This is a genomic window from Staphylococcus sp. HMSC036D05, from assembly GCF_001836225.1.
Taxonomy (GTDB): Bacteria; Bacillota; Bacilli; order Staphylococcales; family Staphylococcaceae; genus Staphylococcus; species Staphylococcus caprae.
This window is the reverse complement of record NZ_KV827773.1, coordinates 90,096-147,766: the sequence shown is the minus strand read 5'-3', so window position 1 is coordinate 147,766 and position 57,671 is coordinate 90,096. Positions and strand designations below refer to the sequence as shown.

The following is a 57,671-nucleotide window of genomic DNA, read 5'->3' as shown; positions in this document are numbered from 1 at the left end:
TATTCATCCTAACGAACCAAAACCTGCGATTAAAGCAATGAGCGAGGAAGTTCCGCCACCATTAATGGAATTTATCTTTGATACGACACGTACAATTATTTATATGAGTCAGAAGAATGTCTTTAGTAAATATCCTAATATTAAATGGATTGTCCCTCATTGCGGTGCATTACTACCTGTCATCGCTCAACGTGTGGCTATGGGTAATAAGATGTTTGGCTCTGAAAAACAACCCGACGATTTAGAACAAGTGATGAAGAACCTCTACTTCGATTTAGCTGGAAAGGTTTTACCTTATCAATTGCCTACATTATTAGAAATGGTTGATCCAGATAAGATTGTCTATGGTTCTGATGCACCTTATACGACGAATCAAGTCGTCTCAATGTTAGCCAATGAAATAGAATCAACAGATTTAATTACAATTGATTCTAAAATTCATATGTTATATGACAACGGCAAAGCATTATTAGATAAAATGAAATCTTAATTTTCTACAATAACTATCCCCACACAATAGCTAACGTTTTTACCAACGCATCTGTGTGGGGATAGTTAAATATTAATCTAAAATCGTGTCCATCGAGCGATTAACACTGGCCGCATACATGCCACCAAATTTAAGTAAGTGCACCATGAGTAAGTATAATCTATAAAATTCTAATCTCTTTTGAGCACCCTTCGCTAATGGAAAATGCTTTTCATATTCATCATAAAATTCTTCCGTAAAACCACCAAAAACTGTAGTAATTCCTAAGTCAAACTCTCTATCACCATAAAGTGGTGCCGGGTCAAATAAAGCTGGACTTCCATCTGTAAGAAACATATAGTTGCCGCCCCATAAATCGCCATGCAATAAAGAAGATTTACTTTCATGGTTATCCAATTCATTCACCATTACAGTTCTCACTTGTTCATAAACGTTGTTGTCTTCTTCATTCCATAAACCCTTTCGCATGAGTTCATCTCTTAAATGGTCCATTCTTCTATCAATAAAAATTTCTTTCCATGTATCCGTCCATGTATTATCAAATGAAATATCTCCACCTTCATGTGGTAAACTAAAACCAAATTTACCATCGGGTTGCTGTTGACTATGCATTTTCGCAACAAGTTGCCCAAGTTCACGTTGACTTCCACGTCCACCTTCTTCAAGATAACTTAAAATAAGATAGGCATCACCATTGATTTCGCCACTAGCAATCACACGTGGCGCCGTGACTCCAGCATTCTCAAATTCATTCAACCCAGCAATTTCAGCTGCATAGAATGACTCAGGTCTATGACGCTGAACAAGTAAAAAGAAAATGTCATCTTCAGTTGTAGTCACTTTAAACGCTTCATTAACATCTCCACCACTTACAGGCGAGATATCCTTAATTCCTTCTAAAGGTAGTTCTTCTTTCCATTCTGCTTTCATGCTTTCACCTTCCTAAGAAGTTTATCGTTATTCCTTATTATATTTCCTATTCTGTAGATGATTAATCTCAACTTCAACTTTATACTTTGTAATTAAGTCAATTTTTTAACTTTCACTAATTTAACTATGAAAATATTTATTAAAATGCTAGTCTATTAAAAGAATGGATTTCAAATATATTAAGTTGGGGATAGTAAGCCTCAAATATAATGAAATAGGAGCGTTATCATGTATAAATTAGTTAAACCTTTCTTATTTAAACTAGATCCTGAGCGTGCACATGGAATGACCATTGATGCCCTCAAAACAGTGCAAAAATTTCCAATCATGTATTCAATCATGGATAAACTTTTCAATTATAGTAATCCTATACTTGCTCAAACAATCCATGGCATCAAATTCAATAATCCTATAGGACTTGCTGCTGGATTTGATAAATCTTGCGAAGTACCTAAGGCCTTAGAACATGTTGGTTTTGGCGCAATTGAATTAGGTGGTATTACACCTAAGCCTCAACCAGGTAATCCAAAGCCACGTATGTATCGTTTAGTTGAAGATAATGCATTAATTAATCGCATGGGTTTCAATAATATTGGTATGAACAAAGCGCTTAGTCATTTACGACGTCATGCCTACACTATTCCAGTTGGCATAAATGTTGGCGTGAATAAGAAGACGTCATACGAAGACCGCTATCAAGACTATATTAAAGTAATTGACACATTTAAGAATGACGTCACTTTCTTTACTGTAAATATTAGCTCTCCAAATACTGAGAATTTACAGAATTTCCATGACAAAGATGAATTTTCAATGCTTTGTGAAGCTATAACTCATTTTAAATCTGAAAATGAAATCAATGTACCTATATTCTTAAAATTAACTTCAGACATGGAATTAGAAGGTTTCAAAAACATCTTACCGTCAATTACGAAAACGTTTGACGGTGTTATCCTTGCCAATACAACGCGACAACGTGATGGATTAACTTCAGATAATAAAACTGAAGAAGGTGGATTAAGTGGTAAGCCTTTATTTGAACGCAACTTAAAACTTGTTAAATATGCATATCAAGAGACGCAAGGTAAATTCTTAATTATTGGTACTGGAGGCATCTTTAGTTCAGAAGATGCGATTAAAATGTTAAGAAACGGTGCATCATTATTACAAATTTATTCTTCTTTAGTCATTGAAGGTCCAGGTTTAACTAAGAAAATAAATAAAGAAATTGCACAGTATCTAACTGAAAATAACTATCATAATGTAAGTGATATTATTGGTTTAGATGCATAATTAAATAATCTGTTAGTCGTAAATTCATATTAATTATATTTAACCTTTAAAAAATTCTTTACATATATTTAAAACGTTTTATACTGTAATAAAAATATGTGTTTCATGAATTTAGGAGGCATAAAGATGAGTGACGAGAACAAAGATAAAAATGAACAAGTGAAGCAAGAGACATCGACTGAAATGCCTAAGCAACATGAGGATAATGAAGATGAACGACAAGGTTTAAACGGTTATCGAAAAACAGATTTAGACTTAGAAATTGAACGCGAATTACGTGAAATGATGGAAACAGGCGAATCAGAGAAACAAACTGAGAGCAAAAAGTTTAAGATATTCTCACTTTTATCAATGATTGTTATCGCAGGTTTAGCCATATTTAGATTTATTCATAAAATGATGTAATGCTATAGAAAATCCCAAACGTAGAGAAGTAGCCTATACTAAAAAGCTCATTTCCTTCTACATTTGGGATTTTTATCGTTAAAACTGTTGTAAAAATGCATTTGCTTCTTTATTAATTTGTTTAAAATCAATGCCTTGTTTCATGGCTGCAAAGACACAACCACAATAACACTGTCTAAATATATTGTAGTCTTTACATATTTCAATAGAGCGTTCATATCCTTTATTCTTTTTGAAGTCACTCGGCAGATATTTAACATTATAGATATTTTGAACATCCATACCTAACTCGTTAATGAGTTGCGCGTTCTTTTTAGGAGAGAGCGTGATGGCACTTCCGAAATAATCATAACCATATTTGACTGCCGCTTGCGCTACAATTTCTAAGCGCATTTCAAAGCATGCTGTACATCGTAGCCCTCCCTCAGGTTCTTCAGTAAGCCCCTTTTCTTTAGCCATTTTCATAAATTCATGTGGTTTATATTCCGCTTCAATGTATTCCACATTGGCGCCTGTCTTTTCATTAAAATCCTTTACAAATTGTTCTTGAACTTTAGCACGTCTCAAATACTCACTCTTAGGATGAATATTAGGATTAGCAAAGTAAATCGCAATATCTGCATATTGTGTAAGAAATTCCAAAGTATAAGTACTACATGGTGCACAACAACTATGTAATAAAATTCGTGGACGCTCCCCTTCACGTTCCCACTGAGATATCATTTTTCTCAAAACTCTATCGTAATTGATTTTCTGATTTTTCATTTTTGCCAATATTTGATCCGCTTCGATCATGACAAAACCTCCCTTTAATACATCCGGTAAATATAGTTTGACTTTATTATATATTATCAGATGTATAAAGAGAGGCTATTTTAATATTTAATTTTTAAAATACTTAAAAATGAAATTTTCCTGTTAAACATTCATACGCTAGCACTTTATTTTAATCATTCAGTATTCCTTTTTCAGCTTAATAATATACACACAAAACATGAATGCACCAAAAAAGAATCCTGAAATCAATCCATGTAGTATATTATTGGTCCAACTAATAGGATCGTTCCAAAAATAATCTAACATTACCGAAAAGAATGCCATGCAACAACCAAAATAAACCATAAATATAATACTCAGTATTGTGTATCGCTTTACTAATTTCTTATATTCTTTTGGTGAATACGCCGCTTCCTCAAAATATCGGTTCTTACTAAAGTTAAATACGATTATCAAATTAAATATAAAGAACGTAGCAAATATAAGTATCGTTTGTATCGAAATGGTGTGATGATACATATCTATACCTGTAAACACTGCAATTAATATTGCAGTAATTATATAGTATATCCCGAACATGTTTGCTAATTTTTGATTGAGCTCCGATTTTTCTCTTTCATCTTTTTTCGTAGAGGTACTTGTGACCCAATTAAGCATTAAATCATTGAATTTACTCATCTCGTTTCACTCCTCAATATCTTTTCTCAATGTCAAATATATACGACAAGTTCAAATGTGTCAAATATAGCCGACATTTTAATAGTTTTAATTTGAGGACATTCATTTATATTTATAGTATGATCGCTTTAGAAAGAAATTTTGTAAATAAAGGGGTTATAAAAATATGACACAATTACATCCTTATTTATCATTTGAAAAAGCTAAAGATGCTATTGAATACTATGAAGATGTGTTTGGCGCAACAAATGTGAATAGATTAGCAGTTGGAGAAGAGCAAGCTGAGAACTTTGGTTTAACAAAAGATCAAGCTGATGAAGCGACAATGCATGCTGAATTTGAAATATTAGGTGTTAAAATCTTATGTTCTGATTCTTTTGGTCGCGTGGAAAACATTAATAATGGAATATCATTATTAATTGATTATGATGTTAATGATAAAGACGATGCTGAAAGAGTTGAAAATTTCTACGATAGAATTAAAGATCATGAATCTTTAAATATTGAAATGCCTCTTGCTGAACAATTTTGGGGCGGAACAATGGGAGCATTTACGGACAAATATGGTGTACGTTGGATGCTTAACGGCCAAGATTATTCGAAAATGAATAAATAATAAGTTATTCGGAAAAATAACTCCTAAAATGAAGCACTTAAGACTTCTTTTTAGGAGTTTATTTAATTTGATAGGTCAGTTTTACGGGGTTGCGTTTCCCTAGCAGTCAACTTCCCTCTCTGTATTTTCAACTTCTTTTTTCTCTTCTTATAATCGTTGCAGGACCATAATTCACGATTTCATAAAAATGTTGAATCAATGCTTCTTGTGAAATTCTATTTTCATCTTCAACCCAATGACGTATCAATGATAAACCTGCTCCTGAAACATAACTCATAAAATATGGGAATGGAATATCGCCGATTTTGTCATCGTCGTTTACAACATTATTAAGGTGGCCTGTTAATAATTCATATAGTTTCTCATGCAAATTAGAGTCTTTTCCAATATTAAACATCAGTTTATAAAATTCTAGATGCTTTCCTATACTACTAATTACAAATTCCATTGTTTCTCGTAGCTGATTTTCAGAAAAAGTTTCATTATCAAAATGAGTATTTCCTTTTATAAAACTTCGTATCTCATCAATCTTTTCATTTTCCATTTGATCTAATAAATCATATTTATCTAAATAATGTGTATAGAATGTACTTCTGTTAACATCTGCCATATCTGAAATTTCTTGAATTGTAATATCACTAAAGCTTTTCTTGTTGAGCAATGAAATGAGCGCGTCTTTAATAGATGTTTGTGTTTTTCTTACTCTTCTATCTTGAGACATCATGTCACCTTCTATTAATTTCTTTCCACAATTATAAGCAATGTGTTGGATTTTAGACAAACTTAAAGAAATGAGGATTGTTATCTATATTCCCTCTTTGTATGATGAAGATGTATTGAAAATGATTCTCATCAAAGGAAGGGGTAAGCTATGAAACAATTATTAGGAAATCCAAATTTAGAAGTGACTCATGTTAACGATGTAAAATCAGGCACTAACCATATTGTTGTAGACAGCGTACAATATGGTAACCAAGAAATGATCATGGAAAAAGATGTCAAATTTATTATGAAAGATGGCGAAGCGTTATATTTAAATATTTTCAGACCTAACAAAGAAGGACGCTTTCCAGTCGTTATGTCAGCGGACACATATGGGAAAGATAATAAACCTAAAATCACTAATATGGGAGCAAAATGGCCTACATTAGGAAATATAGCGACTTCAAGTTTCACACCAGAAGAGTCTCCAGATCCTGGATTTTGGGTGCCTAATGATTATGTCGTAGTTAAAGTAGCACTGAGAGGTAGCTCTGGTTCAAATGGTGTGTTATCACCTTGGTCAGAACGAGAAGCTAAAGATTATTACGAAGTGATTGAATGGGCTTCACAACAAGAATGGAGCAATGGAAGTGTTGGTACAAATGGTGTTTCTTATCTAGCTGTTACTCAATGGTGGGTCGCATCTCTAAATCCACCTCATTTGAAAGCTATGATTCCTTGGGAAGGTTTAAATGATATGTATCGTGAAATTGCATTCCACGGTGGTATTCCAGATACAGGTTTTTATCGCTTTTGGATTCAAGGTATTTTCGCAAGATGGCCAAATAATCCTAATATAGAAGACTTAATTAAAGCACAAAGTGAGTATCCACTTTTCGATGATTATTGGAAAGCACGCCAAATTCCTCTATCAAATATACGTATTCCTTTATTAACTTGTGCAAGTTGGTCTACACAAGGATTACACAATCGTGGCTCTTTCGAAGGCTTCAAACAAGCAAGCTCAGTTGATAAATGGTTATATATACATGGACGTAAGGAATGGGAAAGTTACTATGCACGTGAAAATCTAGAAAAACAAAAGTCATTCTTCGATTATTATTTAAAAAAAGAAGACAATGATTGGAAAGATACACCTCGTGTGACTTATGAAGTTAGAAATCAATTCTATCAAGGTCATTATCGAGAAGCTTCAAATTTCCCTATTCCAAATACACAATATACTTCTCTATATTTAGAAGGAGAAGACATGTCATTAACTCATGAAGTACCAAATCAAACTCACGTTACAAGTTATCATTCTGAAAAAGATAATGACGAATTTCGATTTACTCATACCTTTTCAGAAGATACAGAAATCACAGGTAATATGAACTTAAAATTGTGGGTTTCAACTGAAGAAACTGACGATATGGATATCTTTACAGGAATCAAAAAACTCAATAAACAGGGTGAAGAAGTTCATTTCCCTGACTTTAACCACATTGAAAATGGACAAGTAGCTACAGGTTGGTTAAGAGTTTCACACCGAGAACTAGATAAAGACAAATCAACCATTGCACAACCTTGGCACAAACATGAACAAGAATTAAAAATTAAAAATGGTGAAATTGTACCTATTGAAATTGAGATATTACCTTCAAGCACATATTTCAAAAAAGGAGAATCTATTGTAGTTGTGATTAAAGGAAATGAAATCATTAAAGGCAATAGCTCTCCAGGTTTAAGCACACGTTATGAACATCATGAAACTGTCAATCAAGGTATCCATCATGTTCATACCGGTGGAAACTATGACTCTCAATTGATTATTCCAATCATACCTCAATAATAAAAAGCACTAACTAAGTCATGCTAAGCCAATTTTGAATTACTCAAATTCTAATTGACTTAGTTGCTTATGTTAGTGCTTTTCTTCTAACTATTAGTAACCTGAACCAACTTCTTCGCCATCTTTATCATATTCGGTAACAAGACCATCTTCTGAATCTACAGTATATGATCCAGCTAAATCACCGTTTTTATCAGTAAATGAGAAGCCCCAATCACCATCATCTGTTTTTTCAGGTTCTTTATAAGTATATTTACTTGTATCTAAATTGTGACCTTCGTATGATTCAACTTTATCGATTACATTATCACGTGTCACTTCTTCAGAATCATCATTAGAGTCTGATTCTGAGTCACTCTCTATATCTTCATCTACATATTTGTCGATTTCATCTTCATCAAATTTCAAATCTACATCTGTTACCCCACCATCATCTTCACTTGCGCTAGCGACATTTACAGAATTAGATTTAAATGTTTTGCCTTCGTATGAACCTTCAGCATGTACTACAACATCTTCATCAGGATCATAAGGACCATACGTTTCTGATGACGATTCATCACCTATTTGTTTGCCGTTTGCATATATTTTCACATTATCCAACATATAACCACCGTCTACAAAGACATTGAAGCGTTTTTGTTTGAATGATTCATATGCATTTGACGTATCATCGCTCATATTTATCACGATTGCGCCGTTAAATTTCTTACCATCCATATTTTTAGTTGCTTTTAAATTATAATTACCAATTGGAAATGTCCCTAACTTCTTCTCTTCATTTTCATTAACTGTAATTGTATGTTTCTCATCATTAAATTGATAAGTCACTTTTCCACTATTACTTGCTAAAAGATTGATAGAATGTTGAGGAACGTCAAATTGATAATTGTCAAAGAATAAATATTTTTTCCATCTTTAGAAATATTTAAAATATTATTTCCGTTTGCATCTACTGAGGAATTTTTATAATAATTATCTTTAACTTCTTTTGTAGTTTGTTCAATGCTATTGCCTACATGAGTTAAATCATCTTCCTCTTTAATATAATTAAGGTATGCACGAGCTTCTTCTTCACTCAAATGACTATTACCAGATGTCACTTCTTTAGATAAAGCTTTCGCATCATCTTGTTTAATTGCATGCGCAATTTGAGACGCTTGCTTTTCTGGTGACAATTGACTTTTCAAAATTAAAAACAGTGCAATCAAAGCTATAATGATTACTGCAACAATAGAAATAATTATCCATGTCTTCTTATTTCCATTATGTGTTGGAGCATGATGATGATTTGAAGTTTGGCGATACTGAGGTTGAGAATGACTTTGATGATGTTGATTGACTGGCGTACCACAATTCGTACAAACTTTCACACCTTCACGTAAGGGTTGACCACAATTACTACAATACTTCATTAGTAATTCATACCTCCTTCAAAAATATCACCTAAACGATCAATTAAGTTTCCGAATATCTGATTAAAGAATGATTCTCCAAAAATACTTATAAATAAGAAAACCACAACGCTAAATATAATTATTCCGTAAAAGCTAGATAGTCGTGTGTCATGATTGGCACTATATTTGGCAATCAAGTACACACCAGAAACTACTAATAATAAGATTGATAATATAAATACTGTTGACGCAAAACGATAAGAATGCGCAAAAAACAATATAATAGAAATAAGTAATACTGCAACGGTCACGCTGTTGATAAGAACATAATCTGAGAGTACTTTTTTAAAGGTAATAGGTTGTCTTACAACTAAACGTGTCACACCATATGTTGCTCCTATGATTACTGCTAAAAAGAGAACAATCCCTAAAAGTATAGATATTACTATGGATCCTTTTGAAGTGCCTATATAAGCGACTTCAGATGGAATCATTGCCCCAATTAAAAGTGCTATCAAAATCAAACCTATGATAAGAAGAGAAAATAATAATTTAAAACTAAACGTATGTTGGCTTTTAATGATTTGATCTGGTGAAACAAATGCGCTTTTAAAGAAACCTTTACTTTCCTCTGTTACTTCTTTAGCTTGTTCACTAAATTGGTTAGGCTGATTAGCTTGTTGTTGTTGTTTATCTTGATAAGAATGATATGACTGTGGATGTGTGTGTTGCTCGTATGTAGAAGTATTGTGATGATGAGGTCTTTGTTGCTCATGAGATACTTGTTGTTGACCTTTATGTTGTGTAGTTGAATGTTGCTCGTTCATGCTTTCAGCGTCGTACATAGACTTGTTATTTCCTGTTGAATCTTGATGTGGTGTTTCGGATTCTGTATGTTCTGCATTTGAAATATCCCTTTCAGCAGAATGCACAGCTTTTGAACGTTTTTCGATTTTATGCCCGCATTCCCCACAGAATAAATCGTCTGGTTCAATTGGATTTCCACATTTCGGACAATGCATAAATGTCCCTCCCATTTTATTTTTTTGAAATCTTTAAAATTATACCATTACATTTATATTGTTATCTACAGTAATTTAAATATTTTTATTGATTCACGTTATTTTAATTTAAAATTTAGTGGTATAGCAACATAAAAAGCCCCTAAGACTATTTTGCTAATGAAAATAATCTTAGAGGCATGATAAAGAATCAACTCATTATCGATTTATAATAAGTTAATGATAGTAACCACTATTTATATGATCCCCATCTATATTACCTTTAGAAATAAATTTTTCTTTAGTAGAAATATAATATATGTAAATTGTTCTTCCTGATTTATCTTTAACATCTATAACAGAGTCGCCCCATTTCATATAAGGATGTAACACATAAGAGTGGTTAGAATCAGAGGGAGCACTTTCATCAAATTGTTTTATTATATCTTTTGCTTCCGAAAGTGTTAAATCTGTTTTCTTCTTTTCTTGATTGTCATTTTCTTTATCATCAGATTTTTCCTTATGTTCTTTATCTTCTTTTTTATCTTTGTTTGAGTCATCTGAATCAGTGTCATCATCATCAAACTTATTTATTTCTTCCGGATCGAATGAGAGCGTGATTGTTTTGTATTCTTCAGTTCCTTCAGGTAATTTTACTTGCTCACGATTTGTTTTAATAAGATGCTTACCAACTTTGCCTTCAAGGTGTACGACCACCTTTTCATCTGAAGTATATGGGCCATACGTTTTATATTCTTCTAATTTACCTTTATCTTTATCGTTAATAAATAATCGTATATCTTTCACTTTATAAGTATTATCTGCTTTGATCATAAACCGTTTTTCTTTAAAATTTTCTTTAACAATTGAGCGAGCGGGTGTCATTAATATCGTTAAATTCCCCTTGAATGTTTTATTACCAACTTGCTTCTTAGATTCAAGCTGGTAATTTCCTAGTGGAAATGTACCTACATGAGCAGTTTCACTTTTCTTCAAATGAATCGTATGCTTTTTCCCTTCATATTCATAATTAATTTTTCCATCATCTTGTGCATACATATCAATTGAATATTTAGGAATATTAAACTCGTAATGATTAAACAAGCCATAACGCTTACCTTTTTTAACAACTTGAATAATTGCTAAATTATTAATACTTACAGTGTGTGTTTTCGTCTTCGATGTATTCATTTTATCAAGACTATCTTTCAAATCTTGCGTTAGTTCACTTAATTTGCCTTCATTTTTCAAAAAACGAAGATATGCTTGTGCTTCACTATCGTCGAGCTTCTTACCGTCAGAAGTTAATAATTTAGAAAGATGACGAGCGTCTTCTTTTTTAAGTGCATCTGAAATTTGATCAACAGTTTGTTCAGGAGAAAGCTGATGTTTCAGAAAAAAGAACAGTGCAATCAGTGTTATCGTGATCATAGCGACGAGAATTGAAATAACAATTAACGGTTTATTCGGCTTCTTAAATTGATACCCATCATGATAACGACCCGGAGGATATGGCTGATGAACTTCATGTTTAGGTGCTGTTTGTGTTATATGACCTATTGGCCTGCCACATCTCGTACAAACTTTATGACTAGGGTTTAAAGGATTTCCACAGTGTTTACAAAACTTCACTTAAATCACTCTTCCAAATAATTTACTAAAGTTTTGCATTAGTGTACCTTCAATGATATTTTGACCAAAAACTAAAATGATAATTGAAAGTACAAATAATAGAATCAAAATTCCATACAAACTTGAAATTCTTGTATTGTATATTGAACTATATTTCGCAAGCATGAATGCTGGTGAAATTGTTAAAAATAAATACATGATGATAATAATCAGCGAAGCAAATTTGTAAGAACTTAACGCAAATAAAAACGCTGAAAGAATTAATAAAGCAACTGTGAATGTATTGATTAATATATAGTCTGAAAATACTTTATTGAACTTAACTTCTGGAAGTATCGTTAATCTGACAACTAAATAAGTGATGCCGATGTGAACGGCTAAGATAATAGCTAAACTCACTGTAAATTTAAATACGATACTAGATTTTGACACTTCAAAAAACCTACTTGGTCTGGAATTAATGCACTAAATAACAAGGCAACTACAGCTAATCCAGCAATGATGAGTATTAAAAGTAATTTAGTACTAAATGTTTGTTCCGTTTTTAAAACTTGATCTGGATGTGTAAAAGCACTTATAAAAAATTGCTTCATTTCATAGAATGTATCTTTATTATTACTTTGTGTACCTTGTTCTAACGGCGTTTCAATACGTTCATGCGTATCATTTTGATTGACTACTGACTGATTGATGTTTTGGTGCTGATGGAATGCTTGTTCCTTTGAATTTGTAGTTACTTCTTCAATTTCCTTTGTTACTTGTGTTTGGATTACACTTTGTTCACCTTGTGCCTCTTTATTTGCAGTTTCTGATGTTGTCTTTGTAGTTTCTGCTACGCTCTCAGGGAGCTTTGTGCCACAGTTGCCACAAAAGACGTCTTCTTGTTGATAGTTCTGACCACATTTAGGACAATTCATAGATGTTTGGACCTCCAATATTAAGATAATTTAGATTATATACTATATTTATATTGCTATCTATATAATTTTATATTTATATAATATTTCTAGAGTAATCCACACTTTTTAACATAAAAAACCGAGCTACTCTATAAGTACCTCGGCGAAGAAAAGTCTATAAATTTTATAAAACTATCGTGTTTTCTTTTTCATAAATCATCTCAACGATGTCATTATTATCATTTAAAACAGCTACTTTAGGTGCATGCGTTTTAATCTCTTCTTCGTTTAATTGTGCATATGTCATAATAATCACAACGTCTCCAACTTCAACTAATCTTGAAGCTGCTCCGTTTAAACAAATCTTGCCGCTCCCTCTTTCACCTGCAATAACATATGTTTCAAATCTAGCGCCATTATTATTATTTACTATTGCTACCTTTTCATTAGGTAGAATATCCACTGCCTCTAAAATGTCAGTATCTATCGTAATACTTCCTACATAATTTAAATTCGACTCCGTAACTCTTGCTCTATGAATTTTAGAATTCATCATCGTTCTAATCAATATTTTTCATCTCCAATTATTATATTATCTATTAAGCGTGCTTTTGAAAATTTCACCGCTAATGAAATAAATATTTGCTCATTAATCCATTCCCTTTCGATTAATTCAGGGTAACTATAAATAGCTACTTCGTCTACATGTCCACTCGTATGGTCATTTAAATAAGAAACTATACTTTGAATGATGACGTCACTTTGTCGTTCGCCTTTATCGTACAATTCACGTGCAAGTTGCAAACTTTTACTCAAATGTACAGCTTCACTACGTTCCTCATTTGTTAAATACACGTTTCGTGAACTTTTAGCTAAACCATCGTCTTCTCTTACAATATCCACACCTACAATTTCAATAGGATGGTTGAAATCTTTAACCATCTTTTCAATAATTGCAAGTTGTTGGGCATCTTTTTTCCCAAAATAAGCAAAGTCAGGACGTACAATATTAAATAATTTATTTACAACTGTAACCACGCCTTCGAAATGACCTGGGCGTTGCGCGCCTTCAAGCACCTCAGCCAAACGGCCTACTTCCAAAGTGATATCTAATTGATCTGGATACATCTCTTCAACGCTCGGATAAAAAACATAATCAACATCTATCGCTTCTACAGCCGCAACATCTTGATCAATTTGACGTGGATAAGCATCAAAGTCCTCATTGGGTCCAAATTGTAATGGGTTAACAAAGACACTAATCACTGTCACATCGTTATCTTCTACTGACATACGCATCATTTTCAAATGACCTTCATGTAATGCTCCCATTGTCGGTACAAAGCCTATTGTTTGTCCTTGTCGATGATATGACTTAACGATGTTTTGCATTTCTTTAATAGTAGTAACGACTTTAGTCATTGGTTTCAACCTCGTCCATAATCTTTTTCTTGTATATGTGTTGTTCTGATGGGAATGTTCCATTTTTAACTTCATCATTATATTGTTTCAAACCTTCAATACCTATTGAAAAGTCAGCAAACTGTTTAACAAATTTAGCTTGGCGATCCACACCATAATTCAACATATCGTGATATACCAATACTTGTCCGTCTGTGTCTTTACCGGCACCAATACCAATCACTGGTATAGTAAGTTTCTCACTAATCACTTGAGCTAAGTCACTTGGAATTGCCTCTAAAACGAGTAATACTGCGCCTGCTTCTTCCATTGCCTTGGCATCTTCAATTAACTGAATAGCTGCTTCTTTCGTGCCACCTTGTAATTTGTAGCCCATCACCCCGACACTTTGAGGAGTTAGTCCTAAATGAGAAACGATTGGAATACCCATACGTGTCGCCTTTTGAATGAAAGAAACAAGATGTGCGCCTTCCACTTTTAATGCATTCGCTTGTGTTTCTTGGTACAAACGTAAAGCATGCTTTAAGTCGTCTTCATCACTTAAACCTACAGTCCCAATAGGCATGTCTACAACTACAAATGTGTCAGGTGCTCCGCGTCTCACTGCCTTACCATGATGAATCATATCTTCTATTGTAACTTGAACTGTACTTTCATAACCTAAAACGGTCATGCCAAGTGAATCTCCAACTAATATCATATCGATATCAGCTTGCTGTGCTTGCTTTGCACTCGGAAAATCATAAGCTGTAACCATAGATAATTTCGTTTGCTCGTGTTTCATCTTCATTAATTGACTTAATGTTTTCAATTCATTTCATCCTTTATTTCCTTTATTATTAGCAATAGTATAATGAATTGCACCAAGAAAGGAAAGAATTATCTCATGACAATTGCTATCATAGGTCCTGGCGCCGTTGGAACAACGATTGCTGCCGAATTAAAAGCGATTTTACCAGAAACGAAACTCATTGGTCGTCGAAAGCAATCGATGACTTATTTCCCGGAAAATACTTCTAAAGCGATAACCATTGATGTTAGTTCTTACGATAACATGAATCAAACATTCGATGTCATTATCATTGCTGTTAAAACACATCAACTCGGCACTGTAATTACACAATTAAAAGCACTCGCACATCCAGATACTTTAATTATTTTAGCGCAAAATGGTTATGGACAAGTGCAACGTATTCCATATCAACATGTTCATCAAGCAGTCGTCTACATTAGTGGTCAAAAAGTAGCAAATCAGGTTACACATTTTCGAGATTATCGTCTTCACGTCCAAGATACGCCAAAGACACGAGAATTAAAAACACTACTTTCTTCTACTAAAATTGAACTTATTTTAGAAAATAATATCGAACATAAAATTTGGTATAAATTACTAGTTAATCTAGGTATTAATTCAATCACTGCGATTGGTCATCAAACTGCTAAAATTTTACAATTGCCAGAAATGAGTCAACTTTGCCGCAACATTCTTGAAGAGGGTCTTAAAGTTGCTCAGTCTGAGGGTATTCATTTTCCAAAGCAAACGGTTGATGACATCATGGCAATTTATAAAGGTTATCCAGACGAGATGGGAACAAGCATGTATTATGACGTCATGAATCAACAACCTTTGGAAGTCGAGGCGATTCAAGGATATATTTATGAACGTGCCCGTTATCATCAACTAGAAACACCCTATCTCGACTCAGTTTATATATTCTTAAAGTCCTATCATCGTCAATTCACACAAACAGAAAGTGAATAAATAGTTATCAAAGCATAAAAAAATCCCAAAGGCGTTATTGATACGTCTTTGGGAATCGAAATATTATTCAGCTTCTCTGATTTCATCTGCAACATCTTTATAGTCGATATGCGCTTCTGTAAATGATTTCGCATTTACAGGGAAATGTTGTTCAAATGTTTCAAAGTTTTGGATTTCGACTTTAACATCATCTACTTCAAAGTCTAGTACATGACCACCATAGTCACGTTCATCACTCGCAAAGTGAATATGGAAACCTGCGGAACCCACACCATGGAATAATTCAGGTGTAAAGAAGCCTACAATTGCACCTTTAATGTCTTCTCTCGTTTCTTCAGGTTGTCTACGTGCTGAGTCAATTAAACGCGTATACGGAGGTTCTTGAGCAGGCATCATACGTACGTGCATTTTCTTAAATTTTCCTGAGATTTTCACTGCAGAAAACATATTTTCGCTTACCATTTGTTCTTTAATTTCCTCAAATATCGCATCTTGGTCTTTATTCGAAGATTGGAATTGGTTATCCGCTTTAAACTGTGTCACAGTGGCATATGGTGTCATTTCATCTCCATTTAACTCAATAAATTCCTTATGTTCATTTGCATGATACGCTTTACCATCTATAAAGATGACCTCACCATTTGAACCAGTAAGCGTGCCAATACCTAAATCTCCATGTTCTAGTAACTCATTGACAGAGGCTGTTCCCTCTAATAAACCTGCCATTAACGTGCCTAACGTGCCGTGTTGATATAATACATTAGTCATTATTCATTTCACTCCTATTAATATTCACTCGTTCTTACACTTTAAGAAACGCAATCTAAAGATTTAAACTTTCTCTTTAGAATGCGTTCTTTTATTTTTGAAAATGATAGTACTATCACATACGTTGTCGAATTAATTTAAAGCATTCGGTAACATGTTTGTAGATAATTTCATATTATCTTCATAGTTCACTGGAATATCGATGACTACGGGACCATCTGTTTCATAACCTTCTTTAATCGCCGCTTCTAATTCTTCTTGATTATAAACACGTAATCCTTTAGCTCCAAATGCTTCAGCATATTTAACGTAATCAACTGGACCAAACTCTACGCCTGAAGAACGTTTATATTTCATTTCTTCTTGGAACTCAACCATGTTGTAGCGTCCATCATTCCAAATTAATTGAATGATATTTAAGTTTTTACGTACCGCTGTTTCTAAATCTTGGGCTGAGAATAAGAAACCACCGTCACCAGCTACTGAAACGACTTGTGTATTTGGACGAACAAGCGCTGCTGAAATAGCCCAAGGAAGTGCAACACCTAATGTTTGCATACCATTACTAAATAATAAATGTCTTGGATTATAGCTTCTAAATTTACGTGCCATCCAAATGTAATGACTTCCTACGTCAACAGTCACTGTTGTATCATCGCTTAGTACCTTTTGCATCGTTTCAATAATTTCAATTGGATGCATCACACCATCTTTGTGTGTAGCTTTAATACCCGTTGCTTCAATGATTTCAGCTCTTAATTTTTCAAGTTCATCTAAATGGTCTTGATTGATGAATGGTTCATCTACATGATTAGAAATTAATTCAATTGTTCCAGCAATATTTCCAATTAATTCTTTAACTGGTTGCATATAATTAGTGATTTCTGCTTGTACTTCATCGATATTAATAATCTTAGTATCTAATTCTTTGTTCCAATTACTTGCTTCATATTCGATTGGATCATAACCAATTGTAACGACTAAATCACTTTTTCTTAATAATTCGTCACCAACTTGGTTTCTGAAAAGACCTACACGTCCGAAGAAATGATTTTCTAATTCTCGACTAATGACACCTGCACCTTGGAATGTTTCAACGACAGGGAGATTTGTTTTTTCAACTAAAAGACGGATAGCTTCCGTTTCTGCTTGGCTTGAACTTCTCATTCCAGCTAAAAGAACTGGGAATTTTGCATTTTTGATTTCATCAATGACTATTTGAACATCTTTTTCAGTTGGTACACCGAGTTGAGGTTGCTGACAAAGCGAAATCGCTTGCGCTTCAACTGGTGCAGAGATAACGTCTTGCGGAATACTAATAAAACTTGCTCCATTTTTGCCTGACGTTGCTGTGCGCATGGCATTTGTCATAACTTCTGATAATGATTCTGGGTCTTGAACTTCTGCGCTGTATTTCGTAGATGATCTTAATAATGATGCATTATCAATACTTTGGTGAGTTAAGCGTAATAAATCATTACGTTTAACTTGACCACCAATTGCTAACACTGGATCACCTTCAGATGTAGCAGTGAGTAAACCAGTTGTTAAATTACTAACTCCAGGGCCACTTGTTACAAGTGTTACTCCCGGTTTACCTGTTAAGCGTCCGATACCTTGTGCCATCATTGCTGCGTTTTGTTCATGACGTGTAACAATCAATTCTGGACCATCATCTTCTAATGCGTCAAATAAGTAATCTATTTTAGCTCCCGGAATACCGAATACGTATTCAACTCCATTATTTTTTAAAGTATCAATTACCATATCTGCTGCTGAATATTGTTTGTCAGCCATTTATTTTCATATCCTTTCAAAAATTTAATTTCCTAGCTATCCTCTTTTAATTTTAAAACATTTACACTAAATGCTTAATTGATTCATATGTTTCTTCTAATGTGTTCACTGATTGATCAAATAATTGTTTTTCATTATCACTTAAAGGTGTTTCATATACTTTAATTGCCCCATTTTGATTAATAAGTGTTGGGACACCTAAATAAACTCCTTTATGTCCATATTCCCCATTTAATTGACTTGACACAGTTAAAACACTATTTTCATTATTTAATAATGCTTTAGAGATTCGTAAAAGTGCTAAAGCAATACCGTAATAAGTAGAGCCTTTAGCTTGGATAATGTCGTAAGCTGCATCTCTTGTATTAACGTATAATTCTTCAGCTTTTGCTTCACTGCCTGTTTGTTCTTTTAAAGTATCAAATACTGAGATACCCGCAACATTAGCTTGTGACCATACAGCCAATTCAGAATCACCATGTTCACCAATAATGCTTGCATGAACGCTAGAAGGTACAACATTTAACTCTTGGCTAATAAGATATCTAAATCTAGCACTATCTAATACTGTTCCTGAACCAATGACGCGTTCTGCTGGTAAACCAGTCACTTCTTTAACATAACGTGTTAAGATATCTACAGGATTCGCTGCGATTAAGAAGAAGCCATCGAAACCACTATCCATCACGCTTGAAACGATACTTTTCATGATTTTTGTATTTTTTTCGACGAGTTGTAAGCGTGTTTCTCCTGGTTTTTGTGGCGCACCAGCTGTAATCACAACTAAATCTGCATCTTTACAATCGCTGTATTCTCCCGCTTTGACTGTAACAGGTGATGCACTATAAAGTGCGCCGTGGTTTAAATCTTTCACGTCAGCTTCCACTTTATCTTTCGCAATATCAATGATGACAAATTCATCTGCTATACCTTGTGTGACCATTGCAAACGCATAGCTAGAACCTACTGATCCATCACCAATTAATACTACTTTTTTACTAAATTTTTTCATTTTAACGAACTCCTTCGAAATAAAGTTACACAATGATGTGCTTAGTTTTATTTTTATAATATTTTCATTAAAATAACTAGAATTTTAATTCTACTTCTTTATATATTCGTCATTTCAGTGACAAATTTGTTACAATTTATACAAAATATAGTATTTAGTGACCAACTTCATTACATTTACAATTATAGTACACAATGAAGTATTAATAAAATACATAATAACGATTATTACTATTCTTAAAAGGAATGGTTCATCTATAGAAAAACGTAATCAGTCATATTACATTACGTGTTTAAACAGTGAGGTAACAACATAAAATAAGCTCCTAAAACGAAGTATTCATTCACTTCAATTTAGGAGCTTTGTATTTTGGAATTTATTATCCAGTTTATAGTAAGTCTAAGATTAATAACTCAAACAAATTAAACGTGTTCTATTTAATAGGCTCAAGTTGTGATATAAAATCAATCCATTGGCGCGTTACAAAATTCAGGTATGCATCCTTTCTCCAAATCGCACCTAGATGCCAAGAGAGCTCTACATTTTCTAACTGTATAGACGTAACATTATCCCCCATTAAATGTACTAAACTTTCTGGTACGATACTGATACCTATACCTTGTTGAATCATATTGGCAATAAAACTGATTTGTGAGATGTTTGCCACTGTTTTAGGGTAAAAGCCTATGCGTTTACAATTTTCGATAATCTGGTCTTTTAAATAATAATCATCATGGAAGAGTACGAATTCTTCATCTTTCAGTTCAGCTAAGTCGACCTTTTTCAAATGTGCAAGGTGATGATCATTACTTACCACAAGTAGTAATTCCTCATTGTATAAAGGAATTGAATGGAATAGCGTGTGATCGACTGGTAAAGTAGTGATTCCGATATCTACTTCGTCATTGGCAGTTAAATTCTCAACTATTTTACCTCCGCCTTCAATCACTTCATACGTCACATTTGGGTATAACTTATGAAACTGGTTGAGGGCATTCGTAAACATTTGCACATTCATCATAGGTGACAGACCTATTTTAATGTGACCTTTTTGAACATTCACCACATCATTCATTTCTAATGAAAGCTTTTCAAATAATGCTAAAAATTCTAAACTGTTATCATAAAATGTTTGCCCAATGTCAGTGAGTTTAATTTGTTTCTGAGAACGGTCGAATAAAGTAATATCGTATTCATTTTCAATGTTCTTGATTGCTTTACTTATCGTTGATTGAGCAATATATAAATGTTCAGATGCTTGTGTCATTCCACCTTGGCGAACAACTTCTACGAAATATTTTATTTGTTTAATTTCCATTTATTCTCATCCTTATGCAAATTAATATTACTGTATATTACGTTCTCTGCGATAAATGAGGAAGCTATAAAATATTAAGACACCCAGTAAAATGATTGCAGCAATTAATATGGTATAGATTCCCATAAATTTTTGAAGTAACGCAGATACAATTGCCCCCACAACAAAACTTATTACTATTCTAATGTAAAGTAACGATTTACTCAATTGTACTTTATCTTTATTTATCATATATTCACTTAATGCGACAACGCCTTTTTTTAAATTACCAGTTGAAAAGGTATTTGCATAACCTTCGCCTTCGATTTTACTGAAAGCGGTAGTAAGCATGGCCATACTAAATGCGAGTGGCGGAATAATAAATAAATTAGATACTGTACTAGGAGTGAAACCGACAACGATACTACTAATTGTGATTGGAAGTAACGCGATTAAACGCCAATATCTTGTCGCAATTTTAGCATGTATCAATGAAACAAACATGACGCCAATCATAAAGGAGAGTACTGAAATAATTTTTAAAAGACCACCATTAAGGTTATGATGTGAAACTTCAGAAGCTAAAAAGATGATATTACCCGTTTGTCCAGCTGCTAAAGTTCCACCTCGTTCTAAAAAGGTATAGGCATCTACATATCCACCAACAAACGTCAATGCAATTGCTATTTCTTTAAATTGATAAATATTTTGAGTGAGATATTTATCTAGTGAAATGTCTACCCACCTCTTTTCAATTTTCTTCAAAATTATCATACACCTTTTAAATGCCAATTGTTAATTTATTAGTTTTACACTGTTTAAATGTAATTTGTAAAATATTGGTAAAAATTCCTTTTAAAAAGCTATTCTTATTTTTCAGATATCTGATATAATCAAGTTTATCATTTCGCGATAAGCTTAAGTTTGATTTATTCATCAAATAGACATAAAAAGCTTTAATTTTTCAGAATTTTTAGATAAAAACACATTATTCTGTGCTATGATATAAATTATTAGAAATAGTTCATCATTCATATTGTTAATAAAGCGTTTTTCAAGAATATTAAACAATTTAAATAGCTGTTCGAAATAGATTACTTTTTAATCAGTGGAGGTTCATTATGGCAAGTTTCTTTAACCGGATTACTCGAAAAGAGAATCCAACAATTTATCAAAACAAAGATGGACACCTTAAACGTACGTTGCGTGTGCGTGATTTCCTTGCATTAGGTGTAGGTACCATCGTTTCAACATCAATTTTTACCTTACCTGGGGTGGTAGCTGCAGAGCATGCAGGACCTGCAGTAGCATTATCATTTTTATTAGCAGCTATCGTAGCAGGACTTGTAGCATTCACATATGCTGAAATGGCATCAACTATGCCTTTCGCAGGTTCAGCTTATTCTTGGATTAACGTATTATTTGGCGAACTCTTCGGATGGGTTGCTGGATGGGCTCTCTTAGCAGAATACTTTATTGCAGTTGCTTTCGTAGCGTCAGGTTTTTCAGCTAACTTAAGAGGACTTATTGCACCACTTGGAATTAGCTTACCTAAAGCATTATCGAATCCGTTTGGTAGTGATGGTGGCGTCATTGATATTATTGCAGCTGTGGTTATTATCTTGACTGCTTTATTACTTTCTCGTGGTATGAGTGAGGCTGCACGTCTTGAAAATATTTTAGTTATACTTAAAGTGTTAGCGATTATCCTTTTCGTGATTGTTGGTTTAACAGCAATTCATTTCAGCAATTATGTACCATTTATTCCTGAGCATAAAGTCACTGCTTCAGGCAGTCACTTCGGTGGATGGCAAGGTGTATACGCTGGTGTCTCAATGATATTCCTAGCATATATCGGATTTGACTCAATTGCGGCTAACTCTGCAGAGGCAATTAATCCTCAAAAAACGATGCCTAGAGGCATTTTAGGATCTTTAGTTGTCGCAATTGTACTATTTGTAGCTGTAGCCTTAGTATTAGTTGGTATGTTCCACTATTCTAAATATGCTGGTAACGCTGAACCTGTAGGTTGGGCATTACGTCAAAGTGGTCATGGTATCATCGCAGCAGTTGTTCAAGCTATCTCGGTGATCGGTATGTTTACGGCTTTAATAGGTATGATGTTAGCCGGATCTCGTCTATTATATTCATTTGGTCGTGATGGCTTACTCCCTGCATGGTTGAGTCATTTAAATCATAAACATTTACCTAATAGAGCATTAGTGATTTTAACAATTATTGGTGTATTAATTGGATCAATGTTCCCATTCACTTTCTTAGCACAATTGATTTCTGCAGGTACACTAGTTGCATTTATGTTTGTATCACTAGCAATGTATCGTCTAAGAAAACGTGAAGGTAAAGATTTACCTAAACCAGCTTTTAAATTACCATTATATCCCGTTTTACCTGCGATTACATTTGTGCTCGTATTACTTGTATTCTGGGGTTTAAGTCATGAAGCTAAATTATATACTTTAATTTGGTTCTTTGTAGGTATTGTGATTTATTTACTCTATGGCCTAAAACATTCTAAGAAAAATGAAGAAGAAGAGTATCACGTACCAAAATAATTCATATTATAGAGCTTGGGACATAATTTCCAAAAATAATAGCAGTAAGATGATTTCAGCTAGAATCTTCTTACTGCTACTTTTATATTCAATACTACGTATTTACACGTCATTTTACATCAATATATAATAGGATGTTTCGATTTCACATACCTCACAATACACTTTTATACTTTTCTATAACGTTTTAATCCAATAATATTTAAAGCGATAAACACAATTATAAATAATGTGAGTATAAGTAAATCGAACCAAATATGAGTCCATCCTTGTCCTTTTATCATTACGTTTATTAAACCATTACCAGCATATCGCAATGGGAATAAATATCCTATATTGCTAAGCCAATGGGGCATATTTTCTAAAGGAAATATACCTGAAAAGAATACTTGTGGCACAGCAAATAGTGGAATAAATTGAATCATTTGAAATTCTGAATTAGCAAATGTAGAAATGAAAATCCCCATTGATAATGCGGTAATGGCTAATAATATATTAATTAAAATTACATATACTAAACTACCCGCTAAATGAATACTAAGAAGATAAATTGAAAATAACACTATAATCAGTGTTTGAATGATAGCGAAAATTCCGTAGCCTATAAGATAACCTGAAACAATTTCCGTACGACGAATAGAAGTAGATAAAACACGTTCTAATGTTCCTGTAGTGCGTTCTCTTAATAATGTAATGCCCGAAATTAAAAATACAAATAAGAATACAAAGAATCCCATTAAAATAGGAAACATTTTATCAAAATAGTTGCTATTAGAATCACCATATAAATAATGATTAGATATATCAATATCTTGCTTATTCTTCATTTGCATTGACTTTGGCATTTTTTCAGAAACTTTCTTTACACTACTAAGTCTATCTTTCTGAATTGCTTGGCCAATCATTTGTTTAATCTGATTAGATTTACTAGGATCTTCATTTGTATAAGTCACATGAAGTGTATGACTTTTTTGATATATAAACCCATCTAAATTGTCGTCTTCTATTTTAGATTTAATATCTTTTTGTGTTTTATATTTTTTAAAATCTAAATTTGAAGAAGGAAGATGGTTTGTAATATTAGATGACACTGAATGATCTATACCAATTTTCAAGTCTTCTTCATTACCATTAAAGACGAAATACATCAATGTCAATATCAGCATGGGAGCTAAAAACATAAGTGCAAGCGTACGTTTATCACGAAGTAATTCCTTCATAACACGTTTGACTATTGCGAAAAGTTTCAAGATGAACTCACCTCCTCGGCTTTTATAAATACTTCTTCAATCGTATCAGCGTTAAATTTCTTTTTTAGATTTTTAGGAGTATCTAAGGCAAACAATCTACCTTCTATAATTAAACCAACCTTATCACAACGCTCAGCTTCATCCATAACATGAGTGGTTACTACCACACTTTTTCCTTTATCGACTATATTTTTTAATTGTGTCCAAATCTGATTACGTAACTTAGGGTCGATTCCTACTGTCGGCTCATCTAATATGATTAAATCGGGTTGACCAAGCAAAGCCATTGCTAAAGATAGTCGGCGTTTCATTCCACCTGAAAATTGATTAACCTTTTTGTTCAATGTGTTTTCTAAATCAACTAAAGACATATTTTTCTTAATGTTGTCTTCCAATTCTTTACCTTTTAATTCTGAAAGGTGACCAAAGAAGTCTAAGTTTTCATAAGCAGTTAAATTTTCATAAAGTGCATCTGTTTGCCCCATATAACCGATTTTATTTAAAACTTGACGATTAGGTATTTTTTGTTTGAAAATTTCAGCTGAACCAGAATCGAAATTTTCCATACCAAGTAAACATTTTATCGTTGTCGTCTTACCTGAACCACTAGGTCCAATTAAACCAAGAAGTTCTCCTCTATTAATTTCTAAAGTAATACGATTTAACACTTTATGTGTTCCATATGATTTTACCACTTCGTACAAGCTAGCAATGCTTCGATCCATACAAATTGCCTCCTTTGTTGACATGACTTACAGTTTATATATATTTAATGTTAAGAGTTTTATGTAATTATAGTGATAAAAATTATTAAAAAGCGAACACATTTACATTAATTGTTCACTAAAAGGTGGATCATAATGAGAGAAAGAGATATTAGGGATATCCGTGTAACCAAAACTCAAAATCGTATTCGTAATGGAATGATGAGACTTTTAAAAATAAAAACATATGAGACCATAACTGTGAAAGACATTTGTAAAGAAAGTCAAATCAGTAGAACAACATTTTATTCACACTATAATGATAAAGAACATTTTATTTATTCTCATCTAAATGAACTATTAAAAAAAGGAAAAAGAGAATTATTAAAAGAAGAATTTTCCTCACAAACTTATTTTTTTGAAAATGCTATTAAGTTCTGGTCAACAAGTGGGTCTCTTATATTAATATTATTAGGTGATAACAGTGCACATAAGTTGCATCAAGAAATCAAAAAAGTATTACAAAGAAATATAGAAATCAATATCGTACCCATCTTAAATACAAAGTTGTTAACGACAAAAGAAAAGTATTTCTTATTAATTTTTATCAGTAATGCCATTTTCGGAGTAATACAAGATTGGGTTAATAGAGGATGTATAGAGAAACCTAATGAATTAGCAACTATTATGAATAAAATCATTACTAGTGCATTCAAATAAATTGATAACATGATAAAACACAATTACTTATTATCAAGTATTTCTTTAATATCCAATTGTTATAGATTCAATATACTAAAGCCTCGCTATGACCATTAAATGATGCATAGCGAGGCATATTACATATTTATTGTTGCTAATTTAACTTATTTTTATTTACTTGAGCTACAATTTCATGATTTGATGATTACCATCCTTGACCTGTAATTTCATATTGATCTAGTTTACCTTGTTGCAAAGCTTGAAGGGCATTTTCAATAGTGTCGAGCGCTTGATCAAGTTGTTCATAAGTAATCACTAGTGGAGGTTGGAATCGTAAAACATTGCCGGCTACAGCAATAATCACAACGCCATGTTTAAAGCAATCATTACATATCTTTAAAGCCGCTTCTGGATCACGTGTCTTTTCTTTTTTATCAGACACAATATCAATACCTATTGATAATCCTACACCTCGCACGTCTCCTACACTTTCATATTGTTTAACCCATTGATTCATACGCTGACGTACGTAGTTCCCCTTTTCAGTGGAAGCCATTAATAAATCTTCTTCTTCGATCATTTCAATTGTGGCCAAAGCCGCTTCACAACTTACTGGATTCGCCCCTGTTGTAAATAAATGTGCCGGTGCTTCAAGACTTTCCATGATATCTTTACGGCCTACAATCGCTGACATTGGTAAACCACCTGCTAAGGACTTTCCAAATGTGATGAGGTCTGGCGTGAAATTGTAATGCGATACAGAACTCCATGTGCCAGTACGACCAAGTCCTTGTTGGATATCATCAACAGCGATTAAAATACCATGTTGGTGGCATAAGTTTTGTAATGCTTCAAAATAACCCGGCACTGGCTCTAACAACCCACCGTCACCTTGAATCGTCTCAACCACGATGCATGCAACCTCCTCAGCTGGCACATACTTTGCAAACATCTCTTTAAGAGGAGCCAAATATTCTTCTACTGTATTAGGTTGTGATTGCTCGAACATCCCTCTATATTTATCAGGGAATGGAATATGATAGAAACCGTTGAGCAATGGTCCGTAATGTTTACGCATGTTTAAACTAATGGCTGACATCGATAATGAACCGAATGTTGAACCATGATAAGCATTCGTAAAACTGATAATATACGGTCGCCCAGTATAAGCACGTGCAAATTTGATAATGCCATCATTAGCATCTGATCCTGATAAACCAAATGCTACTCTTTTCTCATCATCGCCTGGCGCAATGTCGCATAACTTTTTAGATAGACGTACAAGTGGCTCGTGGTACATATACGCTGGCGTATAGTGTACAAATTTTTCTGCTTGTCTTTTAATCGCGTCAGTCACTTTCTTAGGTGCATGTCCAATATTTTGTGAACTGGCACTTGATAAGAGATCAATATATTCTTTCCCGTCTACATCAACTAATGTGGCACCAAAGCCATGATCAATAGCTAAAGGATAATATTTGATTCGTCCTGATTTCGCGAAATATTCTCCATCTTCATTTATTAGTTTTTCTGCTTTACTCATGATAAATTCACCTTCCCTATGAATTATCATTCATTCTTCATACTGTTTTTAGTCCATCTAAACACTCTCTTTTTATATTTTTATCAGTCTCAAAATGAATTCTTGATATTATGGTAGTAATCAATATACTAATAATTTTCTGATTTGTAAATATTTTCAGAATAATTAAAAAATTAAACTTCTTCATTAATTTAAATATGAAATTAACTTGATAAGCAACGATGTATAAACATAATGGATACGGGAATTAAAATAAGTAATACAATGATTGGAGGAAATGATATGTGGTTAAGATACGGTTATCACTTACTATGTGCATTCATCATAAGTGCGCTTCTATTAATCACTACGATGGTGATGGATGTCCTTTTACAATCAACACATTTAACACAGTTATTGCTTAATATTGATTTTCTTGTAAATCCCAAAAACGTACCTACCATTGTCGAAGGTCTGATTCATCTATGTATTGGGCTTACGATTTATGTCGTATTTTTAATCATTTATCAATATTCAAAGTCACTTTACTATTTAGCATACTTTCCTTTAATAGTTATTTTTATTATTATGTACCCTTTTTTAATCGCTATAGCACAACGTTCATTCTTTACATTTAGCTGGACTGAATACTTCTGGTGGATGATTGCTCATATTATCTTTATGGTATTAATGGCGATTTGTATTCCTACGATTTCAAATAAACATTTATGAGTTTATATTAACTTTTTTAACTTACCTTAAAGTTTCGATGTGGTTTCATTTAAAGCGGTATGATTATTCGATTCAGGTGGTACACTAAAAGCGTAGAAAACATTCTATCAAATTCTAAATTCTCTAATTCGAAAAGGGGTTATCATTGTGAACAAGATTGTTCTTCTTGCATCAACTGTTTTAACAAGTGCAGTATTATTTTCCACTGTAAATATTTCTGAAGCAAAAGCGGATGAAGTAACTGCAAATAATGCAAAACATGTAGCACAACAAGCTATGAAAAACAGCGGTGGCAATCCCTACTTACAGAATTTCAAAACTGTCAAAGATAAAGGAGATTACTACAAAATCGACATTAGTAATAAATCTGGTGCAGGTGTAGGCACATATAAAGTCTACAAAAATGGAGAAGTTCAATATAAAAGTGGAAACTATGGTGAGTATAGTACTTTAAATAATAAAGATTGTTATACAGGACAAGGTATTACAACTAAAACTTATAAAGAAACACATCATGCGACAAACACTGACACATCAGTAGATTCTGCTAGAGAACTTAACGCGTTCTACGTTGGAAATGTGCAGTCTTCTGATCTACCGGAGCAATCTAAACAGACACTGCCAGAAAGTGGTAATCATCACAGTAATCGAGGCACAGAAGTCGCAGCAACTGCCTCACTACTCGCAGGCGGATTATTGATCGCTAGACGTAAGTCTTTACTCAAAACTTCATAATCGAACAACCTTAATTGCTTTTATAAATGGTCGAAAGATAGTGAGGAATCGCTATTGGTTCGGCCTTTTTTTATGACGATTTTTTGAAAAATAACTTTTAAACAAGTAACAAATGAATAAACAAGGCTTTAAAGGGAAAATGAAATATTGTAAACACTAAATTAAATTTATGCATATCAATTGCAAATAGATATACATTTTTTAAGGAGGAATTAGATTATGAAATATGTAGTTGTTGGTACGTCACATGCAGGTTATGAAGCTATTGAAACCCTTTTAAAAGAAGATTCAAGTGCTGAAATCGAAGTATTTGAAAGTGGCGATAAACCTTCATTCCTATCCTGTGGAATTCAAAGTTATTTAGAAAATGTTTCTCCTTCACTTGATTCATTACACTATGCTTCAACATCTTCTTATGAAGAACAAGGTGTGAACATTCATACTAATAGTACTGTGACTGACTTAGACACTGATAAAAAAGTGATTACCGTAGAACAAAACGGTCAATCTAACGAAGTGTCCTATGATAAATTGTTCTTAAGTCCAGGTGGCAAACCTGTCACACCCCCTGTTGATGGTATAGATCAATATAATAACGTCTTATTTATGCGAGGTCGTGAATGGGCAGATCAAATTAAACAACGTATGCCACAAGCTAAAAAAGCAGTTGTTGTAGGCGGTGGATACATTGGTATTGAAGCTGCTGAAGCCTTTGCTAAAGCAGGTATTGAAACAACAATTGTTGATATTGCAGATAGAATTTTAAACACTTACCTTGATAAAGAATTTACTGATATTTTAGAAGAAAATTCTAAACAACACGGTCTTTATTTCAAAGGTGGCGAAACCGTTCAATCACTTTCAGGTGACAACGATGGTAATGTGACTAAAGTTGTGACAGATAAAGCTGAATACGAAGCTGATACCGTATTATTCGCAGTGGGTGTTGAACCTGCTACAGAATGGTTAGATGGCAAAATTGATTTAGGTAAAAAAGGTATTATCAATATCAATCATCAACAACAAACATCTGCTAAAGATGTATACGCAGGTGGTGACGCAACGCTTGTACCATTTGCACCAGTTAATGAGGATCGTTATATCGCGCTCGCAACCAATTCTCGTCGTCAAGGCGTTGTTGCAGCGAAAAACATGACTGGTAACGATATGACAATGCCTAGAGTATCCGGTACTTCTGGATTACAATTATTTGATTATAAATTCGGACAAACAGGTGTCCATGGTACTGAAGCGGATAGTTATGATGGTAATCTAGGTCAGAAATATGTAGAAGAACTTATTCATCCTAAATTTATGCAAGATGATACAAAAGTTCATATGAAAATCATTTACGATGAAGATAGTCATAAAATTTTAGGTGGACAAGTGATGTCTACTGAAGATGTAACAGCTTCTATCAATACAATTTCTATTGCGATATCAGCTGGTTTCACTTTAGAACAATTTGCGGTACAAGATTTCTTCTTCCAACCTGATTATGACCGTCCTTGGAACTATCTCAATGTATTAGCGCAACAAGCATTGGGCGATACGTTCGGAAGCGACAAAATGTTATTCTAATTCATTTGAATAAGTAATAAATGCTCAGTAAGGCGTACGCTATCGTCGTCTTACTGAGTTTTTTAATGCAAAAATCATCTTAGCGCCTAATATAAAATGACACTAAGATGATTGAAATATATATTAATTGCTTTGATTTTGATTATCTTCTTTTGAGTCTTTATGCTTATGCTTTTTTTCACCTTTGTCTTTAATTTTTTCTTTTTTAGGGTGATAATTAGGTCCATTTGTATAGTCATTAGCTGCATTCCAAATTAAGAACTCATTGATACCATTGTCTTTAAGCGCTTGAACTTGATCTGAAATGGCTTGTGCATCATATTCCTTATATTTACCTTCACCTAAATAAGAGGCAGTAAAATCTTGGATCCACGGTCTTGATTTCGGTTTATCGTTACCTAATTTATTTAAAATACTATTTTCACGTTGAATGTAACGATTCACTGTTTTATAAGGTTCTGTATCTGGTGCTTTTAATCCAAAGTCTCCTGGACTCCAATGAGATGGATAAATCATTGAAGATATTGCATCTACATTTTTAGAGATTTTAGGGAAACTTTGTCCAATACCTGGCGCATTTTTAACTAATGCTGAATATCCGAAGACATCTGCAGAAATTTTAACATGATATGGTTTCAATTCTTTATGTGCATATTCCAAGTATTTAGTTACAGTATCTACACGTTGGTCTCCAGAACTTAACTTACTATTTTGATAGTCGCCTTTATCATAATCTAAGTTGCTTGCCTCATTTTCAAAACCTTCAGGGAATCGAACATAGTCGTATTGAATGTCACGGAACCCAGCCTTTGCTGCAACTTTAGAAATTGCAACATTATATTTCCAAACATCTTTTACAAACGGATTAACAAAGCTATCGCCTTTACCATTCTCCCAAACTGACCCATCCTTATCTTTAAATGACCATTCTGGATGTTCCTTAGCCAATTTAGTATCTTTGAAGGTAACAATACGTGCGATTGGATAAATATTGTTTTTCTTCAATTTCTTTAAAAGTGGCTTTGCTTCAGCAAGATCCATTTCGTTTTTGTCTATGAGTTTATTTCCAGTGTGGAACTTCATTGTGATGTTACCAGCATCATCTTTAACGTCTATAACCATTGAATTCAGTTTAGAATCTTTAATGTATTGAATCAGTTCATCCATTTTCTCATCTTTAGTAGAACCACTCGCCACATAAATGCCTTTTACACCATCTTTAGGATATTGAACCGCATTGTCACTTTGTTTCTTACTAGATTGTTTAGTTGATTGTTTATCCCCTTTGTCTTCATCGTTCGTTTTATTGTCTTGTCCCTCATTATGACTGCAAGCTGATAATAGTAATGCACTTGTAGCAAAAACAGCTAGAACTTTCTTTTTATTCATACCCTGTCGCCTCCCAAACACACAAAATATAAATTTAAATTTATTACTATTAAATTTACTAAAATCCGTAATTAAGTAATATATTTATATTATTACTAATTATTTATAAACATAGAATAACATACTATTTTGAAAATTGAATTAAAACGTGTGTACGGCTCTCAATTAATTTATGCCCCATCTTTTTACATTGCCATCAATATAATTCTAATTTTCGTCAAATTTATGACTTCATACACGATTAAAGACAGTTTCACATAAATTTCGAGTTGAAAAACTTGAGATAAAATATAATTTTTATCATACTGTAAGTGAAAGTTATGTTAAGGAGTGGAAAGTATGAATAAAGAACAATTAGAAAAAATGACTAATGGTAAAGGGTTTATCGCTGCATTAGACCAAAGTGGCGGTAGTACACCTAAAGCGCTTAAAGAATATGGCGTTAATGAAGACCAATATAGCAATGAAGATGAGATGTTCCAACTTGTTCACGATATGCGTACGCGCGTAGTGACTTCACCTTCATTTTCACCTGATAAAATCTTAGGTGCCATTCTCTTCGAACAAACAATGGATCGCGAAGTTGAAGGTAAATACACTGGTGACTACTTAGCAGACAAAGGCATTGTTCCTTTCTTAAAAGTTGATAAAGGTCTTGCTGAACAACAAAACGGTGTTCAATTAATGAAACCAATCAATGACTTAGACGAAACATTAGACCGTGCCAATGAACGTCATATCTTCGGTACTAAAATGCGTTCTAACATCTTAGAATTAAACGAACAAGGTATCAAAGACGTTGTTGAACAACAATTTGAATTCGCTAAAAAAATCATTGCTAAAGGTTTAGTACCAATCATTGAACCAGAAGTTAACATTAATGCTAAAGATAAAGCTGAAATTGAAAAAGTATTAAAAGCTGAAATCAAAAAAGGCTTAGATTCATTAAATGATGATCAACTTGTAATGTTAAAATTAACTATTCCTACTGAACCTAACTTATATAAAGAATTAGCTGAACATCCAAACGTTGTACGTGTAGTTGTATTATCTGGTGGTTACAGCAGAGATGAAGCTAACAAATTATTAAAAGAAAACGATGAATTAATCGCAAGCTTCTCACGTGCATTAGCTAGTGACTTACGTGCTAGCCAATCACAAGAAGAATTCGATAAAGCATTAGGTGACGCTGTAGACTCAATCTACGACGCATCAGTAAATAAAAATTAAGGTGCAAAGAAAAGCGCTTAGGTTTTGAGCAGAATCGAAAAGTGAGCAAAACTGTTTCTCAAGTTTTGTCGAACTTTGAGTATTTCTGCCGAAAAACCTGCTTTTCGTAGCCCGTCTATCTTTCCGGCGAAGTTAAATTATTTCCTCGTTCGGAAGTACATGAAATGCCGACTGGTTCAAGACAACCAGCCGGCATTTTTTAAATATCTATTTATTTATGTGATTGATGTTCTTCAAATAACTCAACTATTTGATTAAAGAAATCTCCAAATTTTTGTGCAGCATTGTCACCAAACATTTCTTCCAAGTTAGCTTGAGACTCACGCGCACTTTGTTCTGATGCTTCATACATATTGTCTTCGTATTCTTTTAAAGCCATCTGTAACTCGTCATTTTCTTTAAGCGCTTCAGCTAATAAATACGCATCGTAAAATGCCATATTCACGCCTTCGCCCGCAAATGGACTCATAAGATGTGCTGCATCTCCAATTAAAGTAACATTAGGTTGATTTTCCCATTTAAAACCAATAGGTAATTTATATATGCGACGTAATAATATATCATCGCCTGCATATTCAATATATTTTTTTAATTCTGGATGCCAATCTTCGAAATCGCTCAATAACTGTTCTTTAATTTCTGACTTGTTCATCCCTTTAAATTTATCAAATTCGTCATAATCCATTTGATATGACATATATACTTTAATTCTGCCATCGCCATTCACTTGGCCGAGTATCGCTTTGTGGTCACCAAATGCCATCATTTTACCGTGTTTATTAAACTCAGCCAAATCAGGATATTGGTTATACACATCCTCTACATTCAGTTCCACCATTGAAATACCATTATACTCAACGTCCACATTTGCTAAATAAGGTCTCACTTTTGAAAATGCCCCATCAGCACCTGCCACGAAATCAAACGTAGCTGTGTCTCCTTCAACAAATGAAACTTTAACTTGTCCATCATCTAATCGAGTAAGCGATTCGAACGTTTTGCCATATACGACAGTGCCCTCTTTTAATTGTTCACTAATGATATCGCAAAGTTCACCACGATCAATCTCTGGACGACCACCTTCAACTTCTGGGTCAGCAGTTTCTTCATAATACACTTTCCCATCTTTATCTAATACGCGTGTATCTTCGCCTTCAAAACGTGCAAGTTCTCTAAATCGATGAATCATACCCGCTTCTTTCAATGGTAACTGTCCACTTTCTTCGTGTATATCTAATGATCCACCACGGTCTCTATTAATATCTAACCCAGCTTTTTCAAATATAGAAACCTCAAACCCTTGTTGTTGTAATAGAAGACCTAACATCAATCCTCCAGGTCCTCCACCAATAATACCTACCTTTTTAACATCTTTTATATTCATTCCAAAATCCTCCATTATCTATTTTTATTCGGAAAATTTTTTCAAACGTTCTTTTGTTTCTTCTACAAATTGATCAAACTCTTTTTTCATTTCTTCATCTTGTAAAGCACGTTGACTTGCTTTCATAAAACCTTGAAATACTTCATGTAATTGTTCACGAGAAGCTTTCAATTGTTCAAAATCAATATTTTGGAATTGTTCCATTCTTTGGGTAAATGCATCATTATCAATATTTTCTGCCAAGAATTTTTCGCCTTCTTCAGTTATTGAATACACTTTCTTTTTCCCGTCTTTAGAAATAGAAACAAATTCTCTATCCTCTAACATTTGTAAAATGGGATAAACTGAACCAGGACTCGGTGCATAAAATCCTTTGAAACGTTCTTCTAAATCTTTAATAATTTGATAACCATGTCTAGATTCTTCTTTCAACATTTTAAGAATGACAAATTGTAAATTTCCTTTTTTGAAAAAGCGGTCTCGACCGCCACCTCTTGGACCACCAAAGCCAGCAGCACCTCTTCCAAAATCAAATCCTTCAAATTTTTCCATGTGTTGTCTCATCATTTCTGGTCTTCTTCTGAACATAAATATCACCTTTCTTTAATTATCATTTCGATATATCATTATATTAAGCGATATATCGAAATATGTCAACGATATATCGTACTAAATTATAAAAAAAGAAATACTGTTCACATAAATGTTGTCAGAACAGTATTTCGATTCACTCTATATATTTTTAAATTTTAAAGATGTATTAATACCTTCCCAAATTTACCACCTGTCGTTAATGGGACGTTATCTCCATATTTATCTTGTAAGTATTGTTCAATACTTTCCATTTGTTGATGATCTATTTCAATTTCTACTTCTTTTAACCATGATGGTAATTGTTGCATGACTTCTTCAACACTTTTATCAGTATGCTGAGTGTGATGTTCAATTAATGTGTCATAGGTATATTTATTACAATACAGTAGTTGCATTAAATAATACATATCGGCTGTCATGGGTGAGGGTTTCATTTCTAAAAATGCAGTCACCTCATCTACAATTGAGTTTTCTTTAGGTCCTGCTATTAAACTCACATAAACAAACTGATTTGCGATATCAATGGCTTTTTGAACCGCTTCCCAAGTTGTTACTGCTGGACACATAGATGCAAAGACAAAGTCTACATTATTTAAATCTGAAGCTGATATTGATTCAAACGACTGATTTATCGTCTTAATTGAAGCATCATAATGCTGTGCATTATCTTTTAACATCTCATGTAATACAGTTGATGGTTCGAGACTCGTAACTTTAGCCCCCTCTTTTGCGAAAGGAATACTAAATACACCTGAAGCAGCACCTACATCTAATATACTTAAGTTTTTAAATGCGCCCGTTTGGTTCTCAATCCATGACATAATACGCTTAGTGCGTTTCTGACTTTCTTCTGTAAACGAATTTTTATTGAAGTTCTCAGCCCATTTTTCAAATCCTGGTGCATCAGGATTTCCTAAACCTGCACGTTTCATCCTTTTATCTTGAGTATTAGGATCATTATCCCAAGCGTCTTTCCAAAATTGTTGATCAAAGATATTCATATCCACCATCATTACAAACTCCTTCGAATAAACTTTGTCCTCATTGTATCGCCAGTCACCAGTTATTAAAAATAATTAAACTTCACTTAAATATGGTTAAATTTATACTTAACACAATATAACTTTTCTAATCTTAAAAAAATCACTCAACATACTCAAGATTAAGTTATAATAATATTATATTCAAACATTTTATCTTTTATAATATATTACTAATTATATATAAAGCGACTCATGGTAGAGGAGATATTAAGTTATGAAAAAACTTATTACCATAGTATTGTGTACATCAATGATTTTAGAAGGTTGTTCATTCATGGATAAAGACCAAACAAAAGATATTCCTAAAACAGTAAGTGTTAAAAGCTATGACGGTAAGTACATTGGTGAGCATAAAAAACGCAACGAGGAATTTAAAGAAAAATATAAAGATGAAGCCGAGAAACAATATAAAAAATATGTGAAAGATACGTTCGGATTGGACTGTAAGATTAATTTGGTTAAAGCCTATACTAATTCTTCAGGATTCAGTGAAAAAAGTAAAACTGATGGTCTAGTAGTAGTTGGAACTGTAGATTACGATGTTCCTTTTCAATTAAGATTAATATTCGTCGAGTCTGATAATGGATTAACTATCACCACCTTCACACCTGGTCATGACAATGAAACCTCTGCCGCGGTTGCCGCAATGATGTATAAACGTTATGAAAATGACATTGAACAAGCACGCCACAAGTTTAAGCATGAAGTTGAAAAAAATGGTTATTATGCCATGAATGAAAAACTTCAAAAAAAGCAAGAATTTAATGGTGTCACAAAGCAATACCTAAACTTCAACGCCCCTGGTATTGAAGGATTGGACAAGTTTAAGAAAGAATTTAAACCAATAATGAAGTTGAACGGTCAAGAATTTAATCAACAATTTGATAGCTTACTAGCGAAACATCCTGAAATAAAAAAACAAGCAGAGTCTGATTTTATTGCATATTATAAAAATAGTAAAAATAAAGAAAAAGTTGTAGATTATGTTTGGAACTTACAAAAACCTACCAATGAAGTAATGAAATTATATCCAGGCAATAAAAATATGAAATTTTATAAAGATAGTGTATCTTCTTCTCAACTAGATGAAAATGGACGATTAGAACCTGAAGGCGAAGAAATCTCCATTGATGGAGGCAGATATGATGAACGAAAATAAACATGCGACCGATTTAGATATCATTGAATTAAGTAGTGGATGAAATTCATATTAATAACAAAACTGCTAACTAAATATGCCACTCTCTCTACGTCTTTATAGACGTTAGAAAGAGTGGCTATTTGTTTAAATTATCTCTAAATATATAAGCAAAGATTAAATCTTAAAACTGATAAAGCTCCTGACAGCTAAATTATTTTTAATTTATCAGCATACTCTAATTATCGCTCATATATTTTTCTTCTTCTTCTGCTACTTTTTTAAATACTTCAAGTTGATATGTTGAAAAGTCAGCTTGTGCACTCATAAATGGAGCTGAACTTACATTTAGTACTTTATGGTTTTTACCATCTAACTCTACTGGTGAGAATAAGTAATAAGCTAAAACAGCATCTGCAACATCTTTATCTGAGTCAGAACCATTACCTAACACTGAAAAATCAGTATAAGGCTTACCTTTATATTTCACTTGAACGATACTGTACGAAATCGCCTTAGGATTCTTTAACTTTGTGATATCTTTTAATTCTTTAACTTTAATTAAATCTTTTTTAGCAATTTGGTCTTTGGGGCTCATATGAAACAATCCAGGTTGATTTGATAGAGCAATCAATTTATCTTTTTTGAACGTAGCCATGATTTGAGAATAATTTTCTGGTTCATCCGTATTCCCAATTTTCTTACCATGTCGATCAATATATAAATAATCAATATGTTTAACATCTTTATCAGGGTCTTTCATTACTTTTCGTTTGACACCCTTTTTATCTTTAAAAAATTTATCTACTTCTTCAAGTGATGAACCTTCAGATTCCTCTGTGTATTTTAAATCAGCTAATGTGACCTTATCCGATAATTTCTTATAATCTTTCCAACCTTGCATCCCCGTCTTATTAGTAAAAGTCTTTTCAGTCATCAAAGGATCTAATTTATCTAAAATAGGAACTTGCTTTAATCCTTTAACCTCTTTTTCTAGCTTCTTATATTGATCTTTTTTACTATCTTCTTCTGAATACTTCGTCGCAACATCCGTTTTATTCTCTGATTTCTTAGAAGAGGATTTGTTAGAATCAGAATCATGTGAACAACCTACCACCCCAATAATAATCATAATTAATAAAATCCCTAAAAATTTTCTCATTTTTATCTCCTTTTTAGTTCTTATACGTAATGATATGTATTTAATATAAACATATTGATAAAATAAATGTTTATATTTCTATTCTACAGTAATAACTGAGTATTTTATATGGTATTCTATATATTTTAATAAATATTTTTGAATTAAACAAAGTAGTTGGTTACTTATGTTTTAAATATTTTTTAGAATCATAAGACAAACAAAAAAACGTGCAAGATGTTTTATCATCTCACACGTTTCTCACGAGTTAAATTTAATTATTTAGCTTTATCGTAGTAACCTAATTCAAGATCTTTTGAAGTTTGTTTACGTATTTTTCTCATTAATTGTTCATCGTGAATTAATGATTCACCATAAGAAGGAATCATTTCTTTAATTTTTGGTTCCCAATCTGAAGTATATTCAGGGAAATTACGTTCTAAAACTTCTAAAGCTACAGAAACAGAAGTAGATGCTCCTGGTGATTCACCTAATAAAGCAATCACTGAGTGGTCTTCTGAATTTACAACTTCAGTACCAAATTGGATGAAACCTTTACCGTTTTCTTCAGTATCTTTAATCACTTGTACACGTTTACCAGCTGTGTATAATTGCCAATCTTCGTCACGTGCTTCAGGGTAGAACGTACGTAAATGATTCATACAACCTTCTTTAGTCATAATGACTTGGTCAATTGAGTATTTAATCAATGGCACGTTTTTAATAGCTGCAGCTAATAATGTTGTAATATTGTATGGTTTAACAGATCTGAATAAATCTAAATTAGAACCAAATTTAAGGAATTTAGGTCCAATATTCGCAAATGGTCCGAATAATAATGTTCTTTCACCATCAATGTAACGTGTATCTAAGTGAGGTACAGTCATTGGTGGTGTACCAGGTGGCTCTTTACCATATACTTTGGCGTCATGTTGTTCAATAACTTGAGGGTTAGTACAAGCAATGAACTGTCCACTAATTGGGAAACCACCTAAGTGTTTACTTTCAGGAATACCTGTTTTTTGTAATAGTGGGATTGCGCCACCACCAGCACCGATGAACACATAATCTGTTTGATGTTCGAATACATCGCCAGTGTTACGGTTTTTAATTTTAACTAACCATTTACCATTAGATAAGCGTTCAAAATCTACAACTTCATGATTGTATTGCACTTCCACATTTGGTGAGTCATGAAGGTTCTTAGCCATTTTACGAGTTAATGCCCCGTAGTTCACATCTGTACCTTCATCGATTTTACTAGCCGCCATAACACCACTGTTATTTTCGCGACCTTTCATCATTAGTGGAATCCATTTTTTCATTTCTTCAATATCCTCAGTATATTCGATGTTGTCGAACATAGGGAAATTCTTCATGGCTTCATAACGATCTTTTAAGAACTTCACATTATTTTTACCGCGTACAAAACTAATATGAGGTAATGGATTAATGAATTCTCTAGGATTTTCAATTTGACCACTTTTAACTAAGTGACCCCAGAATTGTTTAGAAATCTCAAATTGTTCGTTAATTTCTTTTGCTTTTTCGATATCAATTGAACCATCTGGTTGTTGAACTGTATAGTTCAATTCGCATAACGCAGCGTGTCCAGTACCAGCATTATTACGTTCGTTTGAACTTTCAATACCTGGACGGTCTAGACGTTCGTATAAGTGGATGTCCCATTCAGGCTCGATGCTTTTTAACATTGAACCGAATGTTGTACTAAGTACGCCGGCACCAATTAACACAACGTCTTTTTTCTCAGACTTTGCCATGTTGTTCACCTCTCCAAAAAATTGTATAAAAATGCTTACCAGTTCATTAGAGTTGTTCTTTTCAATCAAGTATTCCCTGCTTACAACTCCATGAATGAAAGAGTTTTCTCTACCCTTTACTAGTTATTACACTTATATGTTAAAATAATGCTAAGGAAATGTAAATTATTATAGCTAAGACAATTCATTTTTGTAATAATAACTTTTTTATAATAGAAATATGAATTACAAAATAAATTTTCACTTTCAAATGAGTGACTTCATACCTTTCATATTCCCTCATTTTCATTCAAATTAAAAGCACATATCCGCTGACAAATGAAACTCATCATCGAATATGTGCGATAACTTTATATTTTCTATTTCTGCATCAAGAACTTTTCAATATAAAACGCTGATTCTTCAATTGATTTATATTCAGTATTGATCACAGTCGCATTTAATTTCTTAAAAACTTCTTCTGCATAAGACAATTCTTTCTTAATACGTTCCAAACTATTATAGGTAGACTCAGCCGATAAACCTAGCGTTTCAGCCCGATTACGACGAATGTTAGCAATATAATTTGGACTTGCAGTTAACCCAAATACTTTCAAACCCTTCTGTTGATACACATTATCAGGAATTGAGACTTCAGGAACGAGTGGGATATTCGCAATCTTATATCCTTTATTCGCTAAGTACATACTTAAAGGTGTCTTCGATGTTCTTGAAACACCAACGATGAGTGCATCCGCTTCTCCGATATCTGTAAAATGCTTGCCATCATCATATTTAACTGAATACTCGATCGCTTCAATTCGTTTGAAATATTCATCATTGAGTTTACGTAATGCTCCGCTCTCCATTAACGGCTCGGCGTGTGTATGATTTTCAATAATACGAATTAACTCTGACATATAATCTACATATGGAATATCGTGTTCTTTGGCAAATTGATGACCTAAAGCATTAAACGATTCACTCACTAATGTTGTTGCAACAATTGAATGTTGTTCTTGAGCAAGTTGAAGAACATTGAGAAATTCCTGTTCATCCTTGATATAGGGGAATTTCTTAATTTCTACCTGTGTTAAATCTGGAAATTGGGTTAATGTTGCATGAATCATACGTTGCGCTGTTTCTCCAATTGAATCAGAAACTATAAATAACTTTAAAACTTGATCATTATTCTCTTTCACCTTATCGCTCGCTTTCCTCCGCCTGACTTTGAGCTGTAGCTAATATGGCACCAGGTACTCTGAACGGTGAACATGAAACGTAGTCGATATTCCATTTGTTGAATTGGTAAATTGATTTCGCGTCACCACCAAGTTCACCACATACACCAATCTTAATCTCTGGTTTAACCTGTTTAGCTTGTTCAACTGCTAATTGAATCAATTGCCCTACACCGTCTGTATCTAATGTTTGGAATGGGTCAAGCTGTAAAATATTACTTTCAGTATACACATTTATAAACTTCCCTGCATCATCTCTAGAGAAACCATAAGTTAACTGTGTTAAGTCATTCGTTCCAAAGCTAAAGAAATCACAATGTTTGGCAAGATGTTGCGCAATAAGACAAGCTCTTGGTGTTTCTATCATTGTACCAATAAGGTAATTGACCTTCGTATTTGCGTCATTTTCCAATTGAGTAATCGTTGCAGCTAAACGTTCTTTCAATGTTGTAAACTCTTCAACCGTTGATACAAGCGGAATCATAATTTCAGGCTGGCATTTAATGTCCTCTTGTTGAAGCTTCAATACACTTTCAATAATTGCTTCCACTTGCATCTCATATAATTCAGGGTAAGTGACTGCTAAACGACATCCACGGTGTCCTAACATTGGATTAACTTCATTTAATTCAGCCATACGTTTACGTAATATATCTGTAGATATATCTAGCTGTTGTGCTACGTTTTGAATATCTTCATCCGAACTTGGTAAAAATTCATGCAATGGTGGATCAAGTAAACGTACAATTGTTGGTCGTTCTTGAGATAATCTAAATATTTCTTCAAAGTCCTTCACTTGATACGTTTTAATCTTTTCAAGTGCTTCGACACGTTCATCATGATTTGATGCTAATATAAATCGACGCATTTCCACCAGACGTTCTGGTCCAAAGAACATATGCTCAGTTCTTACGAGTCCGATTCCTTTCGCACCAAAGTTATATCCTGCTTGGATATCTTGAGGCGTTTCTGCATTCATTCTAACTTGTAAACGTGCAGTATCTTCTGACCACTCCATAAATTGTTCAAACGCATCACTATGCTCAGCATTTACAGTTTCAATCTCGCCTAAATAGATGTCACCTGTAGAACCATCAACGGACACAATGTCTCCTTCATGCAATTCACCATCAGGATAATAGACAGTTTTATTCACTGTATCAATTTCAACATCTGAGCATCCAGTGACACAACATTTCCCCATTCCTCTCGCAACAACTGCTGCATGGGATGTCATTCCGCCATGTGTAGTAACAATTGCTTCACTTGCAACCATACCTTCAATATCTTCTGGAGATGTTTCTGGACGCATTAATACAACTTTCTTTCCTTCATCCGCTTGTTCTTTCGCTTCCTCTGCAGAGAATACGATACTTCCTGTTGCCGCTCCCGGACTTGCTGGTAATCCTAACTTCGATATAACAGTCGCTTGCTCTAAGGCCTCTTCCTTAAAATTAGGATGCAATAACTGATCGATAGATTTTACATCTACTTTCGTTACAGCTTCTTCACGTGAAATTAAACCTTCGTTAACTAAATCAACAGCAATTTGAATTGCAGCTCTTGCCGTACGTTTACCATTACGTGTTTGTAGTAAATATAATTTACCGTTTTCAATCGTAAATTCAATATCTTGCATATCTTTATAGTGTGTTTCCAATTGTTTTGTCACTTCTACAAATTCTTGATGAACATCTGGCATTTGTGATTTCAACGTATCGATGTCTTGAGGCGTACGGATTCCCGCTACAACATCTTCACCTTGCGCATTTAATAAATATTCACCAAATAATTTGTTCTCCCCAGTGACAGGGTCTCTCGTAAATGCTACCCCCGTGCCACTTTGCTCTCCACTATTTCCAAATACCATTTCTTGAACGTTTACGGCAGTACCAATATCATGCGGTATATCATTTAAATCTCGATATACACGTGCACGATCATTATCCCATGATTTGAATACCGCTTCGATCGCTTCTTCTAATTGTTTTAACGGTTCTTGTGGAAAAGGTTTATACACTTCTTCTCTATAAATTTCTTTAAATCTTTCACAAATTGTTTGTAACCCCTCAGCAGATATATCCGCATCGTTCTCGTAATTGTGTTGATTTTTAAAATCATCAAAATATGTATCAAATGCAAGCATTGGAATACCATATACAACTTCACCGAACATTTGTAATAAACGACGATAACAATCATAAGCAAAACGTGCATCATTTGTTTTCTCTGCGAGTTTCTTAACATTGTCATCGTTCAAACCTAAATTAAGAATGGTATCCATCATACCTGGCATAGAAATCTTCGCACCACTACGTACTGAAACTAACAATAAATCATCATCTGATGAGAAGGATTTCCCTGTTCTTTCTGAAAATGATGTTAAGTGATGAATCAATTGTGTTTTAACTTCAGAAGGTAATTGTTCATTTTGCTTTAAATAATCAATACAAGCCTCGGTTGTAATCGTAAAGCCATCAGGAACTGGTAAGCCAAGACGTTTCATTTCTGATAAATTGGCTCCTTTACCTCCTAATAAATCTTTCATAGAAATGCGTCCTTCATCAAATGCATAAATATATTGTGTCATTATAGACCACCTCTTCATCTAATATGTCATACTAATCATTTTAGAGTATGTCATATTAGAAAAAGAATTACAACTATTTACATGAAAAGGATTTCATATTTATTACGATTTAGTGAATAACACATATTGAACCAACAAAATCCCGGGTTAAAAAATTCGACGAAACGTTTGAATTCTCAATAGATATAAGGTGCATATTGATATAAAAAATGCTCTAAGATAATTCTATTCCTGCACTTCATCTCATAAAGTTAGATTTTTTTGTCCAACTATTGAGGTGTACTTCATAAATAGAAATCATCTTAGAGCTCTATTTTAGGATTGATATATCATCCTAACTTATATTGTTTTAATTTTTGTTTTGATACTTTGCAATTTCTGCGTCGCGTAATTCAACACGTCTGATTTTTCCTGAATTTGTCTTAGGTAAGTCGTCAACAAATTCAATCGCTCTTGGGTATTTGTATGGCGCAACTTCATTTTTACAGAATGTTTGAAGTTCTTTAATAAGTTCTTCACTACCGTTATAGTCATTTTGTAAAATAACAAATGCTTTAACGATGTTACCTCGAATTTCATGAGGACTTGCGACAACCGCACATTCTTTTACTGCAGGATGATTCGTTAACGCATCTTCAACTTCAAAAGGTCCGATTGTATAACCAGAACTAATAATAATGTCATCACGTCGACCTTCGAACCAGAAATAGTCATCTTCATCTTTATGAGCTAAGTCTCCAGTGACATAATACTCACCGGCTGAAGCTGCTTTCGTACGTTCTTCATCTTTATAATAACCTTTAAATAGTGCAGGTAAGTCTAAAGGTACCGCTATATTTCCCTTTGTATGAGGAGGCACTTCATTACCATCATCATCAATAATAGTGACAAAGCTACCTGGAATACCTTTCCCCATTGAACCAGGACGAGGTTCAGTATCTTTTAAGAAACCAATAAGTAACGTACTTTCAGTCTGACCATATCCATCTCTTACTGTTAAATTAAAGTTTCTTTTAAATTGTTCTACAACTTCACGATTGAGAGGTTCTCCTGCTGATACTGCACTGTGTAAGTGTTCCAAATTATAATCTTGCAAGTTATTCAATTTGGCCATCATACGATACTCAGTTGGCGTACAACAAAGCACATTGATTTGATAATCTTGTAGTAATTCAAGATATGTTTCTGGCTGGAAACGCCCATTATAGACAAACGCTGTTGCCCCTGTACCTAGGATAGATAAGAATGGACTCCACACCCATTTTTGCCAACCCGGAGCAGCTGTTGCCCAAACAAGGTCATCTTCTTCAATGCATAACCAATGTTTAGGTGCCATTTGTAAATGTGCATAACCCCATCCATGAGAATGTGTAACAGCTTTAGGGTTCCCTGTAGTTCCTGAAGTATATGATAGAATCGCTAAATCATCACGTGAAGTGTCAGCAGTCTCTAACATATCACTTGCCTCAGCCTTTTCATCATCAATAGAAATCCAGCCTTGCTGATGACCTGCGACAATAAATTTAGTTAATTGTTCGTATTCTTTCACACCTTCGAATTCTTTAGTGAGTGAGTGCATCGCAATAACTGCATCAACCTCACCATGTGTAATTCTGTATTGAAGATCTTTCGTACGTAACATTTCAGAACTCGGTATAATGGCGATGCCTAATTTTAACGCTGCAATGTATAATTCGTAGGTTGCAATGGCACGTGGCATGATGATAAGTACTTTATCGCCTTTTTTAAGTCCATGATTTAAAAAGACATTACCCACTTTATTCGCATTATGCATAAGTTCTTCATAACTGACTGAGATATTGTCATGTTCATTATCTTTATAAATAATCGCTTTCTTAGAAGTGTTTGAAGCGTATTTTTCTATTTCAGAAATAATATTGTATTTCTCTGGTGCGAGTAAATCTGATTTATTCATAATTTTACTTCCTTTCAATTCACATTCATACTCATACTATCAAAACTTGATATCCTATCAAACGGATTCCCCTTGCATTATAATAATTTTCTGAATTTTCGTTATGTTAAAACTTGGTGTACTCATAAAAAATAAGAAGTCCTACCCTCTAAATCACTAAAGGGTAAGACTTTATTTAAAAGACGTTTTCAAAGTCTATGTGTTCATTTAATTTTTCCAACTCTACTCTTACATTATATGACAAGTCTCGGTTAACAATCTGATGGTCGACACCTTTTGTTGTACCACGTTTTTTATGTGTCTCTACGTATTCTCTAGAATTTTGCCAATCATAAAATGCCTGACGACTTTCCCATAATGTAACGATGATATAATGTCTACCATATGTTTTAGGTCTAAGAAATCTTAATGCTTTAAAGCCTGGTACATCTTGCAAATGTTTATCTCTTTGTAAGAACTTATCCTCAAACATCTCTTCATGTCCCTCATTCACAAAAAGATGATTAAGCACACAAAATGTATCATTAGATAGCTGATTAATAGTTTCTAAGACTTCATAATATTGTTTATCATTATTCTTCTCAATCATAAAACAATCATCAGTTTCTTCTATAATATATGTTTTATAAGCGTCATTGATTAACATGTATGATTCCTTCATTTCAATTCAATTTGTAAGTATTAAATTTTGCTTTGTTCGTATAGTGATAGTGACCGTTTAACAACTTCTATGAGTTCGTGATCAAAATTTTTAATTTGATTAAAATAGTGAATAATATTGTCAGCTACTGTCTCTTCTACAGGAAAATGTGCGTCTTGATTAACCCACTCAGCTAATTCACCTAAAGGTGTTTGATCACCAACAAAGTTTTGTATAAATTCATAGAAACTCACACGATCACCTCTTTTTCGTAATATAAATTCATACTATCACGAATTTACAAATAAAACATCATACCAAACTATATCATTTAAATTTTATTTGCATTTATAAAAAAGAAAATACCATAAAAAGGTTGCCATTTTTAAAAGAAACAATGGTACTTTCTATAATGATTTTGTCTTTTGGTGAGGAAGTGTTAACCAAACAATAAAATATGCAGTAAACGCCATCATTGTATTAAACCATAGTCCTATCATCGCACCAAGTTTAGGGTCGAATAATGTGGAAAATATGCTATAAATTGCACCTGATATTGCTACACCAAAGGCACCACCTATAGAGGAAGCCATTTTATAGATACCTGAGGCTACGCCTACCTTTTCTTCGGGTGAATTTGAAATAGCTGTATCAGTAGATGGCGTCGCAAATAATCCTAAACCTAATCCAAACAACAAGTAACCGAATATACATGAAACGATATACAGTGGAACAGGAAAGAATGTAATCGACATTAAAAAGATTCCAATCGTAGTCGACATTGTGCCAATAAGCATAGGTTTTCTTGGTCCAAATTCTTGTAAGATTTTCTCCCCAACTCTTATCATTGCGAGGACTGCTATCAAATAAGTCACTGATAATAAACCTGTTTCAAAAGAACTTAAGCCTATACCTTGTTGTACAAATGTGTTGGTAACAAGGAGCGTACCAGCTACTGTATTGATTAAAAAATTTGCAAGCGTCGCACTGGTGTAGAATCGATTCTTAAATAATGAAAAATCGATGAGTGGATTGATTTTCCTACTTTCAAAAATGAAAAACAAAATGGCTGAGAGTACAAATGCAATGGCTAACGACACAATCGCTACTGAAAAGAGACCTAATTGAGCAGATTGAGTAATGATAACATTGAGACTGAGCATCATAATAACAAGTAAAATGAGCCCAACAATATCAAACTTTCTTGTCGAAGTATTGTGATTCTTAGATTCTGGTGTTCCTTTAATTAATATTAAGGAAATAACGGACACCACTATCGAAAAAATAAATATCCATTTCCAACCTAAGAATGTAGCAATGATACCTCCAAATAGTGAGGCAAAACCAGAGCCTCCCCAAGAGCCAATTGACCAATAACTTAATGCTCTTCTACGATGGTTTCCATGATAATACGCTTTAATTAATGATAATGTCGCTGGCATGATTGCTGCAGCAGATAATCCTTGGATGGCCCGACCTACTAATAATAGTGGCGTAAAGTCAGTAACGATAATTAATAAAGAGCCGATAATATTAAGCCAAAGCCCTATCATAGTAAGGCGTACACGACCAAAATTATCGGCTAAACTACCTGCTCCTACTACAAACATGCCACTAAATAAGGCGGTTAGACTAACCGCGATACTGATTGTACTTAAATAACTTCCGAATGAAGTTTGTAAAGTTGGAATGACATTAATTAGCGAGTTAGCAAACAGCCAAAATGTGATGACTGCAAGAACGATACCCGCTAAAAGTTGTCGTGTCCCATTATATTCTTGTTGCTGATTCATTGATGTTTCATTCTCCTTTTAACTTAAATAATCTAAAACAACAGTACCCACAGCTTCTGCAGCTACAAGCATTGATGATTCACTAATATTAAATTTTGGATGATGATGAGGGTAGATTTCTCCATCTTCTGGCGCTGCTCCCGAATAAATAAATGTACTAGGCAGTTCAGCAGCATAAAACGCAAAATCTTCTGATGGTGGTTGCGGTTCACAGATTTCTACACCTTTAATATCTTCTATTTTCGCATTTTTAATCGTTTCTGCAACATATGATGTAAAATCCGGATCATTGTATAAGGCTGGATAATCCTTTTTAAATTCAAACTCACACGTCACGCCAAAGGTTTCTTCCAAACCATTAACAAGTTGTGTTAATTCGTCTTGAATGGTGTCCCTCGTAGCATCCGTGAGTGCACGTACGTCTCCTTCTATTTCAATTTGGTCTTTAATGACATTGAATTGGCCTTTACCATCAAAGGAACCGATTGTCACGACGCCTGTTTCAAATGGACTAAGTCGTCTAGAAACTACGGTTTGAGCAGTTGTTACAAAGTTCGCTCCAGCAACAATTGCATCATTTGCCATATGAGGTGACGACCCGTGTCCACCCTTACCTTGTACCACTAATTTAAAATAAGCACGTCCGGTTTGAACAAATCCTTCTCGATAAAAGACTTTCCCTGCTTCCATCGTACTCATTACGTGTGCACCTAACACATGATCCACACCATCAAGCACGCCATCTTTAATCATGCCTTGGGCACCACCTGGTGGCATTTCTTCAGCTGGCTGATGAATAATCACAATTTTACCTTTGAATTGATCCTTCATTTCTATTAATGTTTCTCCAAGAATGAGCATATACGCTGTATGTGCATCATGCCCACAAGCATGCATCACACCTTTATTTTTAGAGGCAAATGAAAGTCCGGTTTGTTCTTCAATTGGTAGTGCATCAAAGTCTGCACGTATCGCAAGCGTCTTCCCAGGCTTACCGCTATCAACCGTCACTTTGACACCATTAGGCCCTACATTTGTTTCAACATCACAATCTTTATCTTTGTAGAAGTTTACAATGTATTGAGGTGTCTCTGTTTCATGAAATGAAAGTTCTGGATGTTCGTGAAGATAACGTCTCATCTCTATCATTTTACTTTCTTTTTCACGTAAACGTTTAATTAATTCTTGATTCATTGAAATCCTCTCCTCAATACAATTATAAAACTTAATTGCGAAAGAATGTTGTGCAGTGTCTTTTTACTATATATTTAAAAAATGTTAAACACAATTATCGTTGGTATCTTTTCCTCATAAAAAAGCACACCTCAATTAATGATAATTGAAGTGTGCGCGCAGTCTTATTTATGAATTAATGTTGATAAAATGGATCGTCTTCCATAGCGCCAGCTTTTTCGTCATGAACACCATGTTTATAATAATCTACATATTGTGGTTCAAGTGGTTGTCTGCCTCGAATAATGTCGGCTGCTTTTTCAGCTAACATTAATACTGGTGCGTGAATATTACCATTTGTTGTACGTGGCATTGCTGAAGCATCTACGACACGTAAGTTTTCCATGCCATGCACTTTCATTGTTAATGGGTCTACAACTGCCATTGGGTCGGAAGAAGGTCCCATTTTCGCACTACAAGATGGGTGTAATGCCGTTTCACCATCTTTACGAACCCAATCTAAAATTTCTTCATCAGTTTGTACTTCAGGTCCTGGTGAAATTTCTCCTCCATTGTATGGATCCATTGCTTTTTGTTTAAGAATATTTCTAGCAACTCGGATTGCTTCTACCCATTCGCGCTCGTCTTCTTTCGTTGATAAGTAGTTAAACACGATGCTTGGTTTTTCAAATGGATCTTTAGATTTAATCTTCAAGCTACCTCTTGAATTTGAATACATTGGTCCCACGTGTACTTGGTAACCATGTGCGACAGGAGCTTTCTGACCATCATAACGTACCGCAATTGGTAAGAAGTGGAACATTAAGTTAGGATAATCTACCTCATCATTTGATCTTACGAATGCACCACCTTCAAAGTGGTTAGACGCTGCCGCACCTTTACGTGCGAAAATCCATTGTAATCCGATGAAAGGCATACGTTTAACATCAAGGCTTGGTTGTAATGATACAGGTTCTTTACATTTATGTTGAATGTAAACTTCCAAGTGGTCTTCAAAGTTTTCACCTACACCTGGTAAATGCATACGTGGTTCAATTCCTTTAGATTTTAGGAATTCTGAGTCACCGATACCAGACAATTGTAGTAATTGAGGTGTATTAAATGCACCTCCAGATAAAATGACTTCGTTTGCTTTGACTGTTTGTTCTTTACCATTTTTCTTAAATGTTACGCCCGTTACTTTTTTACTATTATTCTCATCAAAGTTTAACTTAGTAACAAAAGCGCGTGTCTCAACATCTAAATTTCTACGTCTCATAGCTGGACGTAAATAAGCTCTAGATGCTGACATACGACGACCATGGTGGACTTGACTATCAAATGGTCCGAATCCTTCTTGTCTAAAGCCATTCACATCTGGCGTTTTGTGATAGCCTGCTTCAACACCTGCATTAAAGAATGATTTAAATAAAGGATTTGTTGCTGGTCCACGTTTTAATTTAACTGGTCCATTATGTCCGCGAACTTTATCATATGGGGACGCACCGTATGTAGTTTCTAACTTTTTAAAATAAGGTAAGCAGTGCGCAAAGTCCCATGTTTCCATGCCTTTAGGTTCTGCCCAACCTTCGTAATCCATTGGGTTACCTCTTTGATAAATCATTCCGTTGATTGAACTTGAACCGCCAAGTACTTTCCCTCTAGCATGATCGACTTTACGTCCCATATGTGGTTCTTCTTCAGTTTGATATCTCCAATCATAGAATGGGTTACCTGAAGGGAACATAAGTGCTGCTGGCATTTGAATAAATAAATCCCAGAAATAGTCACTGCGTCCCGCTTCTAATACTAAAACATTTTTATCTTTATCTTCAGAAAGACGGGCACCTAGTACTGAACCTGCACTACCACCACCGATAATGATGTAATCATATGAATCGTGTTTTCTTCTCATCGAATTCGACCTCCAAAATTGATTTGTTTTCTTTGTTTTTCAACATCTCTTTCTTAAAAGGTTTCACATATTGAAGTGAGCGCTCTTGTTCGAATTTAGCGCTCACTCGCAATTGTTTTTTATTTTTAATCATAAATTATGAACTTATGACTTATTTACTAAACCAATTAACTGGTTCTGGATTAGTATTCGTTAAGATATGCTTTGTAATTAAGTACTCTTCAAGACCTTCTTTACCAAGTTCTCTACCGATACCTGATTGTTTATAACCACCCCATGGTGCTTGAGCGAAATAAGGATGGAAATCATTAATCCAAACTGTGCCAAGTTTTAATTTATTCGCAACGCGTTGTGCCTTACCAATATCTTTAGAAAATACAGCACCCGCTAAACCATAAATAGAATCATTAGCTAAACGGATTGCTTCTTCTTCGTCTTCAAAGCCTTCCACAGTAACAACTGGACCGAAGACTTCTTCTTGTACAATACGCATTGAAGTATCACAATCAGTGATTACAGTAGGTTCGAAGAATAAACCATCTTGTAAGTCTTCACGCTCTGGACGCTTACCACCGATAGCAATTGTGGCACCTTCTTGTTTTGCAATTTCCATGTAATTTTCAATTTTCTCACGATGTGCAGTTGAAATCACTGGCCCCATTTCAGTATCTTCATCAAAGCCGTTACCTACTTTTATCTTACCTACACGATCGATAAGTGCCTTTTCAAATTGATCTTTAATACTATTGTGTACTAAAATTCTTGAACCTGCGGAGCACACTTGTCCTGCGTGGAAATAGCCACCATTTAAAGCTTGGTCTACTGCTAATTCGAAGTCTGCATCATCAAAGATGATATTTGGATTCTTACCGCCAAGTTCTAATGCCACTTCTGTTACGTTATCTGCCGCTTGTTTCATAATATGTTTACCAGTTTCGATACCGCCTGTGAATGATACTAAGTCAACTTCTTTATGACCTGACATCACGTCACCAACTTCTGAGCCAGCACCTAATACTAAGTTAATTGTACCTTTAGGGAAACCAACTTCTTCCATTAGCTCAAATACGCGAATCGTAGTTAAAGGCGTAATTTCACTAGGTTTCATCACTAGAGAGCAACCTGTCGCAAGCGCAGGCGCAATCTTCCAAGATGCTTGTAATAAAGGATAATTCCATGGTGTAATTTGTGTTACAACACCGATTGGTTCTTTGACAACCTTGCTTTCAGAATTTGGAATTGGCGTGTTGATGATTTCGCCACCATCTTTATCCGCTAATCCTGCGAAATACATGAACACATTATGAATATCATCCATGTCAGCATATGATTCTTCTAATGTTTTACCTGTATCTAACGTTTCAAGTTTTGCGAGCTCTTCACGATTTTCTTTAATTTTATCTGCAACAGCTCTTACTTTTTTACCTCTAACTTCAGCTGTTTCAAGTGACCATTCGCCCTCTTCAAATGATCTTCTTGCTGCTAGAATAGCTCTTTCAACATCTTCTTTTGTACCTTCAGCTACAGTAAAGATGACTTCTTGATTGTAAGGATTTATGATATCTCTAGTATTTTTATTTGAACTGTCAACCCACTCACCATCAATATATTGGCGATTTGATAATTTATCTACAAGTTCCATCAAAACAACCTCCGTTAAGTTTGTTAAATTTTTATTTAACGAATTTTACAAATTTATGTTAGCATAGGTATTGAAAACGTGTCAATTTCTTAAAAAATATTTGTAAAACGCATGTTATAAAGTCAAAGTAAGTTACAATAACAACTATGACAAAACAAATTAATAAAGTGATTTTCATTTTTGAAAAAAGGTTTTATAATAGTTTGGCATATTTAAAATTTTAAAAATTACGTTATACAGCTTAATTAACGTGGTAAAATGCAATATTAGAAATTGGAGGTGCAGTGATGACACGTTCAAATAGCGACGCGCACCAAGTTGAACAAGCCAAAGATTTAGTGATTAACTCAATTGGTGAAACGATGGATTTATACGGTATCAACCGTAGTGTCGGAAATTTATACGGCATTATGGTATTTGAAGGTAGTATGACTCTAGATGAAATGCGTCAACAACTTCAAATGAGTAAACCAAGTATGAGTTCAGGTGTTAAGAAGCTTCAAGAATTTGATATTGTTAAACAGCAATTCACACGTGGAAGTCGTAAGCAACATTTTATTGCTGAGAAAGATTTCTTTAATTTTTTCCGTAATTTCTTCACTCGAAAATGGGAACGAGAGATTGATACGAATATGGAGGCAATTAAAGATGCCGAAAAGATTATCAATCCACTTTTAAATAAAGATCATTTAGATGAAGCAGACAAAGAAGATGCGTTAAATGTTAAAGCACAATTAGATCATTCAAAAGTTTACTATGAATGGTTAGCGCAACTTTGCGAGGCATTAGAAACTGGCGAAATATTTAAATACTTCCCAATTCCTGAACATAAAAATGAAGAAAATTAAGTTACAAAACATTAAAAAGCCAAGAGATTGTGACTTCAAAACGTCACTTTTCTCTTGGCTTTTCTTTATAGTTATAGATTATCGTCTTCTGGTTTTTCTTTCACTTGAACAATTCTAAGCGAACGACGTTCAACCTCTTTCAGTTTATCTGCACGCTTTTCAAGTTTAATCCTATCTCGACCCAATATGATTAAGAAGGATATCATCATAAAGGCGAAGATAACGATTAATGGAACACTTGCTAAAATTGAAGCAGTTTTCAGTACTTGAAGTGCTCTTTCGCCACCCACTAACATGAGTGAGAATGGTAATAAACATAATGCGAATGCCCAAAATAGACGATTTGCTCTTAAAGGTTCACCGATAACTTTTTTCTGAGATGCAGCTGCTAAGATGTATGAACCAGAATCAAAGGTAGTTGCTAAGAATAAGAATGCTGAAATTAAGAATAAAATAATTGTAATTGTTGGGAATGGTAGTTGATGCATTACTTCGATAATCGTCGCTTCAGTACCATGACTGTTTAAGTAATTAATAACATTAAACTGTTCAGTAATTTGTAGGTAAACTGCATAGTTACCAAAGATACCGAAGAATAATACACATCCTAACGTACCATAACAGATTGTACCAAGAACGACTTCTTTCAGGGTACGACCTTTAGATATACGTGCGATGAATAAACCAATAAATGGCGCATATACTAACCACCAAGACCAATAGAAAATTGTCCAATCTTGTGGGAAGTGTGTCTCTTTACGTCCGTGAATGCCTCCAAATGGTTCCATCCATGTCGCCATATGGAAGAAATCTCTTAGCATATTACCAAAGCCTGTCACAGTTGTTTCCATAATAAACACTGTTGGCCCTACGATAAATACAAAGGCTAAAAGTACAAATGAAAGCCACACGTTGACGTCACTTAATTTTTGAATACCTTTTTTCAATCCAGTATAAGAACTAATTGCGAAAATAACTGTAATTGTTAAAAGAATGATTGAACGTAAAACCATGTTTGTTCCATCTAAACCAGTTAACTTTTCGACACCTGCTGAAATCATAGGAACACCTAGTGCTAATGAGGTAGCGGCACCACCAAGTAAACCGAAGATGAATAAAATATCCACTAATTTACCAACAAATTTATCTGTTTGACCTTTTAAGATAGGTCGACAAGCTTGGCTAATCTTATAGATTGGTTGTTTCTTAACGAATACAAGATAGCCAATAGGTAATGCAGGAAGAACATAAATTGCCCATGCGATAGGGCCCCAATGGAACATACCGTATTGCGTAGCATATTGTAGTGCTTCGTCAGACATTGATTTCGCGCCGTTTGGTGGCACTTGATAATAGAATGCCCACTCTATGACACCCCAATATAAAATATCTGAACCGATACCAGCACAAAATAGCATTGCAGCCCATGTGAAATTATTAAATTCTGGTTTGTCACTTGCCTTCCCTAACGTGACATTACCGTACTTACCAAATGCTATGTATAGAACGAAGCAGAATATTGCAAGCCCCATAAATAAATACACAGAACCAATTGAATTTGAAATGGCACTATTGATATCTGTGATGATTGTTTCACTTGCTTTTGGAAAGGCCATCATAGGTATAACAGCAAAAAGTAATACGACAACTACACCTATAAAGGTCGGCCAGTCCATAACTTTTTCCTTTTTCAATTGTGATCCCCCTAATATTATTTTATGAATCGTGTTGTTCAATTACGCTCAATTTTTATTGATTCACAAAAAAGACAATAACGAAGTTTTAATAATAATGCAAATTCCATACAAATATTTTTGATGACTTGATTGAATATTTATATAGTTTTAAACATTTTGATGTTCATACAAAATGACTATGACAACAGTGTTAAATTAAAATTTAACAAAATGAACGAACTTTACAGAATGTTCTCTTTGGATTTTTATGCATTTATATTGAATAATTATTTATTTTCAAAAATGTATTTCTTCATCCATGTTTTTCAATTTTTTTCAAATAAAAACTACTTTCCCTTTTGATTGGAAAAGTAGTTTGAATTTCATCTCAATTTTTAATATCCCAATAATGTTTTAATTAGGAATCCTGTAATGATAGATACAGTAATAACGAAAAATCCTGGTACGATGAAGCTTGTTGGTCTCGTTCGTCCCGTTTCGTCCAGTTCAACAGCAAAAAGTAATGTAGGTTGTGCGGGTATAACAAAGTTAACATTTAATGTTTGGACCATTGCGACAAAGTAAATAGGTGGTATACCTATACTCATTACAATTGGCACCATTATTGAAGCTGTGGCAGTTTGTGAAATGACAATCATTGCAACCACAGATACTAAGATTATGACTAACCAAGGAACCTGACTGACAGTTTGACCAATGTCATTTTTTAATATCTTTAAGTTTTGAGGTGCATTAAAGATTGTAGCCCCTAGCCAACCTGGCCCTAATACTGCAAACAACGCTCCCATCGCTGACTGCGTAATATGTGATGAGAGAATCTCAGACGTATTAATTTTAATTAATAGTAAGTTGATTGCTGCGCTTAAGTACATAAAGAATTGTACAATCTCAGTCATTTCAACTTTCACTGTCTTTCCATTTACATTAAATTCTGGCATCAGATGTGGAAATATACCAAACGTTAAAATTCCCATAACACAAAGTAGAAAGGCTAGCACCCCTATTTTTACTTTCCCTGAAAATTCATTCTCAAGTTCAACTTCTGGAATTTGAACTAAACGCTCTGAATTATCACGAACTTTCTCTTTACGCCCGACAAACGTACAGAACACACTCAGTAATAGCATACTAATGAGCGCTGTTGGTAATACAATACTCAAATATTTCCCCATTGAGATATGATAACCCGCTAAAACTGAAATAATATAAGCAGTTGCTGAAGCAGCCGGACTACAAAGTAATGCCAAATTGGCAGTCAATACTGAAGCAGTTAACGCACGTTTAGGTTGAATGTGTGCTTTCTGAGCAGTCTTCGCAATAATCGGTTCTAAAGATAAAGCGATATTCGCTGTTCCGATCCCAAACACGAATAGGAACACAATCATTGGCGCTATAAAAATAATAGATTTGGGAAAACGTTCAATCACACGTGATGCAATATAAACTAAGTAGTCGATACCGCCAGTAGCTTGAAGTGTCCCACCTGCGATGCCGATAGAAAGAATAATTAAAACTGCTGTAACAGGGGCTGAACCTGGAGGTAATTGAAATACAAATATCATAATCAGCTGTGCGACAATGGCAAAGATACCACAACCAAGCGCACCGGCTGTTCTAAGTCCTAATAGTATCGCTAGAATCATTATGATGATTTCTATGATAAACAATAACATGGAAGGATCTCCTTACTCTTGATGAACGAATTTAGTCATTATCTATATTTTATCATTTAAAGATGTAATAAGTATATATATATCAAGAATATTATTATTCTTCGCTTTAACAACGTTTAATCATTATCACTTTTCATCATTATCGTCGTTTCATTTATTTGAAATTTCATGTTAGATATAAAAAAAGGATAGTCTGATACATAATTATCTAAAAATAAAAGCAGTAAGATGATTTCAATAAGGATTCATCTCACTGCTACATTTATATTCAATACTTCGTATTGCTTAGGCTCCCTTGCCGCGGGCATGGCTTGA

At 33.9% G+C, this 57,671-nt stretch carries 50 protein-coding genes and 1 pseudogene (1 of these 51 only partly in view); 14 read left to right on the top strand and 37 right to left on the bottom strand.

Annotated features, from left to right (window positions below; all coding sequences use genetic code 11):
• Positions 1 to 490, top strand: the 3' portion of a protein-coding gene (locus HMPREF2580_RS01250; protein ID WP_070830119.1) for an amidohydrolase family protein. It extends 455 nt beyond the left edge of the window; 490 of the gene's 945 nt are visible here — the last part of the coding sequence; its start codon lies off the left edge, out of view; it ends in the stop codon at positions 488 to 490.
• Between the two features lie 72 nt (positions 491 to 562).
• On the opposite strand, the gene HMPREF2580_RS01245 is transcribed toward HMPREF2580_RS01250, so the two are convergent.
• Positions 563 to 1,420, bottom strand: coding sequence for a fructosamine kinase family protein (locus HMPREF2580_RS01245; protein WP_070830118.1), 858 nt, complete (start codon positions 1,418 to 1,420; stop codon positions 563 to 565).
• A gap of 228 nt (positions 1,421 to 1,648) precedes the next feature.
• Here HMPREF2580_RS01245 and HMPREF2580_RS01240 point away from each other — a divergent pair, with 228 nt between their 5' ends.
• Together HMPREF2580_RS01240 and HMPREF2580_RS01235 are read left to right on the top strand one after the other, a co-directional pair.
• The gene (locus HMPREF2580_RS01240; protein WP_070830117.1) at positions 1,649 to 2,713 is read left to right on the top strand and encodes a quinone-dependent dihydroorotate dehydrogenase; all 1,065 of its coding nucleotides are present in this window, start codon (positions 1,649 to 1,651) and stop codon (positions 2,711 to 2,713) included.
• 183 nt (positions 2,714 to 2,896) lie between these two features.
• The gene (locus HMPREF2580_RS01235) at positions 2,897 to 3,118 is read left to right on the top strand and encodes a hypothetical protein (RefSeq protein ID WP_119520833.1); all 222 of its coding nucleotides are present in this window, start codon (positions 2,897 to 2,899) and stop codon (positions 3,116 to 3,118) included.
• Positions 3,119 to 3,196: 78 nt separating this feature from the next.
• Here the strand turns inward: HMPREF2580_RS01235 and HMPREF2580_RS01230 are convergent, their stop codons facing one another.
• Both HMPREF2580_RS01230 and HMPREF2580_RS01225 read right to left on the bottom strand, forming a co-directional pair.
• Positions 3,197 to 3,913, bottom strand: a complete 717-nt coding sequence (locus HMPREF2580_RS01230; RefSeq protein ID WP_070830116.1) for an epoxyqueuosine reductase QueH — start codon at positions 3,911 to 3,913, stop codon at positions 3,197 to 3,199.
• 159 nt (positions 3,914 to 4,072) lie between these two features.
• Positions 4,073 to 4,573: a hypothetical protein gene (locus HMPREF2580_RS01225; RefSeq protein WP_070830115.1), complete on the bottom strand. Its 501-nt coding sequence runs from the start codon at positions 4,571 to 4,573 to the stop codon at positions 4,073 to 4,075.
• 166 nt (positions 4,574 to 4,739) lie between these two features.
• On the opposite strand from HMPREF2580_RS01225, the gene HMPREF2580_RS01220 reads away from it, so the two are divergent.
• Positions 4,740 to 5,189 carry a VOC family protein gene (locus HMPREF2580_RS01220; RefSeq protein ID WP_002444416.1) on the top strand — a complete coding sequence of 150 codons (450 nt, stop codon included), beginning with the start codon at positions 4,740 to 4,742 and terminating at the stop codon, positions 5,187 to 5,189.
• A gap of 127 nt (positions 5,190 to 5,316) precedes the next feature.
• On the opposite strand, the gene HMPREF2580_RS01215 is transcribed toward HMPREF2580_RS01220, so the two are convergent.
• On the bottom strand, positions 5,317 to 5,910 hold the full coding sequence (locus HMPREF2580_RS01215; RefSeq protein ID WP_070830114.1) for a TetR/AcrR family transcriptional regulator: 594 nt from the start codon (positions 5,908 to 5,910) through the stop codon (positions 5,317 to 5,319).
• Between the two features lie 150 nt (positions 5,911 to 6,060).
• On the opposite strand from HMPREF2580_RS01215, the gene HMPREF2580_RS01210 reads away from it, so the two are divergent.
• Positions 6,061 to 7,743, top strand: a complete 1,683-nt coding sequence (locus tag HMPREF2580_RS01210) for a CocE/NonD family hydrolase (protein WP_070830113.1) — start codon at positions 6,061 to 6,063, stop codon at positions 7,741 to 7,743.
• Positions 7,744 to 7,836: 93 nt separating this feature from the next.
• On the opposite strand, the pseudogene HMPREF2580_RS01205 reads toward HMPREF2580_RS01210, so the two are convergent.
• The 8 genes and pseudogenes from HMPREF2580_RS01205 to panB all read right to left on the bottom strand — a co-directional run bounded on the left by HMPREF2580_RS01205 (position 7,837) and on the right by panB (position 14,905).
• Positions 7,837 to 9,158, bottom strand: a pseudogene (locus HMPREF2580_RS01205) (zinc ribbon domain-containing protein).
• The gene (locus HMPREF2580_RS01200) at positions 9,158 to 10,162 is read right to left on the bottom strand and encodes a zinc ribbon domain-containing protein (protein WP_070830112.1); all 1,005 of its coding nucleotides are present in this window, start codon (positions 10,160 to 10,162) and stop codon (positions 9,158 to 9,160) included. The pseudogene HMPREF2580_RS01205 and the gene HMPREF2580_RS01200 overlap by 1 nt, the downstream one beginning before the upstream one ends.
• Positions 10,163 to 10,378: 216 nt before the next feature.
• Positions 10,379 to 11,773, bottom strand: coding sequence for a TcaA second domain-containing protein (locus HMPREF2580_RS01195; protein ID WP_070830111.1), 1,395 nt, complete (start codon positions 11,771 to 11,773; stop codon positions 10,379 to 10,381).
• Positions 11,774 to 12,205 carry a hypothetical protein gene (locus HMPREF2580_RS12415; protein ID WP_256326275.1) on the bottom strand — a complete coding sequence of 144 codons (432 nt, stop codon included), beginning with the start codon at positions 12,203 to 12,205 and terminating at the stop codon, positions 11,774 to 11,776.
• Entirely contained in the window at positions 12,169 to 12,690 is a 522-nt protein-coding gene (locus HMPREF2580_RS12410) for a zinc ribbon domain-containing protein (RefSeq protein ID WP_256326274.1), read from the bottom strand. The genes HMPREF2580_RS12415 and HMPREF2580_RS12410 overlap by 37 nt, the downstream gene beginning before the upstream one ends.
• A 166-nt stretch (positions 12,691 to 12,856) precedes the next feature.
• Positions 12,857 to 13,240 (bottom strand): aspartate 1-decarboxylase, encoded by a 384-nt coding sequence (gene panD, locus HMPREF2580_RS01185; protein WP_070830110.1) that lies wholly within the window; start codon positions 13,238 to 13,240, stop codon positions 12,857 to 12,859.
• A complete protein-coding gene (gene panC, locus HMPREF2580_RS01180) occupies positions 13,237 to 14,094 on the bottom strand; it encodes a pantoate--beta-alanine ligase (protein ID WP_070830109.1) in 858 nt (285 codons plus the stop codon). The genes panD and panC overlap by 4 nt, the downstream gene beginning before the upstream one ends.
• Positions 14,087 to 14,905, bottom strand: coding sequence for a 3-methyl-2-oxobutanoate hydroxymethyltransferase (gene panB, locus HMPREF2580_RS01175; RefSeq protein ID WP_070830108.1), 819 nt, complete (start codon positions 14,903 to 14,905; stop codon positions 14,087 to 14,089). Before panB ends, panC begins: the two co-directional genes overlap by 8 nt.
• A 75-nt stretch (positions 14,906 to 14,980) precedes the next feature.
• On the opposite strand from panB, the gene HMPREF2580_RS01170 reads away from it, so the two are divergent.
• Complete coding sequence (locus tag HMPREF2580_RS01170; protein ID WP_037541693.1) at positions 14,981 to 15,856, top strand: oxidoreductase; 876 nt, start codon at positions 14,981 to 14,983, stop codon at positions 15,854 to 15,856.
• A 63-nt stretch (positions 15,857 to 15,919) separates the two neighbouring features.
• Here HMPREF2580_RS01170 and budA read toward each other — a convergent pair whose 3' ends face one another.
• The 5 genes from budA to HMPREF2580_RS01145 form a co-directional block, all read right to left on the bottom strand.
• Positions 15,920 to 16,624 (bottom strand): acetolactate decarboxylase, encoded by a 705-nt coding sequence (gene budA, locus HMPREF2580_RS01165; RefSeq protein WP_002444431.1) that lies wholly within the window; start codon positions 16,622 to 16,624, stop codon positions 15,920 to 15,922.
• Between the two features lie 132 nt (positions 16,625 to 16,756).
• The gene (gene alsS / locus HMPREF2580_RS01160) at positions 16,757 to 18,421 is read right to left on the bottom strand and encodes an acetolactate synthase AlsS (protein WP_070830107.1); all 1,665 of its coding nucleotides are present in this window, start codon (positions 18,419 to 18,421) and stop codon (positions 16,757 to 16,759) included.
• A 61-nt stretch (positions 18,422 to 18,482) separates the two neighbouring features.
• Entirely contained in the window at positions 18,483 to 19,433 is a 951-nt protein-coding gene (locus tag HMPREF2580_RS01155) for an L-lactate dehydrogenase (RefSeq protein WP_002444435.1), read from the bottom strand.
• A 433-nt stretch (positions 19,434 to 19,866) separates the two neighbouring features.
• Complete coding sequence (locus HMPREF2580_RS01150) at positions 19,867 to 20,751, bottom strand: cidABC operon transcriptional activator CidR (RefSeq protein ID WP_002444436.1); 885 nt, start codon at positions 20,749 to 20,751, stop codon at positions 19,867 to 19,869.
• A gap of 27 nt (positions 20,752 to 20,778) precedes the next feature.
• On the bottom strand, positions 20,779 to 21,504 hold the full coding sequence (locus tag HMPREF2580_RS01145; RefSeq protein ID WP_002444439.1) for a YoaK family protein: 726 nt from the start codon (positions 21,502 to 21,504) through the stop codon (positions 20,779 to 20,781).
• Between the two features lie 347 nt (positions 21,505 to 21,851).
• Here HMPREF2580_RS01145 and HMPREF2580_RS01140 point away from each other — a divergent pair, with 347 nt between their 5' ends.
• Positions 21,852 to 23,303: an APC family permease gene (locus HMPREF2580_RS01140; protein WP_070830106.1), complete on the top strand. Its 1,452-nt coding sequence runs from the start codon at positions 21,852 to 21,854 to the stop codon at positions 23,301 to 23,303.
• A 167-nt stretch (positions 23,304 to 23,470) separates the two neighbouring features.
• On the opposite strand, the gene HMPREF2580_RS01135 is transcribed toward HMPREF2580_RS01140, so the two are convergent.
• Complete coding sequence (locus HMPREF2580_RS01135) at positions 23,471 to 24,553, bottom strand: ABC transporter permease (RefSeq protein ID WP_070830105.1); 1,083 nt, start codon at positions 24,551 to 24,553, stop codon at positions 23,471 to 23,473.
• Positions 24,550 to 25,278 carry an ABC transporter ATP-binding protein gene (locus tag HMPREF2580_RS01130; protein WP_037541695.1) on the bottom strand — a complete coding sequence of 243 codons (729 nt, stop codon included), beginning with the start codon at positions 25,276 to 25,278 and terminating at the stop codon, positions 24,550 to 24,552. The genes HMPREF2580_RS01135 and HMPREF2580_RS01130 overlap by 4 nt, the downstream gene beginning before the upstream one ends.
• Positions 25,279 to 25,413: 135 nt before the next feature.
• Between HMPREF2580_RS01130 and HMPREF2580_RS01125 the strand changes: the two genes are divergently transcribed.
• Positions 25,414 to 25,977, top strand: a complete 564-nt coding sequence (locus HMPREF2580_RS01125) for a TetR/AcrR family transcriptional regulator (protein ID WP_002444447.1) — start codon at positions 25,414 to 25,416, stop codon at positions 25,975 to 25,977.
• 187 nt (positions 25,978 to 26,164) lie between these two features.
• Here HMPREF2580_RS01125 and HMPREF2580_RS01120 read toward each other — a convergent pair whose 3' ends face one another.
• Positions 26,165 to 27,502 carry an aspartate aminotransferase family protein gene (locus tag HMPREF2580_RS01120; RefSeq protein ID WP_070830104.1) on the bottom strand — a complete coding sequence of 446 codons (1,338 nt, stop codon included), beginning with the start codon at positions 27,500 to 27,502 and terminating at the stop codon, positions 26,165 to 26,167.
• A gap of 282 nt (positions 27,503 to 27,784) precedes the next feature.
• Between HMPREF2580_RS01120 and HMPREF2580_RS01115 the strand changes: the two genes are divergently transcribed.
• From HMPREF2580_RS01115 to HMPREF2580_RS01105, 3 genes are all read left to right on the top strand, one after another.
• Entirely contained in the window at positions 27,785 to 28,213 is a 429-nt protein-coding gene (locus HMPREF2580_RS01115) for a hypothetical protein (protein ID WP_070830103.1), read from the top strand.
• 147 nt (positions 28,214 to 28,360) lie between these two features.
• The gene (locus HMPREF2580_RS01110) at positions 28,361 to 28,948 is read left to right on the top strand and encodes a cell surface protein (protein ID WP_070830102.1); all 588 of its coding nucleotides are present in this window, start codon (positions 28,361 to 28,363) and stop codon (positions 28,946 to 28,948) included.
• 219 nt (positions 28,949 to 29,167) lie between these two features.
• Complete coding sequence (locus tag HMPREF2580_RS01105; protein ID WP_070830101.1) at positions 29,168 to 30,529, top strand: FAD-dependent oxidoreductase; 1,362 nt, start codon at positions 29,168 to 29,170, stop codon at positions 30,527 to 30,529.
• A gap of 123 nt (positions 30,530 to 30,652) precedes the next feature.
• Here the strand turns inward: HMPREF2580_RS01105 and HMPREF2580_RS01100 are convergent, their stop codons facing one another.
• Positions 30,653 to 31,918, bottom strand: a complete 1,266-nt coding sequence (locus tag HMPREF2580_RS01100) for a putative glycoside hydrolase (protein WP_070830100.1) — start codon at positions 31,916 to 31,918, stop codon at positions 30,653 to 30,655.
• Between the two features lie 339 nt (positions 31,919 to 32,257).
• On the opposite strand from HMPREF2580_RS01100, the gene HMPREF2580_RS01095 reads away from it, so the two are divergent.
• Entirely contained in the window at positions 32,258 to 33,148 is an 891-nt protein-coding gene (locus tag HMPREF2580_RS01095) for a fructose bisphosphate aldolase (RefSeq protein ID WP_002444457.1), read from the top strand.
• 211 nt (positions 33,149 to 33,359) lie between these two features.
• Here the strand turns inward: HMPREF2580_RS01095 and HMPREF2580_RS01090 are convergent, their stop codons facing one another.
• From HMPREF2580_RS01090 to HMPREF2580_RS01080, 3 genes are all read right to left on the bottom strand, one after another.
• Positions 33,360 to 34,532 carry an FAD-dependent oxidoreductase gene (locus tag HMPREF2580_RS01090; protein WP_070830099.1) on the bottom strand — a complete coding sequence of 391 codons (1,173 nt, stop codon included), beginning with the start codon at positions 34,530 to 34,532 and terminating at the stop codon, positions 33,360 to 33,362.
• A gap of 24 nt (positions 34,533 to 34,556) precedes the next feature.
• Entirely contained in the window at positions 34,557 to 35,120 is a 564-nt protein-coding gene (locus HMPREF2580_RS01085; RefSeq protein ID WP_070830098.1) for a PadR family transcriptional regulator, read from the bottom strand.
• Positions 35,121 to 35,281: 161 nt separating this feature from the next.
• Complete coding sequence (locus HMPREF2580_RS01080; RefSeq protein WP_256326272.1) at positions 35,282 to 36,139, bottom strand: class I SAM-dependent methyltransferase; 858 nt, start codon at positions 36,137 to 36,139, stop codon at positions 35,282 to 35,284.
• A 244-nt stretch (positions 36,140 to 36,383) separates the two neighbouring features.
• Here HMPREF2580_RS01080 and HMPREF2580_RS01075 point away from each other — a divergent pair, with 244 nt between their 5' ends.
• Entirely contained in the window at positions 36,384 to 37,328 is a 945-nt protein-coding gene (locus tag HMPREF2580_RS01075) for a hypothetical protein (RefSeq protein ID WP_070830096.1), read from the top strand.
• A gap of 217 nt (positions 37,329 to 37,545) precedes the next feature.
• Here the strand turns inward: HMPREF2580_RS01075 and HMPREF2580_RS01070 are convergent, their stop codons facing one another.
• The 11 genes from HMPREF2580_RS01070 to betB all read right to left on the bottom strand — a co-directional run bounded on the left by HMPREF2580_RS01070 (position 37,546) and on the right by betB (position 53,138).
• A complete protein-coding gene (locus tag HMPREF2580_RS01070) occupies positions 37,546 to 38,469 on the bottom strand; it encodes a hypothetical protein (RefSeq protein ID WP_070830095.1) in 924 nt (307 codons plus the stop codon).
• A gap of 257 nt (positions 38,470 to 38,726) precedes the next feature.
• Positions 38,727 to 40,229: an L-lactate dehydrogenase (quinone) gene (gene lqo, locus HMPREF2580_RS01065; protein ID WP_037541702.1), complete on the bottom strand. Its 1,503-nt coding sequence runs from the start codon at positions 40,227 to 40,229 to the stop codon at positions 38,727 to 38,729.
• 359 nt (positions 40,230 to 40,588) lie between these two features.
• Positions 40,589 to 41,410 (bottom strand): pyruvate, water dikinase regulatory protein, encoded by an 822-nt coding sequence (locus tag HMPREF2580_RS01060; RefSeq protein WP_070830094.1) that lies wholly within the window; start codon positions 41,408 to 41,410, stop codon positions 40,589 to 40,591.
• A gap of 1 nt (position 41,411) precedes the next feature.
• Positions 41,412 to 44,039 (bottom strand): pyruvate, phosphate dikinase, encoded by a 2,628-nt coding sequence (gene ppdK, locus HMPREF2580_RS01055; RefSeq protein ID WP_070830093.1) that lies wholly within the window; start codon positions 44,037 to 44,039, stop codon positions 41,412 to 41,414.
• A gap of 349 nt (positions 44,040 to 44,388) precedes the next feature.
• On the bottom strand, positions 44,389 to 45,975 hold the full coding sequence (gene mbcS / locus HMPREF2580_RS01050; RefSeq protein ID WP_070830092.1) for an acyl-CoA synthetase MbcS: 1,587 nt from the start codon (positions 45,973 to 45,975) through the stop codon (positions 44,389 to 44,391).
• A gap of 175 nt (positions 45,976 to 46,150) precedes the next feature.
• Positions 46,151 to 46,621, bottom strand: coding sequence for an antibiotic biosynthesis monooxygenase family protein (locus HMPREF2580_RS01045; RefSeq protein ID WP_070830091.1), 471 nt, complete (start codon positions 46,619 to 46,621; stop codon positions 46,151 to 46,153).
• 35 nt (positions 46,622 to 46,656) lie between these two features.
• Positions 46,657 to 46,869, bottom strand: coding sequence for a sterile alpha motif-like domain-containing protein (locus HMPREF2580_RS01040; protein ID WP_002444476.1), 213 nt, complete (start codon positions 46,867 to 46,869; stop codon positions 46,657 to 46,659).
• A gap of 153 nt (positions 46,870 to 47,022) precedes the next feature.
• Positions 47,023 to 48,408 (bottom strand): MFS transporter, encoded by a 1,386-nt coding sequence (locus HMPREF2580_RS01035; RefSeq protein ID WP_070830090.1) that lies wholly within the window; start codon positions 48,406 to 48,408, stop codon positions 47,023 to 47,025.
• Positions 48,409 to 48,426: 18 nt separating this feature from the next.
• Entirely contained in the window at positions 48,427 to 49,602 is a 1,176-nt protein-coding gene (locus HMPREF2580_RS01030) for an amidohydrolase (RefSeq protein ID WP_070830089.1), read from the bottom strand.
• Between the two features lie 175 nt (positions 49,603 to 49,777).
• Positions 49,778 to 51,496, bottom strand: coding sequence for a choline dehydrogenase (betA, locus tag HMPREF2580_RS01025; RefSeq protein ID WP_002444481.1), 1,719 nt, complete (start codon positions 51,494 to 51,496; stop codon positions 49,778 to 49,780).
• A 151-nt stretch (positions 51,497 to 51,647) separates the two neighbouring features.
• Positions 51,648 to 53,138 carry a betaine-aldehyde dehydrogenase gene (gene betB / locus HMPREF2580_RS01020; RefSeq protein ID WP_070830088.1) on the bottom strand — a complete coding sequence of 497 codons (1,491 nt, stop codon included), beginning with the start codon at positions 53,136 to 53,138 and terminating at the stop codon, positions 51,648 to 51,650.
• A 287-nt stretch (positions 53,139 to 53,425) separates the two neighbouring features.
• On the opposite strand from betB, the gene HMPREF2580_RS01015 reads away from it, so the two are divergent.
• Positions 53,426 to 53,986 (top strand): choline uptake/conversion transcriptional regulator CudC, encoded by a 561-nt coding sequence (locus tag HMPREF2580_RS01015; RefSeq protein WP_002444485.1) that lies wholly within the window; start codon positions 53,426 to 53,428, stop codon positions 53,984 to 53,986.
• Positions 53,987 to 54,057: 71 nt separating this feature from the next.
• Here HMPREF2580_RS01015 and HMPREF2580_RS01010 read toward each other — a convergent pair whose 3' ends face one another.
• Both HMPREF2580_RS01010 and HMPREF2580_RS01005 read right to left on the bottom strand, forming a co-directional pair.
• Positions 54,058 to 55,680 (bottom strand): BCCT family transporter, encoded by a 1,623-nt coding sequence (locus HMPREF2580_RS01010; RefSeq protein ID WP_049402003.1) that lies wholly within the window; start codon positions 55,678 to 55,680, stop codon positions 54,058 to 54,060.
• Between the two features lie 377 nt (positions 55,681 to 56,057).
• Entirely contained in the window at positions 56,058 to 57,356 is a 1,299-nt protein-coding gene (locus HMPREF2580_RS01005) for an anaerobic C4-dicarboxylate transporter family protein (protein WP_070830087.1), read from the bottom strand.
• Positions 57,357 to 57,671 lie beyond the last annotated feature (315 nt).

What these genes read in the sequence shown, in the direction of transcription:
- HMPREF2580_RS01210 (WP_070830113.1), top strand. Translation starts at nt 6,061, where the DNA reads ATGAAACAATTATTAGGAAATCCAAATTTAGAAGTGACTCATGTTAAC.
- HMPREF2580_RS01125 (WP_002444447.1), top strand. Translation starts at nt 25,414, where the DNA reads ATGAGAGAAAGAGATATTAGGGATATCCGTGTAACCAAAACTCAAAAT.
- HMPREF2580_RS01075 (WP_070830096.1), top strand. Translation starts at nt 36,384, where the DNA reads ATGAAAAAACTTATTACCATAGTATTGTGTACATCAATGATTTTAGAA.
- HMPREF2580_RS01085 (WP_070830098.1), bottom strand. Translation starts at nt 35,120, where the DNA reads ATGTTCAGAAGAAGACCAGAAATGATGAGACAACACATGGAAAAATTT.
- HMPREF2580_RS01215 (WP_070830114.1), bottom strand. Translation starts at nt 5,910, where the DNA reads ATGTCTCAAGATAGAAGAGTAAGAAAAACACAAACATCTATTAAAGAC.
- HMPREF2580_RS01005 (WP_070830087.1), bottom strand. Translation starts at nt 57,356, where the DNA reads ATGTTATTGTTTATCATAGAAATCATCATAATGATTCTAGCGATACTA.
- HMPREF2580_RS01140 (WP_070830106.1), top strand. Translation starts at nt 21,852, where the DNA reads ATGGCAAGTTTCTTTAACCGGATTACTCGAAAAGAGAATCCAACAATT.
- HMPREF2580_RS01145 (WP_002444439.1), bottom strand. Translation starts at nt 21,504, where the DNA reads ATGATAATTTTGAAGAAAATTGAAAAGAGGTGGGTAGACATTTCACTA.
- panC (WP_070830109.1), bottom strand. Translation starts at nt 14,094, where the DNA reads ATGACTAAAGTCGTTACTACTATTAAAGAAATGCAAAACATCGTTAAG.
- lqo (WP_037541702.1), bottom strand. Translation starts at nt 40,229, where the DNA reads ATGGCAAAGTCTGAGAAAAAAGACGTTGTGTTAATTGGTGCCGGCGTA.
- HMPREF2580_RS01120 (WP_070830104.1), bottom strand. Translation starts at nt 27,502, where the DNA reads ATGAGTAAAGCAGAAAAACTAATAAATGAAGATGGAGAATATTTCGCG.
- HMPREF2580_RS01030 (WP_070830089.1), bottom strand. Translation starts at nt 49,602, where the DNA reads ATGAATCAAGAATTAATTAAACGTTTACGTGAAAAAGAAAGTAAAATG.
- HMPREF2580_RS01090 (WP_070830099.1), bottom strand. Translation starts at nt 34,532, where the DNA reads ATGAATATAAAAGATGTTAAAAAGGTAGGTATTATTGGTGGAGGACCT.
- HMPREF2580_RS12410 (WP_256326274.1), bottom strand. Translation starts at nt 12,690, where the DNA reads ATGAATTGTCCTAAATGTGGTCAGAACTATCAACAAGAAGACGTCTTT.
- HMPREF2580_RS01015 (WP_002444485.1), top strand. Translation starts at nt 53,426, where the DNA reads ATGACACGTTCAAATAGCGACGCGCACCAAGTTGAACAAGCCAAAGAT.
- budA (WP_002444431.1), bottom strand. Translation starts at nt 16,624, where the DNA reads ATGACTAATGTATTATATCAACACGGCACGTTAGGCACGTTAATGGCA.
- HMPREF2580_RS01095 (WP_002444457.1), top strand. Translation starts at nt 32,258, where the DNA reads ATGAATAAAGAACAATTAGAAAAAATGACTAATGGTAAAGGGTTTATC.
- HMPREF2580_RS01200 (WP_070830112.1), bottom strand. Translation starts at nt 10,162, where the DNA reads ATGCATTGTCCGAAATGTGGAAATCCAATTGAACCAGACGATTTATTC.
- HMPREF2580_RS01070 (WP_070830095.1), bottom strand. Translation starts at nt 38,469, where the DNA reads ATGAGAAAATTTTTAGGGATTTTATTAATTATGATTATTATTGGGGTG.
- HMPREF2580_RS01220 (WP_002444416.1), top strand. Translation starts at nt 4,740, where the DNA reads ATGACACAATTACATCCTTATTTATCATTTGAAAAAGCTAAAGATGCT.
- HMPREF2580_RS01130 (WP_037541695.1), bottom strand. Translation starts at nt 25,278, where the DNA reads ATGGATCGAAGCATTGCTAGCTTGTACGAAGTGGTAAAATCATATGGA.
- betA (WP_002444481.1), bottom strand. Translation starts at nt 51,496, where the DNA reads ATGAGAAGAAAACACGATTCATATGATTACATCATTATCGGTGGTGGT.
- HMPREF2580_RS01155 (WP_002444435.1), bottom strand. Translation starts at nt 19,433, where the DNA reads ATGAAAAAATTTAGTAAAAAAGTAGTATTAATTGGTGATGGATCAGTA.
- HMPREF2580_RS01080 (WP_256326272.1), bottom strand. Translation starts at nt 36,139, where the DNA reads ATGATGGTGGATATGAATATCTTTGATCAACAATTTTGGAAAGACGCT.
- HMPREF2580_RS01240 (WP_070830117.1), top strand. Translation starts at nt 1,649, where the DNA reads ATGTATAAATTAGTTAAACCTTTCTTATTTAAACTAGATCCTGAGCGT.
- ppdK (WP_070830093.1), bottom strand. Translation starts at nt 44,039, where the DNA reads ATGACACAATATATTTATGCATTTGATGAAGGACGCATTTCTATGAAA.
- HMPREF2580_RS01045 (WP_070830091.1), bottom strand. Translation starts at nt 46,621, where the DNA reads ATGTTAATCAATGACGCTTATAAAACATATATTATAGAAGAAACTGAT.
- HMPREF2580_RS01150 (WP_002444436.1), bottom strand. Translation starts at nt 20,751, where the DNA reads ATGGAAATTAAACAAATAAAATATTTCGTAGAAGTTGTTCGCCAAGGT.
- HMPREF2580_RS01235 (WP_119520833.1), top strand. Translation starts at nt 2,897, where the DNA reads ATGCCTAAGCAACATGAGGATAATGAAGATGAACGACAAGGTTTAAAC.
- HMPREF2580_RS01245 (WP_070830118.1), bottom strand. Translation starts at nt 1,420, where the DNA reads ATGAAAGCAGAATGGAAAGAAGAACTACCTTTAGAAGGAATTAAGGAT.
- HMPREF2580_RS01170 (WP_037541693.1), top strand. Translation starts at nt 14,981, where the DNA reads ATGACAATTGCTATCATAGGTCCTGGCGCCGTTGGAACAACGATTGCT.
- HMPREF2580_RS01100 (WP_070830100.1), bottom strand. Translation starts at nt 31,918, where the DNA reads ATGAATAAAAAGAAAGTTCTAGCTGTTTTTGCTACAAGTGCATTACTA.
- HMPREF2580_RS01105 (WP_070830101.1), top strand. Translation starts at nt 29,168, where the DNA reads ATGAAATATGTAGTTGTTGGTACGTCACATGCAGGTTATGAAGCTATT.
- alsS (WP_070830107.1), bottom strand. Translation starts at nt 18,421, where the DNA reads ATGGCTGACAAACAATATTCAGCAGCAGATATGGTAATTGATACTTTA.
- HMPREF2580_RS01035 (WP_070830090.1), bottom strand. Translation starts at nt 48,408, where the DNA reads ATGAATCAGCAACAAGAATATAATGGGACACGACAACTTTTAGCGGGT.
- HMPREF2580_RS01115 (WP_070830103.1), top strand. Translation starts at nt 27,785, where the DNA reads ATGTGGTTAAGATACGGTTATCACTTACTATGTGCATTCATCATAAGT.
- HMPREF2580_RS01225 (WP_070830115.1), bottom strand. Translation starts at nt 4,573, where the DNA reads ATGAGTAAATTCAATGATTTAATGCTTAATTGGGTCACAAGTACCTCT.
- betB (WP_070830088.1), bottom strand. Translation starts at nt 53,138, where the DNA reads ATGGAACTTGTAGATAAATTATCAAATCGCCAATATATTGATGGTGAG.
- HMPREF2580_RS01230 (WP_070830116.1), bottom strand. Translation starts at nt 3,913, where the DNA reads ATGATCGAAGCGGATCAAATATTGGCAAAAATGAAAAATCAGAAAATC.
- mbcS (WP_070830092.1), bottom strand. Translation starts at nt 45,975, where the DNA reads ATGAATAAATCAGATTTACTCGCACCAGAGAAATACAATATTATTTCT.